The 57,671-nt window shown below is 34.7% G+C and carries 46 protein-coding genes and 1 tRNA gene (1 of these 47 only partly in view); 31 read left to right on the top strand and 16 right to left on the bottom strand.

Annotated elements, in window-relative coordinates; genetic code table 11:
- From DLK05_RS10095 to DLK05_RS10105, 3 genes are all read left to right on the top strand, one after another.
- Window positions 1-1,388, top strand: the 3' portion of a protein-coding gene (locus tag DLK05_RS10095) for a hypothetical protein (RefSeq protein WP_127343886.1). Its footprint begins 7 nt before the window's first position; only the last 1,388 of its 1,395 coding nucleotides appear in the window; its start codon lies beyond the left edge, outside the window; its stop codon occupies window positions 1,386-1,388.
- The gene (locus DLK05_RS10100) at window positions 1,385-2,014 is read left to right on the top strand and encodes a recombinase family protein (RefSeq protein ID WP_127343887.1); all 630 of its coding nucleotides are present in this window, start codon (window positions 1,385-1,387) and stop codon (window positions 2,012-2,014) included. Before DLK05_RS10095 ends, DLK05_RS10100 begins: the two co-directional genes overlap by 4 nt.
- A gap of 150 nt (window positions 2,015-2,164) precedes the next feature.
- On the top strand, window positions 2,165-2,839 hold the full coding sequence (locus tag DLK05_RS10105; RefSeq protein ID WP_127343888.1) for a hypothetical protein: 675 nt from the start codon (window positions 2,165-2,167) through the stop codon (window positions 2,837-2,839).
- Between the two features lie 402 nt (window positions 2,840-3,241).
- Here DLK05_RS10105 and DLK05_RS10110 read toward each other — a convergent pair whose 3' ends face one another.
- The gene (locus DLK05_RS10110; RefSeq protein ID WP_127343889.1) at window positions 3,242-3,445 is read right to left on the bottom strand and encodes a hypothetical protein; all 204 of its coding nucleotides are present in this window, start codon (window positions 3,443-3,445) and stop codon (window positions 3,242-3,244) included.
- Window positions 3,446-3,708: 263 nt separating this feature from the next.
- Here DLK05_RS10110 and DLK05_RS10115 point away from each other — a divergent pair, with 263 nt between their 5' ends.
- The 3 genes from DLK05_RS10115 to DLK05_RS10130 all read left to right on the top strand — a co-directional run bounded on the left by DLK05_RS10115 (window position 3,709) and on the right by DLK05_RS10130 (window position 9,719).
- Complete coding sequence (locus DLK05_RS10115; protein WP_127343890.1) at window positions 3,709-5,871, top strand: DNA-directed RNA polymerase subunit alpha C-terminal domain-containing protein; 2,163 nt, start codon at window positions 3,709-3,711, stop codon at window positions 5,869-5,871.
- 187 nt (window positions 5,872-6,058) lie between these two features.
- Complete coding sequence (gene dndD / locus DLK05_RS10125; protein WP_127343892.1) at window positions 6,059-8,137, top strand: DNA sulfur modification protein DndD; 2,079 nt, start codon at window positions 6,059-6,061, stop codon at window positions 8,135-8,137.
- On the top strand, window positions 8,070-9,719 hold the full coding sequence (locus DLK05_RS10130) for a DndE family protein (RefSeq protein ID WP_209319825.1): 1,650 nt from the start codon (window positions 8,070-8,072) through the stop codon (window positions 9,717-9,719). Before dndD ends, DLK05_RS10130 begins: the two co-directional genes overlap by 68 nt.
- A gap of 178 nt (window positions 9,720-9,897) precedes the next feature.
- On the opposite strand, the gene DLK05_RS10135 is transcribed toward DLK05_RS10130, so the two are convergent.
- Window positions 9,898-9,968, bottom strand: a tRNA-Cys gene (locus tag DLK05_RS10135).
- 116 nt (window positions 9,969-10,084) lie between these two features.
- Entirely contained in the window at window positions 10,085-10,435 is a 351-nt protein-coding gene (folB, locus tag DLK05_RS10140) for a dihydroneopterin aldolase (RefSeq protein ID WP_127343894.1), read from the bottom strand.
- A 239-nt stretch (window positions 10,436-10,674) separates the two neighbouring features.
- Here folB and DLK05_RS10145 point away from each other — a divergent pair, with 239 nt between their 5' ends.
- Window positions 10,675-12,390 carry a glutamine--tRNA ligase/YqeY domain fusion protein gene (locus DLK05_RS10145; protein ID WP_127343895.1) on the top strand — a complete coding sequence of 572 codons (1,716 nt, stop codon included), beginning with the start codon at window positions 10,675-10,677 and terminating at the stop codon, window positions 12,388-12,390.
- 206 nt (window positions 12,391-12,596) lie between these two features.
- Here DLK05_RS10145 and gltX read toward each other — a convergent pair whose 3' ends face one another.
- The 3 genes from gltX to metG form a co-directional block, all read right to left on the bottom strand.
- A complete protein-coding gene (gene gltX, locus DLK05_RS10150) occupies window positions 12,597-14,129 on the bottom strand; it encodes a glutamate--tRNA ligase (protein WP_127343896.1) in 1,533 nt (510 codons plus the stop codon).
- Between the two features lie 75 nt (window positions 14,130-14,204).
- Entirely contained in the window at window positions 14,205-14,594 is a 390-nt protein-coding gene (locus DLK05_RS10155; protein ID WP_127343897.1) for a response regulator, read from the bottom strand.
- 182 nt (window positions 14,595-14,776) lie between these two features.
- Window positions 14,777-16,807, bottom strand: a complete 2,031-nt coding sequence (gene metG / locus DLK05_RS10160) for a methionine--tRNA ligase (RefSeq protein ID WP_127343898.1) — start codon at window positions 16,805-16,807, stop codon at window positions 14,777-14,779.
- A 198-nt stretch (window positions 16,808-17,005) separates the two neighbouring features.
- Here metG and DLK05_RS10165 point away from each other — a divergent pair, with 198 nt between their 5' ends.
- Together DLK05_RS10165 and DLK05_RS10170 are read left to right on the top strand one after the other, a co-directional pair.
- Window positions 17,006-17,911 (top strand): S66 peptidase family protein, encoded by a 906-nt coding sequence (locus DLK05_RS10165; RefSeq protein WP_127343899.1) that lies wholly within the window; start codon window positions 17,006-17,008, stop codon window positions 17,909-17,911.
- A gap of 4 nt (window positions 17,912-17,915) precedes the next feature.
- Window positions 17,916-18,281 (top strand): YraN family protein, encoded by a 366-nt coding sequence (locus DLK05_RS10170; RefSeq protein ID WP_127343900.1) that lies wholly within the window; start codon window positions 17,916-17,918, stop codon window positions 18,279-18,281.
- Here the strand turns inward: DLK05_RS10170 and DLK05_RS10175 are convergent.
- Window positions 18,278-18,679 (bottom strand): response regulator, encoded by a 402-nt coding sequence (locus DLK05_RS10175; protein ID WP_127343932.1) that lies wholly within the window; start codon window positions 18,677-18,679, stop codon window positions 18,278-18,280. The two genes, DLK05_RS10170 and DLK05_RS10175, sit on opposite strands and share 4 nt — an antisense overlap.
- A gap of 440 nt (window positions 18,680-19,119) precedes the next feature.
- Here DLK05_RS10175 and DLK05_RS10180 point away from each other — a divergent pair, with 440 nt between their 5' ends.
- From DLK05_RS10180 to galE, 13 genes are all read left to right on the top strand, one after another.
- Window positions 19,120-19,497, top strand: a complete 378-nt coding sequence (locus DLK05_RS10180; protein ID WP_235831985.1) for an MmcQ/YjbR family DNA-binding protein — start codon at window positions 19,120-19,122, stop codon at window positions 19,495-19,497.
- A gap of 47 nt (window positions 19,498-19,544) precedes the next feature.
- Window positions 19,545-20,726 carry a C1 family peptidase gene (locus DLK05_RS10185; protein ID WP_127343901.1) on the top strand — a complete coding sequence of 394 codons (1,182 nt, stop codon included), beginning with the start codon at window positions 19,545-19,547 and terminating at the stop codon, window positions 20,724-20,726.
- A 182-nt stretch (window positions 20,727-20,908) separates the two neighbouring features.
- On the top strand, window positions 20,909-21,463 hold the full coding sequence (locus DLK05_RS10190; protein ID WP_127343902.1) for an RNA polymerase sigma-70 factor: 555 nt from the start codon (window positions 20,909-20,911) through the stop codon (window positions 21,461-21,463).
- Between the two features lie 106 nt (window positions 21,464-21,569).
- Window positions 21,570-22,748 (top strand): FecR family protein, encoded by a 1,179-nt coding sequence (locus DLK05_RS10195; protein ID WP_127343903.1) that lies wholly within the window; start codon window positions 21,570-21,572, stop codon window positions 22,746-22,748.
- 98 nt (window positions 22,749-22,846) lie between these two features.
- Entirely contained in the window at window positions 22,847-26,521 is a 3,675-nt protein-coding gene (locus tag DLK05_RS10200; RefSeq protein WP_127343904.1) for a SusC/RagA family TonB-linked outer membrane protein, read from the top strand.
- Between the two features lie 199 nt (window positions 26,522-26,720).
- Complete coding sequence (locus tag DLK05_RS10205; protein ID WP_127343905.1) at window positions 26,721-28,202, top strand: RagB/SusD family nutrient uptake outer membrane protein; 1,482 nt, start codon at window positions 26,721-26,723, stop codon at window positions 28,200-28,202.
- A gap of 10 nt (window positions 28,203-28,212) precedes the next feature.
- Window positions 28,213-29,199, top strand: a complete 987-nt coding sequence (locus tag DLK05_RS10210; RefSeq protein ID WP_127343906.1) for a substrate import-associated zinc metallohydrolase lipoprotein — start codon at window positions 28,213-28,215, stop codon at window positions 29,197-29,199.
- 2 nt (window positions 29,200-29,201) lie between these two features.
- Complete coding sequence (locus DLK05_RS10215) at window positions 29,202-30,410, top strand: DUF4302 domain-containing protein (RefSeq protein WP_127343907.1); 1,209 nt, start codon at window positions 29,202-29,204, stop codon at window positions 30,408-30,410.
- Window positions 30,411-30,590: 180 nt separating this feature from the next.
- Window positions 30,591-31,604, top strand: coding sequence for a GntR family transcriptional regulator (locus DLK05_RS10220; protein WP_127343908.1), 1,014 nt, complete (start codon window positions 30,591-30,593; stop codon window positions 31,602-31,604).
- 103 nt (window positions 31,605-31,707) lie between these two features.
- Complete coding sequence (locus DLK05_RS10225) at window positions 31,708-32,871, top strand: galactokinase (RefSeq protein ID WP_127343909.1); 1,164 nt, start codon at window positions 31,708-31,710, stop codon at window positions 32,869-32,871.
- A gap of 15 nt (window positions 32,872-32,886) precedes the next feature.
- Entirely contained in the window at window positions 32,887-33,939 is a 1,053-nt protein-coding gene (locus DLK05_RS10230; RefSeq protein ID WP_127343910.1) for a UDP-glucose--hexose-1-phosphate uridylyltransferase, read from the top strand.
- A gap of 11 nt (window positions 33,940-33,950) precedes the next feature.
- Window positions 33,951-35,612, top strand: a complete 1,662-nt coding sequence (locus DLK05_RS10235) for a sodium/sugar symporter (RefSeq protein WP_127343911.1) — start codon at window positions 33,951-33,953, stop codon at window positions 35,610-35,612.
- Window positions 35,613-35,640: 28 nt separating this feature from the next.
- The gene (gene galE / locus DLK05_RS10240; protein WP_235831986.1) at window positions 35,641-36,681 is read left to right on the top strand and encodes a UDP-glucose 4-epimerase GalE; all 1,041 of its coding nucleotides are present in this window, start codon (window positions 35,641-35,643) and stop codon (window positions 36,679-36,681) included.
- Between the two features lie 214 nt (window positions 36,682-36,895).
- Here the strand turns inward: galE and DLK05_RS10245 are convergent, their stop codons facing one another.
- The 7 genes from DLK05_RS10245 to DLK05_RS10280 form a co-directional block, all read right to left on the bottom strand.
- On the bottom strand, window positions 36,896-37,354 hold the full coding sequence (locus DLK05_RS10245) for a type II toxin-antitoxin system death-on-curing family toxin (RefSeq protein WP_127343912.1): 459 nt from the start codon (window positions 37,352-37,354) through the stop codon (window positions 36,896-36,898).
- On the bottom strand, window positions 37,351-38,355 hold the full coding sequence (locus DLK05_RS10250) for a DNA-binding protein (protein ID WP_127343913.1): 1,005 nt from the start codon (window positions 38,353-38,355) through the stop codon (window positions 37,351-37,353). Before DLK05_RS10250 ends, DLK05_RS10245 begins: the two co-directional genes overlap by 4 nt.
- Before the next feature lie 1,418 nt (window positions 38,356-39,773).
- Entirely contained in the window at window positions 39,774-40,061 is a 288-nt protein-coding gene (locus DLK05_RS10255; RefSeq protein ID WP_127343914.1) for a hypothetical protein, read from the bottom strand.
- Between the two features lie 257 nt (window positions 40,062-40,318).
- The gene (locus DLK05_RS10260) at window positions 40,319-41,233 is read right to left on the bottom strand and encodes a DUF4238 domain-containing protein (protein ID WP_127343915.1); all 915 of its coding nucleotides are present in this window, start codon (window positions 41,231-41,233) and stop codon (window positions 40,319-40,321) included.
- 849 nt (window positions 41,234-42,082) lie between these two features.
- Complete coding sequence (locus DLK05_RS10270) at window positions 42,083-43,066, bottom strand: long-chain-fatty-acid--protein ligase (RefSeq protein ID WP_127343916.1); 984 nt, start codon at window positions 43,064-43,066, stop codon at window positions 42,083-42,085.
- A gap of 421 nt (window positions 43,067-43,487) precedes the next feature.
- Window positions 43,488-45,413, bottom strand: a complete 1,926-nt coding sequence (locus DLK05_RS10275) for a tetratricopeptide repeat-containing sensor histidine kinase (protein ID WP_127343917.1) — start codon at window positions 45,411-45,413, stop codon at window positions 43,488-43,490.
- Window positions 45,414-45,654: 241 nt separating this feature from the next.
- The gene (locus tag DLK05_RS10280; RefSeq protein WP_209319826.1) at window positions 45,655-46,896 is read right to left on the bottom strand and encodes an OmpP1/FadL family transporter; all 1,242 of its coding nucleotides are present in this window, start codon (window positions 46,894-46,896) and stop codon (window positions 45,655-45,657) included.
- 218 nt (window positions 46,897-47,114) lie between these two features.
- Here DLK05_RS10280 and DLK05_RS10285 point away from each other — a divergent pair, with 218 nt between their 5' ends.
- Entirely contained in the window at window positions 47,115-48,275 is a 1,161-nt protein-coding gene (locus DLK05_RS10285; RefSeq protein WP_127343919.1) for a Fic family protein, read from the top strand.
- 109 nt (window positions 48,276-48,384) lie between these two features.
- On the opposite strand, the gene sucD is transcribed toward DLK05_RS10285, so the two are convergent.
- Window positions 48,385-49,260, bottom strand: a complete 876-nt coding sequence (gene sucD, locus DLK05_RS10290) for a succinate--CoA ligase subunit alpha (protein ID WP_127343920.1) — start codon at window positions 49,258-49,260, stop codon at window positions 48,385-48,387.
- Window positions 49,260-50,429: an ADP-forming succinate--CoA ligase subunit beta gene (sucC, locus tag DLK05_RS10295; RefSeq protein WP_127343921.1), complete on the bottom strand. Its 1,170-nt coding sequence runs from the start codon at window positions 50,427-50,429 to the stop codon at window positions 49,260-49,262. Before sucC ends, sucD begins: the two co-directional genes overlap by 1 nt.
- A 584-nt stretch (window positions 50,430-51,013) precedes the next feature.
- Here sucC and DLK05_RS10300 point away from each other — a divergent pair.
- The 8 genes from DLK05_RS10300 (at window position 51,014) to DLK05_RS10335 (ending at window position 57,652) form a co-directional block, all read left to right on the top strand.
- Window positions 51,014-51,409 (top strand): YbjN domain-containing protein, encoded by a 396-nt coding sequence (locus DLK05_RS10300; RefSeq protein ID WP_127343922.1) that lies wholly within the window; start codon window positions 51,014-51,016, stop codon window positions 51,407-51,409.
- 21 nt (window positions 51,410-51,430) lie between these two features.
- Entirely contained in the window at window positions 51,431-52,135 is a 705-nt protein-coding gene (locus DLK05_RS10305) for a PspA/IM30 family protein (RefSeq protein WP_127343923.1), read from the top strand.
- Window positions 52,136-52,259: 124 nt separating this feature from the next.
- The gene (locus DLK05_RS10310) at window positions 52,260-52,796 is read left to right on the top strand and encodes a DUF4178 domain-containing protein (RefSeq protein WP_127343924.1); all 537 of its coding nucleotides are present in this window, start codon (window positions 52,260-52,262) and stop codon (window positions 52,794-52,796) included.
- A 33-nt stretch (window positions 52,797-52,829) separates the two neighbouring features.
- Window positions 52,830-53,633, top strand: a complete 804-nt coding sequence (locus tag DLK05_RS10315; RefSeq protein ID WP_127343925.1) for a hypothetical protein — start codon at window positions 52,830-52,832, stop codon at window positions 53,631-53,633.
- Window positions 53,634-53,688: 55 nt separating this feature from the next.
- Complete coding sequence (locus DLK05_RS10320) at window positions 53,689-54,561, top strand: DUF350 domain-containing protein (protein WP_127343926.1); 873 nt, start codon at window positions 53,689-53,691, stop codon at window positions 54,559-54,561.
- A gap of 83 nt (window positions 54,562-54,644) precedes the next feature.
- Window positions 54,645-56,186, top strand: coding sequence for a polyamine aminopropyltransferase (locus DLK05_RS10325; RefSeq protein ID WP_127343927.1), 1,542 nt, complete (start codon window positions 54,645-54,647; stop codon window positions 56,184-56,186).
- Between the two features lie 22 nt (window positions 56,187-56,208).
- A complete protein-coding gene (locus DLK05_RS10330) occupies window positions 56,209-56,565 on the top strand; it encodes an S-adenosylmethionine decarboxylase (protein WP_127343928.1) in 357 nt (118 codons plus the stop codon).
- 34 nt (window positions 56,566-56,599) lie between these two features.
- Window positions 56,600-57,652 carry a potassium channel family protein gene (locus DLK05_RS10335; RefSeq protein WP_498366003.1) on the top strand — a complete coding sequence of 351 codons (1,053 nt, stop codon included), beginning with the start codon at window positions 56,600-56,602 and terminating at the stop codon, window positions 57,650-57,652.
- The last annotated feature ends 19 nt before the right edge of the window (window positions 57,653-57,671 follow it).

Raw genomic sequence — 57,671 nt, forward strand, 5'->3', positions numbered from 1 at the left:
ACGGAATCACCTTAGAACCTACAAACTTTGATATCAGCCTTTGGATAAATCATCCAAAGCTGAAATTCAATGTTCTTACTTCTGTTGAAACTGGTGAGTTAATAGGGAGTCAAAAGGCGTATTATAATGGCTTGGAATTCACCATAGAACCAAAAGGAAAAGTCAAAATAAAAGGTTCCATTCACAAGTACTACAATAATGGTTTACACAATGGTGATCGCTTCACCTTTGATAATTTTATAAATGCGGTTAGCCAATTGTCGGAGTTTGGAGTCGTTCCTGAACAAACAATCTTAAGAGGTTTCGAAATCGGCTTAAACCTAGACACTTCCAAATCAAAGATAGACACCAAAACATTTCTAGATAGTATTTTATACTGTAGAGGTGTAAAGCATTCCGATATGGAAATCAGCGGAAAAGCGGGCTACGGTTACCGATTTAAAACTACAAATACTACCTACAAGTTCTACGATAAGATGGAACAAGCTTGTTTACAATCTGAAATGCTTCGAATTGAAACCAAGTTTACCAAAATGAGAGCGGTTGAAAACTACGGTATCTTAACACTCTCTGACCTTCTGAACAAAGAAAAGCTATCCAGATTAATCAAAGACAAGTATTTGAAATTCATTGACGAAACCATCTTCTTTGAGTGGGATCAAATCAAAACACCCCGTAAACTTCCAGCCAAATACAAAAGCATATTTAAAGACTTAAGAAACCCCGATTGGTGGATTAAGGATGATCGTTGCAGAAAAGAGCGAAACAAAAACAAAAAGCTACTAGAAACGCTCATAAACAAGTATGCTAAACGTAATATCAAAACCATCCTAAAAGACCTTATTTTATTAGAACTTCAAGCTTTTTCACGCACAAAAAAAGGGGACAGATACACCGAATTTGAAAACCTTCAGTCTTGGGATGAATCCAATAGCAAAAACGCAACAAAAAAGAAGACAGATACACCATGTATTGTATGGTGCGATTCGACCGACCAAAGGGAGGTAAAAAAAGAGAAAAGATATTGCGAGGTGTGTGGAAAGGAAATCACAGAACAAAGAATAGGTTCAAAATATTGTTCCAATAACAGAAAATGCAGAGATAAGGCTTACAACCTTAAAGTTTCAGAAAAAAGAAAGTCTAAAAGATTAAATCAGGAAAAGGAAATTATAAAAATCATCAAGGAAGTAGGTAATGAGTTAAAGCTTATAAGAACTACCAACCCCAAAAGAAAGGTCAACAAAGAAAAAGCCCAGAGAAAAACCTCAATCATTGTTTCGATTAATGGAAGAAGAAAATACTTCCACGGTTTAGCTGCACGGTTTTTCATACAGGAATTTGAAAAGAAAACCATTATCAACAACACAGACAAAAAGGTAAGTGCATGAATTCAGAAAAGAAAGTATACAAATATGCCAGAGTATCAACCGTAGGGCAGAATGAAGACAGACAGGTTGACGGACTAAAAGACATTAAAGGTGAATTAGTCATTGATAAATATTCAGGAATGATGCCATTTGCTGAAAGACCCAGTGGAAAGCTCATTATTGAGGCCGTTCGAAAAGATAAAATATCCGAATTAGTTGTTTATGATTTTGACCGATTAGGTAGAAGCGTTCCCGATGTATTGAACACCTTAGAATTGATGAAAGAAAATCAGGTAACAGTTTCAATCTACAAAATTGGAATGAAAAGCTATATCGATGGCCATTACAACCAAATGTTTGATTTCATGTCTGCTCTTATGGTTTTGGCTGCTAAAATGGAATATGACCGAATCAAAGACAGACAGTCGGAAGGTATTGCCATAGCCAAGGCAAAAGGAGTTTATAAGCTTCATGCAGGAAAAGGGAAAATGACCAAAGAGCAATACGAAAAACAACATGCTGATATTATCGAACTCTTAGGCGATGGAAAATCAATTCGGAATATTGCCAAGCTGGTAAAAAAATCCACGACCACTGTTCAACGAGTAAAAAAGCATATCGATACACAAAAAGCGTGTTCATTTTAGCAACACCCAAATGAATACACAAAACAGGGCTGTTTGCACCCTATTTGATAAGTATTCCTGTACAACCCAAAGGGTATACGCTAAAAAGATTACAAACAGAGAAAAAACAGAAATTTTAATATAAACCAATAACTAAAACAGAATTAAAAAATGGAATGTGAAATTTGTGGAAAACCAATTGAGAACAAGAGACCCGATAGTAAATATTGTTCTACATCTTGCATCAACAAAGCAAAACGAATAAGGGCAAAAGAAAGAGAATTAAACGAACTGGATAATTCTTATTCTGACACTGAAATTGACTCTTACGAACATCAGCAAATAAATCAAAATCTTTCCAATGAATTACGAAACGTAGAAAGAGAACACTTCGATTATATTACTAACCTAAAAGGAGAATATGAGAATAAAATCAGAATTTTAGAAGAGAAAAATCTAAAACAGGAATTCACTATAGAAAAACTGAAGGATGAAATTAGCAAGCTAAACGAGAAATACGCTAAGGAGATTACTAAGGCCAGAACTAACGCAACAAAAGAAACCGTTACGGCAATAACAAAGATGCCTGCTATTCAATCAATCTTAGGTGCTTTTACAAATACTCTAATTCCTAAACCTACAAATGGCCTTGGCGAATTAGCAGATCAATACAGTATTCAGGAAAAACAAATTATTAGTGCAATTAGAAAAATGAAACCCGATGAACAAAGTAATTTAATACAAATGCTCTACGTTTTTTTTGCAAAACCACACGAAGAGCAAATAGAAATATTTAGCACCTTACAAACCTACATGCTGCAATCCGAGGAAAACGAAGATGTGTAATTGCCAGGCAATTTTTATTTACAATTGAGCCAACTGATATTTTAAACTTCGGGAAATTAAGACCTGAATCACTAAAATATTAATTGGCTTTTTTTATTCCCTCCTAAACGGATAAGCGATCTAGATAAAATCGGGGTAAAAACTAGTTAAGATCTAGGTAAACACCCCTTAAATCCCCTTTATAATGGTTCTATTTGTAGGTTCTACTCTCTGTAAGTGCTTATTTTCCTAGAAAAATATTAATTTCCATTAAATTGATTTGTTTTACTATCAAAAGATCATTTAAGTAGGATAAACGAGCGGGATAGAAGCTAGATAAGTGATCGAGATAGAAACTAGATAAGATCGGATAAATACCCATTTAGAAAAACCCGACTTACAAAGGTCGGGTTTATTTTTACTTTACTTCTTAGTGTAATATTCACATTCTGCTTTAAACACCCCATTATTTTCAGAAATCTTGAACTGAATACCTTCAATAACTTCTCCCCGCGGATATTTCCCTAATTCCAAATTCAAAGCTAAAACAGCCTCCTCAACAGTAGACTTTCCAAAATTCTGACCATCTGAACTTACGACATGTTTCTTTAATTCTTCTATACTCATAATTATGGTTTTGGTTTTCCTTAAAATTAATCACTATAAATCAAACTACATTAAAAATGCATTTTTAAATCAATTTCCCCTTTATTTTCTTGCAGTACATAACTTGACTTACTCTAATATTTTAAGAAAAAATCTATTTAGAATGTTTATTGATAATTGCGTCTTAAAAATTACTAATTTAATCTACACTTTAAAAGGATTAATGTTTCATACATAATGATGCTAATTTTATTCCAAATTGGTATCTGACAAAGCAGTAATTAATGACAATTGATGAAATTTATAATAAGGGTGACATTACGATAAGAGCATATAATTCCTGCAAAAGTGCTGGAATTGAATTTGTCTCTGATCTAGTCCAATACTTTCAACAAAATGGTAGTTTTAAGAAATTTAGAAATTGTGGAAATAAAACAAATTCCGAGTTAATACATTTATGCCAAAAATACCAAAGTGTTGACTTAACTGATAAAAGCACCAGTCTTGAATATAAGATTAAAAATTTAAGTAAAATACAAAGACAAATCGTCAATAGTTATGTGAAATTTAACACCGAAAACTTAAGCGTAAGAAGTAAAAATGCCATTATTGGTATGATCGGAGAACCTCTTAGAATTAAAGATTTTTCTCAAATTATATTTGAGGATAAAAATTTTAAAATACAGCATATTCGCAATATAGGTAAAAACTCTATTCCAGAACTTGAAGCTTATTTAATAAAGATAAAAGATTTCACCCTCAAAGTATCAAATAATAAAAATGAAGATGAACTAATCATACTAAAAAACAAACATCTTATCCAAAACACTTTTTCAATAGAAACTATTCCTATCCCAATTCTTCAAAGTAAATCAATTATTATAATCTGCAATTTTCTAATTAATCAGAGGGTGTTTTTTAAAGAGAAACACAATTTAATTTTCCAAGAAACAATTAATGTTTTCATTAGAGATAAAGATCAATCTCTAGATGCTATTGCTAATAAGTTTTATTACACAAGAGAAAGAGTTAGACAAATTAGAGAGAAGTGCTATGATGAGCTATTCGAAAGGCTTTCCTTTCTTAAACACATTGAAGATGATTTTAACCGAAATTACCAGATTGACATTAATCGTGATTATTTAATAATTTCTAATGAAAGAGCTAATAATATTAATAGCAGGTATGGCACACACTTCACTAAAAACTTTTTAACGTACTTATTCTCTGTCTACTTGTCAGATAGTTATAACATTATAGGAAATATTAAAGATACACTTATTAATAAACAATTCTTATCAAGGAATAGACATAATTGGAAAAACATTTACCTTGTAAAAAAAGAATTTGATCAATTAATTGATCTCGAAAGCTTAATTGAAGATATAAGTTTTAGAACTCAAGAAAAAATAGAAGAAACCTATAGTTTTAATTTCAAAAGTTATTTATCAAGATTCTTAAAAACAAATAACTTAATAATAAGTGATATAATAGTAACTTTCTGCGAAAAACTATTAATCGAAGAACTAGATATATATCTAGACTTAGACGATAACATTATTTTTAATAGAACTACTATAAAGGGGCTACCAGAATATATAATTGAAGTACTTGATGAACTAGGTAAACCAACTACTATCGAGCATATATATTCAATACTAGATCAAGCATATCCTGGGTTAACGAAAAGTAGTGAGGCTTTAAGAGGTAGCTGCCAAAGGACTACAGAGCTTATTTATTTTGGACGAAGTAGTACATATGGACTGAGAAAATGGGAGAAAGAAAATACCAATATTAAAGGTGGTACCATCAGGAGTATTGTGAAAGACTACCTAGACACTGCAGATACACCAAAACACTCTTCACTAATAGTAGAATATGTATTACAATACAGGCCAAAATCAAATGAATATAGTATAATACAAAATCTAAAACTAGACGAATCAGGCACTTTCAAATTTTTCAAAAAATCTTATATTGGTTTATCATACAAAAGATATGATTCATCATATTCAGTTGCAAACAAGTGCGAAATACCTGAGAGAAAGACTTGGGAAGAAAGCTTTAAATTACTAACTGAATTTGTCAGTCAACATTCAAGACTACCCTATTCAAGTGGTTGCCCAAAAAGTGAAGAAGTTTTATATCGATGGTACCATATTCAAATACGTAATAATAATAACGGTAAATTAGAAATTGAGAAAAGTAATAAAATTCAAGCAATTAACAACCAATTCTCAAAATCAAAAAGGAAGAGTAATTCAAAAGAAAAATATAGTGAATTAAATACCTTCATAAAGACTAATAAACGACTGCCTAGTGCAAACAAACAAGGAGAAGAGAATCTTTATCAATTTTTCTACAAGCAAAGGAAACTCTTTAACAACAACACTATAAATATTGAAGATGAAAAAAGGTTTATCGAAATAGCTAAAGAACTCCAATAAAATCAAATATGAAGATATCCGAAATTAAAACTGTCCAGAATCTGAAGCTCAAAGAAATGTGTTCAGAAAAAAAAATAGATTATAACTCTATGCTCTCTTTGCTAGATTCGGTAAAAACTAAAAAACTCTTGAAGAGAAATAATTACCATCAACAAAAATTAAATGATGAAATTGAAAAAGCTCTAAAATGAAATTTACAGGAATTAAAATAAATAATTTCAGACAATATTATGGCAATAATGATATTGACCTAAGTACTGATTCAAACAAAAACATCATTTTAATTGGTGGTAAAAATGGGTATGGAAAAACTAACTTGTTATTATCAATTGTTTGGTGTCTATATGGAGAAAAGATTTCATTAGTCGATGAAAATTTCAAGAAAGAGATACAAAAGGAAAAGAACTATTCTCTTTTTATGAAACAGTCTATAAATTGGACTGCAATAAAAGAAAACAAAAATACTTTCTCTATTGAAATCAAGATTTCTGATATCAAGTTACCAGAAATTAAAAACATAGATAATAGTAATAGTATTATAATCAGGAGAGATTTCAATGTTTCTTCTATGGAAGAGAATATATCAATTAAAAACTCATCATCTTCCAAGGAATTATTTGAAGATGATATTGATAAAATCAACTTCATTAATGATTATGTTATTCCTCTAGACGCAGCAAAATTTGTATTTTTTGATGCTGAAAAAATCTCTGAGATTGCAAATTTATCTATAAAAGAAGAAGGTAGTTTTATAAATGATGCTTTAGGTAAAATACTAGGGCTTGATATTTATGAGACTTTAATAGATGATTTAGAAATTTTTAATAACAACTTAAAAAAAGAAGGAGCAACAAGAAATTTACAAGATCAGATAATAGATACAGAAAAAGCTATTGAAATATCTAAAAATCAAATAGAACAATTAGATGAAGATAGTGCTGAAACACAAAAGAGAATAGATGATTGTAAAAAAGAAATTCGAAACTTTAATAATCTTATTTCTCAACATAGTAAAAAAGGTAAATCTGAATTTGATAGAGAAAGTATTATTCTGCAAATCGAAAAATTAAAGGAGGAAGAGTCCCGTTTAGAAGAACGATTTAATGAACTAAGTGAAATAATTCCCCTCGCGATTTTAACTGGTAAACTAGAAGAAGTAAGCGATCATATCGAAATCCAAGAAAAAAATGAGATCTTTCAGAGTTCTGCAAAAGAAAACTCAATAATAGTAGAAAATTTCATTGAACAACTGTTCAATAAACCACCTGAACCAAATAATTCCTCTATGTCATTAAAGGACAAAATGTTCTACTATAGTAAAGCTCAAGATTTGAGCGCTGAATTATTTAAACAGAATGGAGGATACAAAGAATTAGATTTCGAACACGATCTTAATAATTCAGAGAAAAATCTCATAAACGATACGATTAATCTAGTAAATGTACAATCAAAAGATCTATTTGAAACAACAATTGAAACCTTTAATTCCGTTAAAAACCAAATATTTGAATCAAATAAAACATTAAGCAAAGTTGATGCCGATTTAGAAGATGAATTGATTCTTGAATATTCTTCAAAAAAGGAATCTACAGAAAGACAAGTTTCAGAATTTCACCAGAACATAGGTATTAATAAAGGTAAAGCTGAAAAACTCCGTAAAGATATTTTTCGATTAAATCAACAATACCAGAAATTACTCAAAAGAGTCGAAATCAATCAGCAAAACAAATTAAAAATTAATAAGAGTACTGAATATTTAAGCGTACTTAAAGATTTTGTATATGAACAAAAAGAATTAAAAAAGGACAGTTTAGCTAAAAACATCTTATCAGAAATGCAAAAATTGATGCATAAGCTAAATACCAGTGCAACACAGTTTGTGACAGATGTCAAAGTTACTATTTTAGCTGAAGGTAATGGTATGAAAATTTCTCTTTATAATGCTGATGATGAAGAAATAAAGAAAGAAATTTTATCTCAAGGTGAAAAACAACTTTATATTTCAAGTTTAATAAAAGCAATACTAAAAGAGTCCGTTCAAAAACTCCCGATTTTTATAGATACTCCTTTAGGTAGACTTGACGACGAACACATAAAAAACATCCTATTATACTATTATCCAGATCTATCTGAACAAGTAGTGATTTTATCTACAAATAATGAAATCACCCCAAAAAGATATAAAGACATTTCATCAAATGTCTCAAAATCTTACTTACTGGTTAATGATGGTACGGATACAATTTTTAAAAACGGATATTTCTAAAGATATGAGAATAAGAACAAGTAAAGAAAATGATGATCTTTTATACAAAATTAAGACTTTGTATAACTTCAAAAATGATGGAATTGTTCCTCGTATCGCTTATGTATATAGCCTCATGTCAGGAAAGTTATTTAAACTAGAAGATGAGATTAATCCTGATTCTGGTGGAAAAGAATTTCGAGATGCTAAATCTTTATTTGGTACAATCGTTAATGGTGTTCCGAACACAATCATTTATAAGGTTTCTCTAGACCAACACTATGGTAGAAACACTTTTGATGATGAATTCTCGAAACTGTTCAAATTACACTTAAACCATGGTTTACATCTATGGAATAAGGAAATCGAAGAATCTAACATCTCAAATGGTGGGCACATTGACATAATATTAAAAGCTGTAAAAAAAGGTCTTCTATTGCGTAAAAATATTACAAAAGTAGGTGTTGCCCCAAAAAGAAAAGATACCAAAGAATTTAAAAAGCCATTGTCATTCTCTCTTGGCAATACTGAAGATGGTTCAAATGTTGTTATAAAAATTAATGATTTAAGAGAATTTGATAATAGGAATATAGCTATTGCTGGGATGGCAGGCTCAGGAAAAACTCAGTTAATAAAAGATATTCTATACCAAATTTCAAGAAACTCTAATCATGAATTAAAGTTTGTATTTTTTGATTACAAAGGAGAAGGAAACCCAGAGCAATTAAAACCTTTCCTAAATGCAACTAAATGTGATTTTGTAGATATTGTTAATGATAGTGGTATCAAGTTTAATCCTTTTCTATCTATTAATCTAGACGAAAAACAAAGACCATTTAGTATTAAAGCATTTGTTGATACTATCGCTACATTCGTACCTAGTGTTGGAGTAGCTCAAAAAAATATTTTGACAAATATAATTACGGATCTATTTGATGAAAAAAATGGAACGTATCCAACTATTAATGAGCTTTTTAAAAAATTTGAAGAATATTACGAAGAAAACAATAAAAAACCTGACACATTATATGCTGGAATTCAAGATCTAACAATAAATATTTTTGATTGTAATCCTAACAATATTGACATTTTAGAAAATAGCTTATATATAAATCTACCACCAGCTCTTTCAGATACTCTAAGACAATTAGTAGTATTTTTATTATTAAGATATTTTAATACATTTTTCAGTTCAACTAATGACTGCGAACCCAAAGAGCATATTTTCCCTCTTCGGTATGTTATTGTAATTGATGAAGTGCATATCTATCTCAAAAATAAAAATGCTAGAAAAGCATTAGAAGAACTTTTGAGATTACTTAGGTCCAAAGGAGTAGTAATTGTATTATTGTCCCAAGGAGTTGAAGACTATAAAACAAAAGACTTTGATTTCGCTTCTCAGGTAAAACTACCAATATGTCTTAATGTACAAAACAAAGATTATAAGTCAATTAGCTCTTTCGTGGGAACTCCGAGCAGTAAGTATAAGCTTGAAACCGAAATTAAAAAACTAGATTCGGGAAAAGGCCTTATTAATTTAAGCGAACCTAAAATGATTAAATTAAGACAATTCTGGAAAACTGTAAAACAAGAAAATTTATAAAAATGTGCTAACAAAGTGTCATATATTAATAAATCCTCAATACTATCACTTTGGGGATTTTTTATTTTATATCTAAACCATTATGACTTAAAAAAACAAAGCGGCAACAAAAGCGGCAACACATAAAAACAATAAAGCCCCAACTCGTTAAGAATTGGGGCTTTATAAATTTACTTAGAGGTCTCTGGCGGATTCGAACCGCCGTGGATGGTTTTGCAGACCACTGCCTAGCCACTCGGCCAAGAGACCCTTTTTCCTGTAAGGCGTTGCAAAGATATAAATTTCTATTTTACCTGAACAAACTTTTTTTAGCTTTTGTAATAAAAAATTAAAGCATTGTCTGCAATGCCAGACTAATCAGACTTTTATCGGCTTAAACTCAAGCTAACTTTTTCGATTTGTCCGCCCATTGGAGGATTCATTTTTGATAGTTTTACTGTTGCGTGCTTTAATTCCGGGAAATTAGCATACAAGGTGTCCAAAATTCTTTCGCATACATGTTCCAGTAAATGAGATTTAATTTGCAGCTGTTCCTTGATCATCTCGTAAGCACGTTGATAGTTTAGAGCATCTCCAATCGTATCGCTTTTAGCTGCTTGTTGGGCGTCATACTCCATCCGAACATATACTGTGAATTTATTGCCGACAATTTGTTCTTCCTTAAAGCATCCATGATAGGCATAAAATTCCATGCCCTCCAATTCAATTATTCCCATTTTTTTAGATCTCCTATTATTTGGCGAAAATAAGGGTTTAATTTTCAATAGCAAAATTCTATTTTTTATCCCGATAAGGAGACCCAGCCGTTAAAAATTAAGGGAATTTCTATACTTTTGTTTTTTCGTTTTGTTTTGCAAGCAATAAAACAATTTATTGTGCGTAATTTGTTTCGAAAGGCAAGGCAGGATTCCATTCCGAATCCGGGTAAATCATGTATCATTTTAAATGAAGTAGTATGGATAACAAAACAGCAAAAGAAGAGAATGTTAATGAAAGCAAATCTCTTAATTTTATCCAGCAGATTATTGAAGAGGATCTGAAAAATAATGTGAATGATGGAAGAGTGCATACTCGGTTTCCTCCGGAGCCAAATGGGTATCTTCACATCGGACACGCTAAGTCGATATGCCTGAACTTTAGCCTTGCCCAGCAATATCAAGGAAAATGTAATTTACGATTTGATGATACGAATCCTGTAAAAGAGGACACAGAGTATGTTAACTCCATTATGGAGGATATAAAATGGCTAGGATTCCAGTGGGATGGCGAGCCTTTATACACTTCGAATTACTTTGATCAGCTTTATGAATGGGCGGTTAAATTGATTCAAGATGGAAAAGCTTATATCGATGATCAAACAGCAGAGCAAATTTCTGAGCAAAAAAAATCACCAAGTGAAGCTGGAATTGAAAGCCCTTATCGTAGCCGAAGTGTAGCGGAAAATTTGGATTTGTTCGAGAGAATGAAGAATGGCGAGTTTAAGGATGGAGAAAAAGTTTTGCGAGCCAAGATTGATATGGCTTCTCCAAATATGCATATGCGTGACCCAATCATGTATCGTATTATGCATGCAACACATCACCGAACTGGGGATAAATGGTGTATCTATCCGATGTATGACTATGCTCATGGGGAGTCGGATTATATTGAAGGGATCACGCATTCCATTTGTACTTTGGAATTTGAGGTTCATCGTCCATTATACGAATGGTTTGTTAAAAACCTTACAAATACTGATTATAGACCAAAACAGCGTGAATTTGCTCGTTTAAATTTGAGCTACACGGTAATGAGTAAGCGTAAATTGCTTGAGTTGGTTACGGATCATCATGTAAATGGTTGGGACGATCCACGGATGCCTACCGTTTCCGGATTACGCCGAAGAGGATTCACACCTGCTTCCATTCGTAATTTTGCTGATATTATTGGTGTTGCCAAGCGTAACAATGTTATCGATGTCTCGCTTTTGGAACATTGTGTTCGGGAAGATTTGAATAAAACAGCTCCTCGTGTGATGGGGGTTTTAAATCCAGTAAAACTGATTATCGTTAATTATCCTGAGGATAAAGAAGAGTTTTTGAATATTGAAAACAATCCGGAAGATCTGGAAAGTGGAAGTCGTGAAATTCCTTTTTCTCGTGAATTATTTATTGAACGAGAGGATTTTATGGAGGATGCTCCAAGAAAATTCTTCAGAATGACTCCTGGACGTGAGGTTCGTTTAAAAGCGGGTTATATTGTGATGTGCGAGAAAGCGGTAAAAGATGCTGATGGCACCATCACCGAAATTCATTGTACCTATGATCCTAAATCGAAGAGTGGTAGTGGAACGGAGGAGTGCAAACGGAAGGTGAAAGGTACGCTTCATTGGGTATCTGCAAAGCACGCTTTAAAAGCAGAGGTGAGATTGTATGATCGTCTTTTTAATGATGAGGCGCCGGATGGTCATAAGGAAACGGATTTTAAAGAATTTATTAATCTGGATTCCTTAAGTATTTTGGATACTTGTTATGTAGAACCGAGCTTGCAAACTGCAAAGCCGGAAGATCATTTTCAATTTCAACGTATAGGATATTTCTCTTTGGATAAAGATTCTTCTGCGGAGAAATTAATTTTTAACCGAACAGTTTCATTGAAAGATTCCTGGGCAAAAACACAGAAGAAAAAGTAATCTTTCGATTAGATATATTTAAACCTGGCAGATATAGAAATCTGTCAGGTTTTTTTGTACCAACAAAAGTAGCATGTCCACTTTCCTAAAATAACTTGACAGATTGTTAGATTATAAATTAGGAGTTAATTCAATTTCTCCTAATCCATTTTGTAAAAAAACCACTCCCGAAATGGAAGTGGCTGTTCAAGAAGATTTGATCTCCTTTATTTTTTGATGTTTTCGATAGCGTAATTCAGACGGGAGATGGTTTCATTCTTTCCAAGAATTTCGATAATATCAAACATATGAGGACCTTTTCCTGCACCAACCATAGCCAATCGGAATGGATTCATCACTTTTCCAAAACCAATTTCTTTGGAAGTAATCCATTCTTTAATAATTGCTTCTGAATTTTCTGAGGTGAATTCTTCGATACCTTCCAATATCGAAGCCAATTCACTCATTAAATCCGGCGTATCTTCTTTCCAACCTTTTTTCAGAGATTTTGCATCGTATTCTTCTGGTGCTTCAAAAAAGAAATTCACCTGATCCCATAATTCTGATATAAAATCTACACGGTCTTTTACCATTCCGCAAACACGATTCACGATTTCTGGATTCGCAGTAATGTCTTTCTCCTTTAAAATCTGTTCGGCGAATAATGTTCCAATTTCATCATCTGATTTTTTCATCAAATATTGACGGTTGTACCATTTTGTTTTTTCAGGATCGAATTTAGAACCCGATTTTCCAACTCGTTCCAGACTGAAGACCTGTGCTAATTCCTCCATAGAGAATATTTCCTGCTCAGTTCCAGGATTCCAGCCTAGGAATGCAAGCATGTTGATAAATGCTTCCGGGAAATAACCTTCTTCACGGTATCCTGATGATATTTCCTGCGATTTTGGATCAGTCCATTTCAAAGGAAATACAGGAAATCCTAATTTATCACCATCCCGTTTGCTTAATTTCCCCTTTCCTACAGGTTTTAAAATTAATGGAAGATGTGCGAATTTTGGCATATCAGCTTCCCATCCAAGTTTTTTATATAACAAAACATGCAATGGCATAGAGGGTAACCACTCTTCACCACGAATTACATGAGAAATCTTCATGAGATAATCATCAACCACATTTGCTAGATGATAGGTAGGCATCCCATCCGATTTAAATAGAACTTTGTCATCTAGAGTTGAGGTATTGAAAACTACGTGACCTCGAATTTCATCATTAAGATGAAGCTCTTCTCCAATAGGCATTTTAAATCGAATTACATAAGCTACACCGGCATCAATTTTACCTTGGACTTCTTCATGTGATAAGGATAGGGAGTTATTTAAATTATCACGGGTTTGGTGATTGTAAGTAAAAGTTTTTTTCTCCTCTTCATATTTTTTACGAATACTATCTAGCTCTTCAGGCGTATCGAATGCATAGTAAGCATCTTTTGAAGCGATTAACTTATCAGCATATTCACGATACATTGGTTTGCGCTCCGACTGACGATAAGGTCCATATTCTCCACCAATTGTGGCACCTTCATCAATTTTAATTCCGCACCATTTTAGAGCCTCAACAATATAATCTTCGGCACCAAGAACGTAACGGGTTTGATCGGTATCTTCAATTCTTAGCAAAAAGTCGCCATTGTGTTTTTTTGCAAATAAATAGTTGAAAAGGGCTGTTCTAACACCTCCCATATGAAGTGGTCCAGTTGGACTTGGGGCAAATCGTACTCTTACTTTCTTATCGTTCATTGTAATATCCGTTAATTTGGCAACAAAGATAAGAAATATGGATTAGGATTGGAGAAGAGAAAAAGCAAAAATATATTATTGTAAAAATCTGGCAATAATGCTTTTTAAAGCACCAATATCGATAGGTTTGGTAACAAAATCATCGCATCCGGCAGCCATAATTTCCTCATATGCTTCCCCGTAATGGTAAGCCGTTTGAGCAATAACGGGAATATTTCTTTTCAATTTCTTGATGCTTCGTGTCGCTTCATAGCCATTTATTATTGGCATTTGCATATCCATTAGCACTAAATCGATTTGTGGATTGGATTCAAATAAATGAATTGCCTCTTGTCCATCATGGGCACGAATCAAATGAACCTTTGTATCGATAAGTATTTCTTCTAAAAAAATATAGTTGAAATCTTCATCTTCGGCTATTAGCAATACTTTGCCTTCCCAATTATATTTAGAAGAAAAATTCATGTAGCAGTAGGTCTTTTAATAATTTTTTGCGATGACTTTATCAAAGTTAAATTAATAAGTCATAACATAAAAATAGTTTTAGTGTTTTTTTCTTTTTATTTAAATTATGGCGAGTTAATTAAGCGCAAAAAAACAGGGAGAATTTCAATCGAAATTCCCCCTTTTATAATATTTAGTGCTATCTATCTTATTTCAGAACCAGGCTTAATAGTTTGGTCTGGAGAAACAAAGGAAAGTTTACCATCTGCATTTTCAGCCATAAGAATCATTCCCTGAGACTCAATTCCTTTTAGCATTTTTGGTTCAAGATTTACTAATACGCTAACCTGCTTACCTATAATATCTTCAGGTTTATAATATTCTGCAATTCCTGATACAATTGTTCTTTGATCAATTCCTGTATCAACCAACAATTTTAATAACTTCTTTGTTTTGGCAACTTTTTCGGCTTCTAAAATTGTTCCAACCCGTATATCAAGTTTCATGAAATCATCAAAATTGATATTCTCCTTAGCTGGCACTACCACCTTATTGGCAGCTTGATTGGCAACTTTTGTTGCTAATAATTTATCAATCTGAGTTTGTATGGTACTATCTTCTATTTTATCGAATAGTAAGGCAGCTTTATTAATTTGATGACCATCAGCAAGTACATTACTTCCAATATTTTCCCAATCAAGTTTTTCCATATTCAGAAAATCCCGAAGTTTTTGTGCTGTGAAGGGAAGAAATGGTTCTATCAGGGTTGAAAGATTAGCTGAAATCTGAAGACAAACATTCATGATGGTTTTTACACGGGCTTCATCGGTTTTTATCATTTTCCAGGGTTCCGTATCAGCAAGATATTTGTTTCCTAAACGAGCTAAATTCATAGCATCTTTTAAAGCTTCCCGAAAATGATAATTTTCTATATTCTTTTCAACCTGTTTCTTGATTTGGGCAATTTCAGCAAGTGTCTCTGTATCGAAATTTGTTAGTTCCCCTGCAGCAGGGATTATACCATCAAAATATTTATGAGTAAGTACTAAAGCACGATTCACAAAATTTCCTAATATAGCTACCAATTCGTTATTGTTACGTGCCTGAAAATCTTTCCATGTAAAATCGTTATCTTTTGTCTCAGGAGCATTTGCGGTTAATACATATCGTAAAACATCCTGTTTTTCAGGAAATTCCTCTAAATATTCATGTAACCATACAGCCCAGTTTCTGCTGGTTGAAATTTTATCTCCTTCCAAGTTTAAAAATTCGTTGGCAGGCACATTTTCTGGTAAAATATAAGAACCTTCTGCTTGTAGCATGGCAGGGAAAATAATGCAATGGAATACAATATTATCTTTTCCGATAAAATGAACCATTTTTGAATCTTCTGCTTTCCAGTATTTTTCCCAATCCGGAGTAAGTTCTTTCGTTGCAGAAATGTATCCGATGGGAGCATCGAACCAAACGTAAAGTACTTTTCCTTCGCCACCTTCAGCAGGAACAGGTACACCCCAATTTAGATCCCGTGTTACTGCACGTGGATGCAATCCGTTATCCAACCAAGACTTACATTGTCCGTAAACATTAGCTTTCCATTCTTTGTGATCCTCAAGTATCCACTTTTTAAGTTGATTTTCATATTTATCTAAAGGCAAATACCAATGTTTAGTTTCTTTTAATTCTGGTTTATTGCCTGTGATAGATGAGGTTGGGTTAATTAAATCCGTAGCATTTAGCGAAGTTCCGCAACTCTCGCATTGATCACCATAGGCTCCATCACTATTACAATGTGGACAGGTTCCTGTAATATATCGATCGGCTAAAAATTGATTTGCATTCACATCATAAAATTGTTCGCTGGTTTTTTCTATAAATACACCTTTGTTGTAAAGTGTTTTAAAGAATTCTGAAGCAGTTTCATGGTGTATTTTTGAACTGGTTCTGGAATATATATCAAACGAAATTCCAAATTTTTCAAATGAATCTTTAATTATATTGTGATATTTATCAACTACATCTTGAGGGGTTATTCCTTCTTTCTGAGCTTTGATGGTAATCGGTACACCATGTTCATCCGAACCACCAATCAATAGTACATCTTCGCCTTTCATTCTTAAATATCTGGTATATATGTCCGCTGGAACATACACGCCAGCTAAATGCCCTATGTGAACAGGTCCATTTGCATATGGTAATGCAGTGGTTACAAGAGTTCTGTTAAATTTTTTCATTTGAAATAATTATTTTCGAAAGGAAAAGTCATCGATGTTTTGATTTCAAGATTCCTCTGTTAATTTTGTTTACTTACTTGATTAATAATGATGATTGTATCAAATTGTTGGCAAAGATAAGATAGAATTGGCAATAAAGTTATTACCCATTTGTATTTTATTCTTAATTTGATCTTTCTATGATAAAACTAAATTGATATGTATCAACCTGCTGCCTTAAAAAAAGGAGATAAAATTGGAATTATTTCACCTGCCGGAAGAATTGACCCGGATCAAGTTGGTGTTGCGGTAAAAAGATTGGAAGATATTGGGTTAAAAGTAGTTTTAGGAAAGCATGTATTTGATGTCGATAATCAGTTTGCAGGAAAGGATATTAATCGATTGCGTGATTTGCAGATGATGTTAGATGATTCTGAAATTAAGGCAATACTATGTTCCCGAGGTGGTTATGGTAGTGTGAGAATCTTAGAACATATCAATTTTGATTGGTTTATTCGCAAGCCGAAATGGATTGTTGGTTATAGCGATATTACTGTTTTTCACACCTATTTAAATAATATTCTGGATGTGGAAAGTTTGCATGCTTGTATGCCAATTAATTTTTCGGTGAAAGAGGATGATAAAGCATTTATTAGTATGGTGGAATCACTTTATGGAAGATTTGAGAATTATGTGATCGAAAGTCACCCTCTAAATCGTAAAGGAAATGCTGAGGGGGAATTAATTGGTGGTAATTTATCTATACTATACAGTTTGAGAGGTACTTTTTTGGATTTTGAACCTCAAGGAAGAATACTTTTTATTGAGGATGTTGGCGAGAATTTATACCATTTAGATCGTATGATGCAGAATCTGAAAATTGGAGGTAAATTATCAGAATTACAAGCTCTGATTGTTGGGGGAATGAGTGATATGAAAACCGGAGATCCTAAATTTGGAAAAACGGCCTACGAAATAATTTATGAAGCTGTTAAGTTTTACGATTATCCAGTGGTCTTCAATTTTCCAGCAGGACATATTCGTGAAAATTGGTCCTTACCTTTAGGTAAATATCTTGAATTGCAGGTTGATAATGAAAAGGTGAAATTTAACTGGATTAAATAGACAAATGGCAGAACACAACGACTTAGGTAGATTAGGAGAAGATTTAGCCGAAAAATATCTCCTCAATAAAGGCTATCAGATTTTAGACAGGAATTGGATTTGGCAGAAAAAGGAATTGGATATTGTCACAATTAAGGATGATATATTGGTGGTTGTAGAAGTGAAATCTAGATCTACAGCATATTTTGAACACCCAGCTGATGCGATTACTCTATCTAAAATTAAATTTTTGGTGAGAGCAACTCAGGCTTATGTAGATTTAAAAGAAATTAAACAAGAAGTAAGGTTTGATGTAATATCTGTTCTAAAAAATGGGAATACTTATGACATAGAACATATTGAAGATGCTTTTATTGCACCAGTAGACTAGTCTGCTAAATATTTATCAATAGTTTCTAAAAGTTCTTCAAAGCGTATTGGTTTTGCTAAATAATCGTCGCAGCCTGCATCCAGAATACGCTCTCGATCACCTTCTAAAGCATAGGCAGTTTGAGCGATAATTGGAATTTGTTTGTGGTTCTTCTTAATTCTTCTGGTAGCCTCACATCCATCCATAATTGGCAATCTAATATCCATTAGAATTACATCAATATCATCGGTGAATTCAATTATATCGACAGCTTCTTTTCCGTTTTTTGCCCAAAGTAATTCCGATTCTGTCCTGCTAAGTGCAGCATCAAAAAACATGTTGTTGATTTCTTCATCTTCAACAATCAAGATTCTTTTATCTTTCCAATTATATTTTTGGATATAGCTTACCTGCTTCATAAGTTTCATAATATATTTAACACATATTCTGTGGATTAAAGATACAAAATTGCCACTAGTAAAAAAAAATAGTTTTTCACATTGATTAGATGAACATCTTCTTTTGTAGTAACCATAGGATGGTTTCCTCTTGTGTCTAAATTGGTTTCGAATAATTGCGGAATATACATAAATCTTTGCTTGCTTCTCGGAGAATAGGTTGATCTATTTAAATTAATATTGATTACTACCACTGAAATTATTGATCAAAAAATACTAGTTGTTGCCAATTGGATAGTATCTATTTGGAATGAATCAGGTTTAGATTTACAGAAGAATTCATTAATATTGAAAGGTTTAAAGAAAGACGGATTTTTAAGTTTTTATTTAAGGAGTATAAATACTCTAATTAACTTGGTTGAGAGTTCAGCTTGTGTGAAGACAGAGTGAAAACTGTTATAATGGATTTGAAAGATGAATATTTTATGAATATAGAAGATTTACGACTTTATTGTTTGGGTAAGAAAGGGGTTACCGAAGGTTTTCCCTTCGATGAAGAAACATTGGTTTTTAAAGTATTGGATAAAATGTTCTTGCTCACTAATATTAATGGTGATTTGAGAATGAATGTAAAATGCGATCCTGAAAAAGCTATTGATCTAAGAGAAAAATATCCGACGGTATTGCCTGGTTATCATATGAATAAAAGGTTGTGGAATACCATAGTTTTGAATGGGGAAATTTCGGATAATCTAATCAAGCAATGGATTGACGATTCCTATAATTTAATTGTTGCGAATCTTCCAAGAAGAAAACAGGCAGAATTAAAAAATGATTAATAAATAATTTCAATTATACTGACAACAAACTCAATTTCTAAAAAAAAATGAAAAAATTAATTTTAGCATTAATTGTATTGGCTTTTGCTAGTCAAGATATCTTGATTGCGCAAGAGAAAAAGATTGATAACAAAGAATTTACAACAGTGGTTGAGGTGAAGACTACTCCCGTAAAAGATCAACAAAGTACTGGTACGTGTTGGTGTTTTGCAACCACTTCTTTTATTGAGACAGAACTGCTACGTTTGGGAGCACCGGAATTAGATCTGTCAGAAATGTATACGGTACGATTGGCATATACACAAAAAGCCGAAAGGTATTTTAGACTTCATGGTATGGGAAACTATAGTGAAGGTGGCCAGGCTCACGATGTGATTAATGTTGTTAAAAAATACGGTTTTGTTCCACAAAATGTATATGCTGGGAATCAATATGGTAGTAAATATCATATTCATCAAGAAATGGTCAAGTCAACAAAAGCCATGTTAGATGAGATTGTAAAGAATCCAAATAAAAAGATTACTCCTGTTTGGTTGCCGTCCTTGAATGGTGTTCTGGATACTTATTTGGGTAAAGTACCAACTAAATTTGAATATGATGGGAAAGAGTATACTCCTCAGAATTTCGTTGAAGAAATGGGATTTAATACAAATGATTACGTTGAATTGACTTCTTATAGTCATCATCCATTTTACCAGTTGGTAGATCTTGAAATACCAGATAATTGGTCGAATGATATGTATTATAATTTGCCTATTGACGAATTGATGGATGTAATGAATTACGCTTTAAATAATGGTTATTCCGTATGCTGGGATGGTGACGTTAGCGAAAAAGGATTTTCACATCGTAAAGGATATGCCATCCTGCCTGCTCAAGTGGAAAAAGATATGTCCAACTCAGAAATTGCTAAATGGGAAGATGATGTCAAAAATAAATCTGATAAAGATACAGAATCCCTAAAGGAACCTAAAGTCACTCAACAAATGAGACAAGCAACTTTTAATGACTACGAAACTACGGATGATCATTTGATGCATTTAACTGGTATTGTAAAAGATCAGAATGGAACATTGTATTATAAAACAAAAAATTCATGGGCTGCTGATAGCAATAAGTTTGGTGGATATTTAAATATGAGCGAAGCATATGTTCGATTAAAAACAATTGCAATCATGGTGCATAAAGATGCAATCCCTCAAGATTTAAGAAAGAAATTAGGACTATAATTTTTGAAAAATCTTAAAGGAGGGCACCATAGCGGTGCTCTTTTTTAATTTAGAGACAGTTCGTGTTACATCATAGGGTTAAGATTAGTTTTTCTATTGTTTAATCAAAATAGTTTTGAAATATTATCTCTTTTTTTTGAAAATATTTTATAATATTGTCTGACCATTAACTATTTAACCTTATGACAGCCCATTATTCTATCCCCATAAATAAGCTAAGAGCCGGTAGTGAGAGGACTTTCAAGGAGCTCTACAACAAATATTACGATGCATTATTTCTCTTTGGACAAAAATATATTCCTAATCAAAATGCTGTGGAAGATATAATTCAAGAGAGTTTTTTAAAAGTTTGGGAGAAAAAAACTTCGTTTTTTCATGAAGCAGCCTTACGTGCATTTTTGTACAAAACGGTTCGCAATTCTTGTTTGAATTTAATAGAACATGAGAAGGTTTGTCGAAACTATCAGGAAGAGTTCGCTAAAGATTTAAGCAGTAATGATTTCTTTTTAAACAATGTGATCGAAGAAGAAGTTAATAGAATAATTACTGATACAATTCAAAAATTGCCAGAATCCGCACGACTGATTTACCTTTTAAGTTTAAAGGGATTGAAAAATGTGGAAATAGCAGAGGATTTAGATATTTCAATTAACACGGTTAAAACACAAAAGCAAAGAGCTAATAAGTTTTTAAGAGAAAATCTGAAAAATTTATTTACACTATTATGCTTTCTATGAGGAAATTGAAGATTTTTTTTAAAAAAAAGGGTGCTGAAAAAATATTTTTTGTCACCCTTTTTTAAGTTTTGCCTGTTATAGTACATGTAAATTGCACCAAAAGTATATGAAAGAGGATTGGTATTTAGGTTTTAATATCGCTGATTTAATAGTAAAGCGGCTAGAGGGGAAGCTTTCGAAGGAGGAAGAGCAGACTTTAGAAGATTGGAAATATGCGAAGGAAGAAAACTTGGTTTTATTTCATCGACTTTCCCAAAACCCGGAGAAGCAGTTTTTTAATCGGGAAAACAAACTTGAAGATTCTCACAAGGAACAAGTGTGGGAAAAAATCCGATTAAGTGTTAAACGCCAAAAACGTACGCGAATTCTTAATTCATTTATGAAAATTGCTGCAGTTTTTGTTATTGTGTTGGGGAGTGTGTTTTTCTTTTCCAATTTAAAAAAATCAGTGAAGGATGATTCCGAAACAATAATTACACCTGGTAAAAACCTTGCCTTATTAGTAATGGGTGATGGGGAGAAGTATGAGTTAGATAAAGAGGTGCAACTACAAGAAAGTGGAGTTAAAATTACGAATGATTCCGATGAATTGGTTTATCAGAAGGCGGAAGTAAATAATAAGGCGAAGAAGCAATTAACCTATAATACAATTATTATTCCTAAAGGGGGGGAATATAAATTGACCTTAATGGATGGAACTAAAATTTGGCTGAATTCAAATTCTAAACTTAGGTATCCTTCAGTGTTCGGGAGTGATGTGCGAAAAGTGCAGTTAGAGGGAGAGGCTTATTTTCAAGTGGCTAAAGATTCGCTCCATCCATTTATTGTTGATGTGAATAATGTTCAGGTTAAAGTGTTAGGGACATCTTTTAATGTGAACGCCTACGGGGATGATGATGAAATTGTGACCACGCTTCTAGAAGGAAAAGTGGAGGTAAAAGATGAATTTTTTGGGAATATGGCAAAATTGTTGCCTAATGAGCAATTTCGATTTAATAAACTAAATGGGAAATGTGCAAAGAATAAAGTGGACGCTAAAATTTATGCGGCATGGACAAATGGTCGGTTTGTTTTCGAAAACGAAAGTCTGCAAGAAATAATGAATAGGCTTTCGAGATGGTATGACGTGGAAGTTTTCTTTCTTAATAATGATGCTAAAAATCTTAAATTTTCAGGCGATGTGGCTCGCTATGAGAATATTAATCAAATATTAGAGATGATTGAAGTTACTCAAAAAGTGAAATTTACGATTAAGGATAGAAGTTTAATGGTGGAAAAAATATAAAAAAAATCCGGGATCTGCAGCCACAAACCCCGGACAAAGCCAATAAACATTTCTATCTGTGATAGAAATATAGTACTAACCAAATCACATTCAAAACTATGAAAAAAAATCGAAAAAAGTCTTTTTTACAGCAAAGAAAATTGTTTTTTGCAAAAAGACTTCTATTCTTACTTCTTGCAATCAATGTTGTGCATTTTCATGCATTGGCAATACCGCAGGGAGAAATCCTTGAACTTAAGATAGATAGTGGTTCTTTAACGGATGTTTTTAATCAGATTAAAGAAAAAACCAATTACACTTTTTTGTATAATGTTGACGATATTAAGCAAATTAAAAAAGATGTAAATTTAAATGGTTCTGCTCGGAGTGTAAAATCTATCTTAAATGATTGTCTGGAAGGTTCTGGTTTGACCTATGAGCTAAAAGATCAGGTAATTATAATTAAACCGGCTCCAAAAACTAATACAAAAGATGAGTCTACTTCTATTCAAACAAAGAAAGAGGAGAAGAAAATTTCGGGTATCGTTACAGATACAGATGGTGTTGGGCTTCCGGGAGTATCAGTTTTTATAAAAGATTCCAGTATTGGAACTACAACAAATATCGATGGATATTACCAGATTGAAATTCCGAACCAAAAGGGAGTTATTTTAGTTTTTTCGTTTATTGGTATGGATAAGCAGGAAGTAGCAATAAGCAATCAGTCAGAATTGAACATTGTACTTTCTACATCATCGGAACAAATAGACGAGGTTGTAGTTACAGGTTATCAGGTTATTGACCGCCGACTTTTTACAGGTTCAGCTGCTAAAATAAAAACAGAAGAAATTAAATTGGATGCTACTCCAGATGTATCAAGATTCTTACAGGGTCAAGTGGCTGGTGTTTCTGTTGATAATGTATCTGGTACTTTTGGTGCTGCTCCGGTTGTTCGAATTCGTGGTAATGCATCCTTAAATGGAAATAATAAACCACTGTGGGTGGTTGATGGTGTTGTTCTGGAAGATTTAATCGAAGTTACTGCGGACGATTTAACTTCCGGTAACTTGTCTACTGTTTTAAGCTCCGGTGTAGCTGGCTTAAATCCTGATGATATTGAAGATATTCAGGTTTTAAAAGATGCATCCGCAACGGCGCTGTATGGTGCACAAGCTATGAATGGTGTTATTGTAATTAATACAAAAAAGGGAAAAGCGGGAAAGCTGAAAGTGAATTATACAGGTAGTATTGCTGTAAAGGAACGTCCTAATTATTCTCAGTTTGATATCGCGAATTCTGCCTCGGAAATTACTTTTTACAAGGAACTTGTTCGTAAAGGATGGATTGATTTGGCATCTTCGGTAAAAGCCAGAGACTATGGTGTTATGGGGAAAATGTTCAATCAAATTGATGAGGGAACAATTAACTGGGGACCTGATGGAGGTTTGAACGAAGACTTTCTATCCAAATATGGTAATGCCAATACGGATTGGTTTGATGTACTGTTTAAAAATTCGATTACCCAGCAGCACTCCTTTAGTTTTTCCGGAGGTTCAGATAATGCTGTTTATTATGCATCTTTGAGCTTATATAACGATAACGGAAGAACAATTGCGGATAATGTAACCAAATACACCGCTACCATGAAAGGTGATTTTAAATTATCAGATAATTTTAAGGTAGGTCTAAAACTATCAATAAATCACAGAGATCAAAAATTACCAGGATCGAAAGATCGCGATTTTAATGCTGTAGAAGGAGTTTATCAACGTGATTTTGATATTAATCCATTTAGTTATGCTTTAAATACTAGTAGAAGTATGAGAGCATATGATGACAATGGTGATCTTGAATTTTTCAGAAGAGAGTACAACGATTTTAATATCATTCATGAGCTAAATAATAATTCGGTTGATCTTACTGCAACAGATGTGGTAGCTCAAGTGAATTTAGACTATAGTTTAAGCAAAACTTTAAGGTTAAGTACTATAGCTCAGGTTCGAAGAAATGCTGCATTACGTGAGCACAAAATTCATGAGAATTCAAATCAGGCAAATGCTTATCGGGCTGAGAGCACGCAATTTATTCGGGATGCAAACCAATTATTATTCAGCGATCCTGACGAACCAAACTCAAATCCATATTCCATATTACCTGTTGGTGGATTTTATAACACCATCAACAATAGTTTAGATTTTTTCTCTGTCCGTAATTCCATTTCCTGGAATCCAACGATTAAGGATATACATATTATGAGTTTTTTGGTTGGACAGGAAATAAAATATACTGATCGTAAAGAAATTGGAAGTGATGGCTGGGGGATTCAATACGATAGAGGTGGATTGTACAGTGAACATCCTTATCTCTCCAAGTACCTTAGTTTAAACAATCAGGTGCGGGAAAGATATGATGAGCAGAGAGATAGGTATATTGGTTACTTCTTGAATGCAGCTTATTCTTATTTGGGAAAATATACCTTTAATGGTACTATTCGTCGTGATGGATCGAATCAATTGGGAAGAACCAAAACTGCTCGCCATATGATTTCATGGAATGTGAGTGGCAAATGGAATATCACAGAAGAAGATTTTATGGAAGCCTCAGAGTGGGTGGATCTGCTTAGTTTAAAAGCTACCTATGGTTTGACTGGTGTAATGGGACCGTCGGCAAGTGCAATTCAAAAAATGATTGCTTATCAAACTTGGCGTCCTTACGATAAGGAAACAGGAATTCAGATTGAGGATCTTACCAACGAGGATCTATCCTGGGAGAAGATGTACGAGTTTAGTGTGGGTGCGGAAGCGGCATTCTTTAATAATCGTATTTATACCGATTTGGCTTACTACAAAAGAAATTCATTCGACTTGATTGGAGCAGTGCGAACTTCAGGTATTGGTGGTGAAGGTATCAAGTACGGTAACTTTGCTGATATGGAAACAGAGGGTTTTGAGATCGCTTTGAACACCGTTAATATCAAATCTAAAAATTTCAAGTGGACTTCCAGTATCAATCTAGACTATAATAAGAGCAAGATTACCAAACTGGATAATTATAATAGAATTGGTGATTATGTGGGAAATACCGGAGGAAACTTTCTGGGAAGACCACGTAGAGGATTGTATTCTATTCGCTTTAATGGATTAACCAATCAAGGATTGCCTACATTTTTAGATAGCGAAGGAAATGCAATCGAAGAAAATATGAATTTTCAAGCTCGCGAAGATGTTATGGATTATCTCAAATATGAAGGTGTACTTGATGCTCCTTATTCCGGTGGTATGACTAATACGTTCACGTATAAAAATTTCTCACTTGGCGTAGGACTTGTCTTTAGAGCAGGTAACAAAATTCGTTTAGATGATTTGTTTAAAACAGGAACAACAGGATTAAGACAATACGGATATTCTTCCATTTCCAAAGATTTGGAAGACCGATGGGTTGCTCCCGGAGACGAAAACTTCACCAATGTGCCAGCAATTGTGGATAGAAGATTTGAGGATGATTTGAATACCCGAAATCTTAACTTATACGAAATGTATAATAAAAGTGATGTGCGGGTTGCCGATGGTAGTTTTGTGAGATTAAAGACGGTTAGTTTTAGCTATACTGTTCCTAAAGATTTTATCAATAATTTGGGAATTGAGAGTGCTCGATTGTCTATTCAAGCACAAAATCTGGCTCTACTTTATTCAGATAAAAAGCTAAATGGTCTGGATCCTGAGTTTTACCGATCAGGTGGTGTTGCATTGCCTGTGCCAAGAACTTATACTTTCTCTCTTAATATTGGATTTTAATATCAAATTGGTTGATGTTTATTCTTATTTAACAACATCATCCTATGAATATATAAACTGAAATTCTTAGGGATAAATTGATCAAGAAGATTTAAAGCACATGAGAATAGCCTGGATTTTAATTAGTAATACTATTTGATAGGATCACTTAATAATTCTGCGGCCTCTATGTGGCAATTTAAAGACAAATTATAGACACATGAAAAAAATATATATAATACAATTGATTACTCTTTTGTTTTTATCCGGATGTACCGATTATCTGGATGAAACACCAGACAATAGAATTGAGATAAATTCACTCGAAAAGGCTTCTGAATTATTGGTGGCTGCCTATCCAAGAGCTGATTATTTTTTTACTGATTGGATGACTGATAATGTGGAGTTTATTGTGACCAATAAACAAATTGCACGAATGACGGATACTTATTTGTGGAAAGATTTGGATGAGTACGACGATTATAATACACCTTCGAATTATTGGAATGAAGCTTACACGGCAATAGCTCAGGCAAATACGGCTTTAGAATCACTGGCTAAAATTAACGATGATAATACTGATCTTAAGAATTCGATAAAAGGGGAGGCACTACTTTGCCGGGCTTATGCACATTTGATGTTGGTGAATTTATTTGGTAATAATTATAATGAATCTACTTCATCAACCGACTTGGGTGTTCCGTATGTAACAGAAACAGAGAAAGTTTTGTTGAAGGATTATAAAAGAAATACCGTAAAGGAAGTTTATGATATGGTGGAGAAAGATTTGACTGATGGAATGGCTCTTCTTTCGGATGATTATTATTCCGGCAGTAAAAAATATCATTTTACAAAAAATGCAGCCAATACTTTTGCCTGTAGATTTTATATGTATAAAGGAGATTATACCGAAAGTATAAGATATGCCAATCTAGTATTAGGTGATAATACGGTAAATACTGCCTTTATTAAGGATATGAATGAGTATGGTAATCAGTCTGGATCAGTAGCAAAAAGAAATTTTTTTGTGAGTAATACTGACCCTAGTAATATATTAATTGTTGAGAAACAGGTTGGTATTGGATTACGACACTCATATGGATATCGTATGGGAGTAAAGCAATGGAATAATTTGTTTGATACTAAAATTTGGAGCGGTAATGATTTAAGAGGCGATTACATGGGGTATTATGGCGATGGCGATAGAAATGTAATTCGTGCTCCAAAAATGAAGGAAGAATTTTATAAAGAGAGTTTGACTGCAACAACAGGATATCCATTTTGTGTACAACCAGTTTTTAGAGGAATAGAACTTCTTTTTAACAGGGTAGAATCTAATATCGAACTAGGAAACTTTGCTGCTGCATTAAGCGATTTAAATACCATAGGTCAATTGAGATACGATGGTGCAGGAGCATTAACTATTGCAGATATTCAGGCATATTTTGCTAGTCTCGATCCTGATGGAAATACTGTGACACCAGATGAAAAAGAAGCTTTAATGAGTTTACTTTTGGATGAAAAAAGGAAAGAATACTTGCAGGAAGGTATGCGATGGTTCGATATTAAAAGACATGATATCGAAATAACCCACATCACCTACGATGGTAAAGAAGTTGTTCTTGCTAAGAATGACAAAAGAAAAGTACTTCAAATTCCATTAAGTGCAAGTTCTAGAGGAATCATTAAAAATCCACGTTAAACCTACGGAAATGAAAAATATAATAGTAATATTTTGTTTACTTGTTGCAGGGCTTTTCTATTCCTGTGATGAAGGAAATAAAGCAGTATATGAGCCAGATAGCATTGTAGAATCTACAGATCCTATTAGTGTTTATTTTAGAGAAAACTTTCTAAAACCTTACGGAACAGCAGTGCGTTGGCAATGGGTGGACAGATATGTTGATGATTCAAAAAGAGTTACTCCTCCTTTCAGGGATGTTTGTGTTCCAATGGGGGAATTTTTGAAGCAATTCTGGTTAGAGCCTTTCATGATTACTGAATCAGGCACAAAATTTATGAAAGATCATTTTCCACCGGAAATAGTTTTTGTTGGATCCAAAATGTATAATAGTGATGGAGAGTCAATTACTTTAGGATATGCCGATGCTGGTGTGCGAATCACTTTTACTCAGGTAAATGAATACGATTTGACCAATAAGGAATGGCTTTTATTACAATTGCGAACAGCCGACCATGAATATGGACATATTATTCATCAACGTCATAATTTACCTAATGGCTTTAAGGAAGTAAGTCCTAAGAATTATAAATCGAATAATTGGTTAAATCTTGCCGGTGATGTACAAGCATCTGGTCCAAGAATTTCAAGGGAAGCTATCTCTCTTGGGATGGTATCTAACTACGGAACTTCTAACGAGAATGAGGACTTTTGTGAAATTTTATCTATTTATCTTACTTCAGACAAAGCAGAATTTGAGCAAAGATATTTGACTCATGAACCAGAATCGGCTTATCAGAAAATCGACGCTGATGGTAATCCGGTGGTTGACGCTGATGGTAATCCTGTAATGCTAGATCCTGCTGATGATGCAGTAAAAATGAACGAAGGTCGCGATTTGATTTCCATTAAATTGAATATGATTAAGAAATACTATATGGATAATTTTAATGTAGATCTTGATCAGGTTCGCGATGAGATAATGAAAAGAATTGATGAAGTTTTAAATCCAGCATAATCATGAAAAATATATTATATGTATTTGTGGCATTAATCACATTGTTTTCATCATGTGATAAAAATACCGATCCGGTGTTTGATAAAAGCCCCGAACAAAGATTAAGTTCTGTATTATCAGAATATAAAGCAAAATTGACACAAGGCGATGGTTATTGGATTGCATATTATTCGGGTAGTGCTATCCTGATGAAGTTTAATGAAGATAATACCGTTGAATTCAAATCTACATACGATGGTGGTAAAGAAGATAAAACAGTAACCTACAGAGTTGGGGCTTCACAAGTACCTGAATTGGTTTTTGAAAATTATACTGTATTTCAAGCACTTTATGAGGCTAATCGAAGTACCGGAGAATATGAATTCTTGTTCGATCATATTTCTGACGACAGAATCGACTTTATTAGTAAAACGGACTTAGGAGATATTAAGACCAAGCTTACTTTTTTTAAAGGAACACCAGAGGACATTGATAAGGTGAAAGCGATGATCGCTAAATTTGCGAAAATGTCTTTTTTTAAGAAGGTATTAGTAGCAGGAACCAGTTACGAGGCTATGTTGATCACTATTCCTGGCGAGGCTACCTTGCAGGTAGTTGATGAGGATGGAAGTATTTCTTCTAAAAAATATGATTTTGAAGTCACAAAAGATGGTCTTTTGTTTTCTCCTGAAATCACAATTGATGGCATTGATGTAGCTTCTTTTATTTACGATGAAGGAAAAGGACAATTTATTGCAAATGCTGGTGGTAAAAATATTTCGATAGAAGTGGGAGCTAAGCCAACGGCACCGCAAAAAGGAATTTACAGCGACTTTATGAAGACTAATTTTAAAGTCATTGAAAATTATTCTTATGCATTGGATTCTGTTCAGCCATTATTGAAACAGGATATTCCTTTATTAAGTGCATTTCAAATTTATGTACAGTGGGGATATGTACTTGCTTATGCACCTAAACATGTTGATGGTAAGTGGGCTGGTTTTTCTGCCTTTACTTTTGCAGAGAATCCCGATGCTGCGGATGAGTTGTTGGTGGCTTGGGATAGTCGTATATATGGCCAATGGTGGAAAGATATTTATTATAATGATGGAGGTCAAAAGTTACTTGGTTTTATCTTAGATCCTAATGGGTTATACATTATGAAAGCAGGACTTGATTCGTATTACTTGATAAGTAATTCAGACCCTTCTCAATATGTTTTGGTTGAATAATTAGGTTGATTATTAATAGAAGTATGTAGTAAAGAGGCAGCCAATCGGTTGCCTCTTTTGTTATGTGATGTTTTAATATAATTGTATAGCAATTTGTTGTCCAACCCTACCAGTACATATCAGTTAGAAATTTATTACCTTTGAATCCAGAAAATAATATTCCATAAAATATATAGACCTATGCCATCAAGTATCTTTCAGGTTTCGAATGAATCAGGAGTGCCAAAATATAAGCAACTAATCAATAGCTTATATCACACTATTGAACAGAACCAACTAAAGATAGGAGATCGCTTGCCATCTATTAATGCGATTTGTAAGGAATTCGGACTATCTCGAGATACTGTTTTGGTTGCTTTTAATGAGTTGAAAAACAGAGGAGTCATATCTTCTGTTCCAGGAAAAGGATATTATGTAGAAAGTACATCAACTCAGTTTAAGCAGAAGATATTTGTATTGTTCGAGGAATTTAATGCCTTTAAAGAGATATTATATAATTCTTTCAGGGAACATCTCAAAGGACAGGCAATAGTAGATATATATTTCCACCACTTTAATCGAAATGTGTTTAAGGAATTAATTGAAAATAACAATGGGAAATATACTTCATACGTTATTATGCCGGCAAAATTTAACGATGCCTATACGATTTTAAAGCAATTGCCTTCCGACAAAGTCTATATTCTGGATCAAACTAATACCACCTTAAAAAAATATTATCCTGCCGTTTATCAAAACTTTGAAAAAGATGTTTTCGAAGCGCTTTCTTCAGGAATCGAATTGCTTAAAAAGTATAAAAAGTTGTATTTGGTTTTTCCAGGAGGTAAGGAACCTATTGGGCAAATGAAAGGTTTTCAGAAGTTTGCAAAAACATTTTCAAATCAATGGGAATTCGAAATCATTGCCACCCTGGAAAATCATGATATAAAAAAATCAGAAGTTTATATTGTTCCCAATGATTTGGATTTAGTAACTCTGGTGAAAGAGGCAAAACGAAAATCTTTTCAGATAGGTGAAGATTTAGGTATTATATCTTATAATGATACTCCTTTAAAAGAAGTGGTTGCGGATGGAATTACTACAATAAGTACCGATTTTAGGGAAATGGGACGCATCCTGGCTGAGATGATTTTAAATGCCCAAAAAATTCATCAGGAAAATAATTGTCTGCTGATTCAGCGAAACTCTTTGTAGATCTTTTTGGTAAAGAATAAAGTGTACTCATCTTTTTCAAATTTTGAGAATAGGAAATAAACGCATATATTTGCCAACCAGTACCAACCAGTAAGATGATAGTATGAATCTTGATAAATTAAAACATGAATTTAGAAATAGCTATGGAGATGGAGTATGCAGCGTATATTTTTCTCCTGGACGAGTTAATTTAATTGGAGAACATACCGATTATAACGGGGGTTTTGTTTTTCCATGTGCATTGTCATTCGGAACTTATTTTCTGATAAGAAGAACCAAGGAAGGTTTTTTTAGATTTCGGTCGTTGAATCAAATGCAGGATGAAAAAGTGAACTTGAATCAATTAACAAGTCCGCTTAACCGGGGGAATTGGGTTAATTATCCTTTGGGTGTAATTGCTCAATTTGTGAAAAATGGATGTCATTTTGAAACAGGTGCGGATATTTTAATTGCCGGAAATGTTCCCAATGGTGCTGGTTTATCTTCTTCCGCTTCTCTTGAACTAGCAACCGGTGTAGCTATAAACGATTCCTATGGTTTTGGTAAAGATCAACTCACATTAGTGAAATATGGGCAAAAATCGGAACACGAATTTGCTGGTGTACTTTGTGGAATCATGGATCAATTTGCTTCAGGAATGGGGAAAAAAGATCATGCTATTTATTTGAATTGCGATACGCTCGAATATGAACTTGTCCCGGTTAAGTTGAAAGGTGTAAAAATCGTAATTGGCAATACGAATAGTCCGCATAGTTTAGATTCTGGAAAATATAACCAGCGAGTTGCTGAATGTAAGGCTGCTGTTGATGCAATTTCCCCCTTTAAAAAAATTACAAAACTTGGTGATTTAAGCCTGACTGAGTTCAACTCTTTATCCGATAAAATAAAAGATGTTACGGTGTTACGCAGAGCTCGTCATGTGATAAGTGAAATTGAAAGAACTAATCAGGCAGTAAAAGCATTGAAAGATGGTGATATAATGGCTTTTGGTTTACTAATGAATGCATCTCATAATTCTCTGCGGGATGATTACGAGGTTACCGGTTTTGAATTGGACAGTATGGTAGATGCCGCCAGGAAGGTAAAGGGTGTTATTGGGTCGCGTATGACTGGCGGTGGCTTTGGTGGATCTACTGTTAGCTTGGTTCAGGAAGAATCAGTAGATGAATTCATCGAGAAGGTTGGAGCAGAATATACCTTGAAAACAGGTTTAGTTGGTGAATTTTATATTGCTGAAATTGGCGATGGCGGCAAACGAATTGAATAGACAAGTTACAGACAGATGGAACAATTTGATTATATAGAAAATCCACATCGTAGATATAACCCGCTTACCGGCGAATGGGTTTTGGTTTCGCCACATCGGTCGAAACGACCATGGCAGGGACAAGTAGAAAAAGTGGTGGAAGAAAGCCGGCCATCTCACGATCCCAAATGTTATTTGTGCCCGGGAAATGAGCGGATTGGTGGAGAAGTAAATCCCAATTATAAGGATGTGTATGCTTTCCAAAATGATTTTAGTGCTTTATTGCAGCAAACACCTAAAGGAGTGTTTTCAGACGGGGAGCTGTTTCGTGCCGAAAGTGAATCCGGAATTTGTAAGGTGATTTGTTTTAGTCCCAATCATAGTCTTACCATTCCCGAAATGAAGGTTGAGAATATCCGTAAAGTAGTAGATCTATGGGCTAAGGAATATGAGGAACTGGGACAAAAAAAAAATATAAATTACGTGCAGATTTTCGAAAATAAAGGTGCAATCATGGGATGTTCGAATCCTCACCCACATGGACAAATTTGGGCATCTTCATCAATTCCTTTAGAACCTTCGAAGGAGGCACTCACGCAAAAAGCGTATTATGAAAAACATGGACGTAGCATGTTATCGGATTATCTGCAAAGCGAATTGGAAAAAGAAGAACGTATTTTAGCGGAGAATGATGCTTTTGTTGCTTTAATCCCTTTTTGGGCGGTTTGGCCTTTCGAAAGTATGATTATCAGTAAAAGAACTGTTCCCGATTTACTTCATTTATCAGATAAGGAAAAAACAGAATTAGCAGATATTTATAAAAAACTTACAATAATGTACGATAACCTATTCGAGGTTTCTTTTGCCTATTCGGCTGGATTACATCAGGCTCCAACCGATGGTCAGGAACATCCCGAATGGCATTTGCACATGCATTTCTATCCTCCATTATTACGCTCGGCTAATGTTAAAAAATTTATGGTTGGATATGAAATGCTGGCTACACCACAGCGTGATATTACGGCAGAAGGGGCAGCTAGTCGGTTAAAAAACTTATCGCCAATTCATTACAAACAAAGGACTAAATAATTTATAAGGATATGAGTAATACATTTTCATTTCTCGATTACGCAATATTCATTGCATATGCGTTGGTAATTGTTGGAGTAGGTTTATGGGTGTCGCGCGATAAGGCAGGACATCAAAAGAATGCCGATGATTATTTTTTGGCTAGTAAATCATTGCCATGGTGGGCTATTGGAGCTTCCCTGATTGCTGCAAATATATCGGCAGAACAGTTTATCGGCATGTCGGGTTCTGGTTTTGCCATTGGTTTGGCAATAGCATCCTACGAATGGATGGCCGCATTAACTTTAATTATTGTAGGAAAGTTTTTTCTGCCAATATTTATCGAAAAAGGATTGTATACTATTCCTGAGTTTGTGGAGAAAAGATTTTCTACCAATCTTAAAACAATTTTAGCCATTTTCTGGATCTCGCTTTATGTATTGGTGAATCTAACTTCAGTATTGTATTTGGGAGCTTTGGCGATGGAAACAATCATGGGAATTCCTATGATATATGGTATTATTGGTTTGGCTCTTTTTGCTGCCAGTTATTCTTTATATGGTGGTTTATCTGCGGTAGCATGGACCGATGTAATTCAGGTAGTATTTCTGGTGATAGGTGGGTTGGTTACAAGTTATTTGGCACTTGATACCGTTTCTGGTGGGGAAGGTGTTATTGCAGGATTTAAGCATATTTACGAAGCTGCACCCGATAGTTTCCATATGATATTGGATAAAACGCATAGTCAGTATATGAACCTTCCAGGTATTGGTGTGCTGGTAGGTGGTTTATGGGTAGCTAATTTATATTACTGGGGCTTCAATCAATATATCATTCAGCGAACACTGGCTGCTAAATCTCTTGCTGAATCGCAACGGGGGATTGTATTTGCTGGTTTTCTAAAACTAATTATTCCTTTGATAGTTGTAATTCCTGGTATCGCTGCCTATGTAATGGTTAATGATCCAAGCATCATGGCTGGTTTGGGTGATGCGGCACGATTAAATGTGCCTACGATTGATGCTGCAGATAAAGCCTATCCCTGGTTATTACAATTTTTGCCAACAGGTTTAAAAGGAATTGCATTTGCTGCACTGGCTGCTGCTATTGTTTCTTCTCTGGCATCTATGCTTAATTCTACTTCTACCATATTTACCATGGATATTTACAAGCCTTATTTTAATCCGAAAGCATCGGATAAGGAAACAGTTAATGTAGGTAGAATCTCTGCTGCTGCAGCTTTGCTTATTGCCGGTATTATTGCTCCGCTGTTAGGTGGCTTAGATCAGGCTTTTCAGTTTATACAGGAATATACAGGAGTAGTGAGTCCGGGTATTCTGGCTGTTTTCTTGCTAGGGTTGTTTTGGAAAAAGACAACTAATAAAGGTGCAATTGTGGGGGTATTGGCTTCCATACCAATTGCAATGTTCTTTAAAATTGGCACGAAAACATGGTTTGATGGTAGCGGATTTGAAAATTTATTTCCAAGTTTTCCATTCCTGGATCAAATGGGATATACCTGTCTTTTGTCGGCAGCTATCATCATGTTGGTGAGTTATTTGCAAAATAAAGGAGCCGATGATGAAAAAGGAATCGAAATCAGTAGAAAAACATTTGCTACGGGTAAAATATTTAATCTGGTTTCCTATGTAATCTGTATTCTTATTGCAGTTTTGTACGCCTTGTTTTGGTAAATGAGATTGGAAATTATTACGGGGTAATATGATGAGGAAAAAAGTATTGGTTACCGGAGGAACCGGATATATTGGTTCGCATACTGTGGTTGAACTTCAAAAAAATGGTTTTGAAGTGCTAATCGCAGATAATCTGTCGAACTCTAAAATGGAAGTTTTGGATGGGATAGAAGCCATTAGCGGAATTCGTCCTCAGTTTCAGAAAGTGGATTTGAGTTGCAGTAAAGCTTGCGCTGATTTTTTTGATAAACAGGATGAAGTACATGCAATTATCCATTTTGCAGCCTCTAAAGCAGTTGGCGAATCGGTGGTAAAACCATTGTTGTATTATCGAAATAACCTTAATTCTTTGATCAATATCATGCAAGCCATGAAGGATAATGAGATTTCTAATCTGGTTTTCTCTTCCTCTTGCACGGTTTACGGACAGCCCGATCAGCTTCCCGTTACCGAATCAACACCAAGAAAAGAGGCCGAATCTCCTTACGGCAATACAAAATCGATTTGTGAGGATATTATTCGGGATACAATTAGTGCCCATCACGATTTGAATGGAATAGCATTGCGTTATTTCAATCCGATAGGCGCACATCCCACGGCAAAAATAGGAGAACTGCCCATGGGAGTTCCCAATAATCTGATACCCTTTTTAACGCAAAGCGTAGTGAAAATAAGACCTCAATTAAATGTTTTTGGAAATGATTACAACACGCCGGACGGATCATGCATTCGGGATTATATCAATGTGGTGGATCTTGCCAAAGCTCATGTAGTGGCTATTCAAAGATTATTGGAGAATAAACAAAAAAACAGATACGAGTATTTTAATGTGGGAACCGGACAGGGAGTTTCCGTTTTAGAGATTATCGATTCTTTCGAGCGTGCTACCGGAGAGAAAGTTCCTTTCGAAATTGTAGAACGCAGAGAAGGCGATATTGAACAGATTTATGCGGATACTACCTTTGCTAATAAGGAGCTTGGTTGGAAATCTGAAGCCAGTTTGGAGGAAACGCTGCTTTCTGCCTGGAAGTGGCAGCTTAGCTTAGCTGAAAATTGGAAAATCGTATAGTTAGTTTTTATAGTTAGGGGTGCAAAACATCAAACGGAGTTGGTTTACATTCAATGCTCTGTTTGGTGTTTTTTTTTGAAAGCAGCTCGGCACAGACAGCATTTTAGCTAATATTTTTTCTAAATAATTCTGCTTGGTTTATCCTTAATTTTCCGAAATATCTGGTGGTGTGAGAGGTGTATCCCGACTATTTTAGTCGGGATCATCTACTCGATTACCATTCGTTGTTTTCTCCGGGCGAAATACAATCAAGTAATTTTAATTTAATTTCTTCTGAATAATCATCTTCGTATACTAAGGATTCAATTATGTCTTGGAGAAATTCCTTTTCAATTCTACCTGCAGCAAGATGATAACTAATTGTCTCCATTTTATACAAAAATCGGTGGGCTGCTTCCAAATATCCATTCTTCAATAGAAATATACTACCCAAAGAAATTGCAATTCGTTTGTTTCCATCTTGAAAGCAATGGCTTTTATTTGCAGCAAAAAACAAATGGGTAAGTTTCTCTATAAAAGTTGGATAATACAAATCATTTTGGATGTGTTCAATTGTAGATTCCAACAATCCGATATCAATTATCCCATCTGTTCCTCCGCCACTTATTTCAATAGTTTTTTTGTGGATGTCAATTACTTCCTGAATGTTGGTAATGTAGATAATCTCACTCATTCTGCATCTTTTAAACGTTTAAAAACATCCTTTGCTTCTTCAAGCTGTTGCTCAAAGTCAACACTTTGTTCTCCAAGAAAACGCTCAAAATCTGCAGGAGAAATTGACTGTATATATTGCTCTAGTTTTTTATGGAAAGCATCTCTAAAATGTAAATCTCTTGATGCCATTTTTGTTCTAGCATCTTCAATATGTGGTCTTTGTAATGGATGCTCCGAAAAATACTTGAAAATATCATCAACTTCTTTTTGATGTAATTTTCTTCCTTTTTGTTTGGAGTGCTTTTCTAGTTCAAAAGCAATTCCAGTCTCAAATGACGCAATAAGATTTAATATTTCGGCATACATTGTATCTCGTGCATTATCCTTTGTCTCAAGCTTTAATATTTGTTTATATTCTTTTGCATTTTCTTTAAATATGCAATGATATATTCTATCTGTAAAAAGAGAATACTTATAATTTCCCATATCTACATATCTGTTTAATGCTGAAGTAAACTCTTTTCTATACTTACTTTCTCGAATTGCAGTAGGTAAATAATCAGAATCTTTTCTATTAATGTATTTGGTTCCACCACCTGTTTTCTCATTAATGGTTTCAATTACAATATCAAGCATTTTTGACCTAAGGAGCTTTGCATTATCACTTTCAGCAAGCAACATTCCTAGATTTAGGAATGCCCTAAAATTAAACAATCCTAATTGAGTTGTTTTGCTCGGGACATTGATGACATGACCAAACTGTAACTTCAACTCTTTTAGTCGTTTACCCCTACTTAAAATATACCCATTATGTTTTAACTCTTGGTCATATTTCTCCAAATATCTCTTAACAGTCCTTTCGTCAATATCATAAAAATCAGCGACCATTTGAATGGTAAACTTATATTCTCCTTCAAATAGCATCCCTGGTAACCCAATGTATTCTTGGATTTTTTCAATTGCAAAACGGTTATTTAGTATATTTTGTCTGGCAATATTTGAATTTGTTAAATCTCTCATACTAAATCTTTTTACTAAGATACATTTTTCCTACAATGCTCTTTTTCAATGTATGGTAACGTTAAACTGTAAGAATCCGTCAATGGTTATGATTTTTACAGCGTGTTTATTAAAATATCAATAGGGTTTTTAAACTTACGAAAATTCTGTTTTGGATACATGAGTGTAAATTTCAGTTGTTTTCGAACTTCCCTTTCCCAAACCTTCCTGTATAAATCTCAAACCCATTCCTTACTCCCGCTAAGTTGTTAATCTGTACGAAATCGCCTAGCCTAATCTCCCCTTTCACATTTAGTATGTTTTCTAAATGCCCTCTAAAATTAAATATATTATTTAATATTTAGCAGGGATTTCATAGGTTATGATCATAGAATCATTTTAAATAAGATTTATACCAACAGTATTTGAGGAGGCGTCCTGCCGAGGTTTAGGTAATCCTGCTGCAAAAAATACCGTCCTGCCGGTAATTTACGCGTCCTGCTACTAAATAACCTGTCCTGCCGATAATTTGGTCGTCCTGCTAAGAAATAAGTCGTCCTGCCGGGCAGGGCGATAAATGATATAGCAGGGCGGGTAAACATGCAGCAGGGTAACTAATAATACAGCAGGGTAATACAAAACACAGCAGGACGTGTAAATAGCTGGCAGGAGAACACAAAAGGCGGCAGGAAATAAGGAAATACTAGCAGGATGAGAAAAAAGGCAGCAGGAAACATCAAAATGTTGGCAGGATTGCCTTTAATAGTGGAAGGGCGACAAAAAAGACAGCAGGATAAGAAATATTTCGGCAGGGAATCAGGAATACCCCTCCGCTGCCGCACGAATCCTTTCGTATAGTTCTTTTATAGAAAACGGAACGCGAGTAAATCGCACACCAGCAGGGGGAATAACTTCGTTTCAAATCTTCATTCCTATGAAGACTGGATTTGTACGCCCTAATCTCTCGGTTTTCATCGCTTTACAAACGGTACAGCCTGTTGAAAATCCATAAATTAGGAAGATTAATGCACCAGATTCACGTAAGCTCCTCCTCTGAAGACTTCAGAATACAAGAAAAATCGTCGGTAAAAGCATAGAAAATCCAAAGCAACACGGGATGTAGTTCAACATGTACTCATCGCTGGGTCTTGCAGACCGCTCATAGTTCTATTTATTGTGTGGCGTACTTTTTATTTCCTTCTTAAACTCATCCCTTAATAAATCAACAATTTTCTTGTCTGCAATAAAGTGAAATGGCGATTTTAAGTCATGTAATCCAAAAGTTGTTGAATTGATATAAATCCACTCATTTTCAAAAAGAATATAAAGTTGTCCGCCCGAACTAAATGTAGATGGTATTATTGCTTTTATAAATTTTTTGTTGTCATTCTGAATTCCCCAATTTTTGTCAGCAATTAGTCCTCTAACAATTTCTCTATTTATATCCCTTCCATTTTATAGAGTCTGTTAATATTAATAAAAGACCGAATTATAAAATATCCAAATAACTGAAATATCAAAAATAAAAATATTTCAAAAATAGTCTGTTCCACTGAAGGGTTATTCCCAAATCCATTAATTGCGTCATAAAATAGAAAAAATCCAATGACAGGAAACCATAAAGAAATTAAAACATTACCAATAAATCCTGAGACCAAATCAATCCATGTGGTTTTATATGTCATTCGTTTAAAATGTAAAGATTTATTTACGTCAATGTCAATCATTTGCAGTGATTTTGTAAGCCACACAACGGTCTTGCTAAGTTTCGTGGGCGATTTCAAAGAGTAAACTTATCAATGCGCCAAATAAGCAAGCCGAGTAAATTTGTTTATATTTTGAACAAACTAATTTTAATTGGCTTGCTGGTGTTTCTTAATTGCACTAAACTTTCGAACTGCTTATCAGCGCCCATGAAATTTAGCTTTTGTTAGCGTTTCGTACTTACACATAATTAAATGTAGACTTATAAAAAGTAATTCTCTCACTTAATTATATTCTCCAACAGTTTAATTAATTCAAAATTATTTGTTTTAGAAAACACCTGTCTGTGAGCATGTAGATATTGATACATATTATATTCTCTTTTTTTCCGCATAGAAATTTCAGAGATAAACTTATCTGAATGTGTTAACTTATCCTTATGATGTTCAGAATCCCATATAGTTAATAAAACGGAAGGACTTATAGGTAGAATAATCTCCACACCTGACATACCAAACCCTTCATTAAATCTGCGTTGATTTTGGAGGTGAGGTTTTAATAACACAGGATTATCTGATGTTATAAAATCATTGTCTGATGACACGTAATAAACCCAGTGTTTTTTCAACAAATCAGACGCACAATTTTTCAAAAATTCAGGATCAGCATAAATATCCGAATGCAAAACAGGCTCAAACTCTTTATCCAAACTTGCTTTTACCTTTAGATTACTATCAATAGTTGATGCTATTATATCAGCTGATTGTTGAGCTAGATTTTCAAACATTGTAGAAAAATTGTTTCTAACTTTTATATTTCTTAAATATTGAATAACTATTAAATAAGCAAACGTGCTTTTTTCGTCACCATCTAATATCGTAGTATCTAAATTGCTAATTTTCCAATTAGTTGCTTTGGTTATAATTTTTGAAAGTAGACTACTGAATGCTACTTCAACGTTTTTTGAGAAAAATTCCTTTTCAAAATACTTCTCTGCGAATGGCAACTGCTCTATATTTCGAATATATTTCTTTGGCAGATCATAAAAGAAATCTTCATAAGCAACTTTTCCTGTGGAACTGCAAAATGATTTTTTTATAATCTTATCGTAGGTATAAAGATTTTTTCCATTCTCAGAAAAATTCCTCAAGTAACATTGTGGCACATAATGCTGCCTTTCATTCTTTTGTCTCATCTCAAAACATATTACGATTATTGAATTTATCTTTCCTGTATGAACGCTAACGAATAGCTGTAAGAATCCGTCACCTGTTATGATTTTTACAGCGTGTTGATTAAATCATCAATAGGATTTTTAAACTTACAGAAATCTGTTTTGGATACATGAGTGTAAATTTCAGTCGTTTTTGAACTTCCCTTCCCCAAACCTTCCTGTATAAATCTCAAACCCATTCCTTACTCGCGCTAAGTTGTTAGTCTGTTCGGAATCGCCTAGCCTAATCTCCCCTTTCGCATTTAGTATGTTTTCTAAACGCCCCTTAAAATTAAATATATTATTTAATATTTAGTAGGGATTTCATAGGTTATGATCATAGAATCATTTTAAATAAGATTTATACCAATAATATTTGAGGAGTAGTCCTGCCGGGGTTTAGGTAATCCTGTTACGAAAATAGTCGCCCTGTTAGATCCAAAGTGATCCTGTTAAGGAAATAGTCGCCCTGTTAGTGTTTTGCTCGTCCTGTTAAGAAAATAGCTATCCTGTTGAACAGGGCGAGTTCGAATGTAACAGGGCTAGGTAAATAGCAACAGGATTGGTAATATATCAACAGGGTCATTAGAAATATAACAGGACGCTCTGAAAATCAACAGGGATAATAGCAAGACTAACAGGACAAGTTAAAAAGCAACAGGAAATATGGAAATGCTAACAGGGCAGCTATAAACCCAACAGGGTTTGTTGCCAAAGTAACAGGGCATGAAAAATTCTAACAGGAGTATGACCCTTCCTAAAATAGTTGGTCAGATTATTACTGAATTTTGGGAAAGCGTAGACGTTTTATTTCCCAAAGCTTAAAAAGATTTACTCGTTCACCAGCAGGTTGCAACCCCGAATATCCGAATGATCGAAACGACCGAGAATTTCGAAACTGCCATCGGTATGGATTTTCCCCAGATCTTTTGTTTCTATAAAGGAACAGGAATTAATATTTGCCAGATCAATTACATTCACACCTCCGGTGCGGCCGGTTTTTTCGTAACTAAAAGGATCGTAAGTATCGCGAATCATGATTTTCATCCATGCCGGAGTGCGAAACAAACTATTGCCTTTCGAGTAGGCTTGCGATAACAGTTCTGTCATGCCGTATTCCGAATGAATGTGATTTACACCAAATTGTTTGCACAAAAAGGCGTGTAACTCCTCGCGGGTAATTTCTTTACGGCGACCTTTCATACCTCCGGTCTCCATTACAATTATATCCTCCAAGTTTAGTTGGTGATTTTCGGCTAAATCGAGCAGGGCAAAGCTAACGCCCAAAAGCAGTATCTTCTGCTTGTTTTTTTGTAGTTCGCTGATGGTGGCAAGCAGTTCTTTGTGGTTATGAAGATAAAAACCACTTTGCGGATGTTTGCTGTCCCGAATTAGATGCTCCATCATATAAATAAGGGAGGATCCTTCTCTTTCGAGATAAGAGGGAAGTAAGGCCAACACACAATAGTCTTCTATCGATCCGTAAAATTGTTGGAATCCCAGTTTAAAACTGGCTTCGTAAATACTTAAATCGGGAACAAAATGCCGACTGGTTAAATTGCCTGTGGTGCCGCTACTGGTAAATATGGCTTGTGCTTCGGCATCGGTAGAAACAATTTTGTGCGATTTAAAAAATTCAATTGGCAAAAAGGGAATCGATTCCAGGCTTGTGATTGCAGATACCTTACAGTCCAGATGATTCAGGTATTGCTGATACAGCTTATTATTCTTTGCTTGAAACCTGAATATTTTTAATGCCAGCGCTTTAAATTCGTTTTCGTTGCCTACGCTAAATATTTCCTTTGCCTCTATCATTTCTATTACATTATTTGTGCACAGTGCTACCAATAGGTGATGTCCTGCTTTTCTGCTGCAAATTTAATCGAAATTACCGAAGTAGGAATATGTGCTATTGCGAGAGGTATAGATTTGTTTTCTCAGATTAGAATTAAAGTGTCAATATTGTCCTAACTTGATTGGCACTTCGCCCAAAGCCGATTTCATTTTTTGGCTCTTAAGAAACACTTTTTGAATGAAGCTGCTGAATCCCAGTGTTTATTTGGTTCATAGCTTTAATTCATTAATGTAATTACTTGATCCCAGAAACGGAAGTAAAAAGATCAAGGTTGCTGAGAAATAAACCCTTTACAGTGTTATTAGCCATAAACATATGGTTTCGAAATAAAAGATATAAATAAACAGAAACGTTTAGGACGATATTGTTTTTGGATATGTTTTAATTCTGATGTATCGTAACAGGAATACTATAAGTAACCTGAGTGCCATGCGTACTAGCATCTATATTTTTTAAATCAACAATCTCGAAATTCATTTTCTTCGACGATTTAAAATTGTAAATCTTCACCCGATCTAAAGCAATGGAGGTAGCCAATGATTTGTGGCCTTTTTTCACTTCATTCTTTTTGGCTTCCTCAATCCCTATTCCATTATCTCTGATCTGAAATTGAAGCAATTTCTGATTATCTGTAAGAAAAATATTGACTTGAATTTCGGCGTTGGGATTGTTTCGAAGTTGTCCATGTATCAAAGCATTTTCAACAAATGGTTGAGCCAACATGGGAGGAACAAAAATGGCATCCGGGTCGATGTGTTCCTCCACATCAAAGTGATAGGCGATATCATTTTCGAAGCGTAATTTCTGTAAGCCGATATAATCTTCCAGAGTATTCAATTCGGTTCGCAGGGAAACGAATTCCTGTCTTGAGTTTTCCAATATTCCTCGTACCAGACTTGCCAATCGCGATAAATAATTGTTGGCCTCGTCATTTCTGTCATCGAGAATAAAACTCTGAATGGCAGTTAGTGAATTGAATAGGAAATGAGGATTCATCTGAGTAAGCAATACCTTCTGGCGCAAATCCATTATCTTATGATCGGCTCGCAAACGGTTCATCCGCAAGGAAACCAATACGGCTACAATACCTAATATCAACACTACCAGTAAGGTTGTGATCCATGCATTTTTTTTATCCAGTTCTAAATTTTGAATCTGTGTACGCTGTTGTAAGAGTTCAAATTCTTTTGCTCTTTGTTCTGTTTCAAATTTTGCCAGTAGATTATTATACCGCTCTGTGGTTTCCTTATTTTCCAGTGAATCCTTTATCTGAATGAGTTCGGTTTGATAATGGAAGGCTTTTTTAAAATTGGTTTGTAATCTATAAACGTCAGTCAATGACTGAGATATTTCGGATATCCATTTGAAATTATTTGATTTTTGAGCCAGCTGATTTGCTTCCTGTAGATAGCTTTCGGCTTCTTTATATTTCTTTTGGTCTATTAAAATTTTGGCAATTTCTAACTTCGAGCTGATTACTCCATTCTGATCGCCTAATTGGATCCTTACTGCTTCAGTTTTTTTTACCTCATGAAAAGCAGAATCTAATTTCCCCTGAGCATGGTACAAAAATCCAATATTAAAAATAAGTTTCGATTCGAATAATTTATTACCAAGCTTTGCATTCTCTTCGAGTGATTGCTTATAGTAATTTAAACTAGCTTTAAATTCCTTTCTTTTTTCATTTACAGCTCCCAGGTTGCAGTAGGCATTAGCAATTTCTTTAGTATTCTTAAATTTTTTGAAGTTTATAAGGGCTAGTTGATAATATTTTTCTGCATTAGTTAAATCACCCGTTTCGTTGTAGAGATTCCCCAGATTATTGAGAACGCTACCCATGCCTCTTTGGTAATTGTATTTTTCATAAATCTTAAAATTTTTCAGATAGTATTCTAACGCTTTATCATATTGTCCTTTTTTTCTGTATAAAAGTCCAATATTCCCTAATACTTTACCGATATCAACCTGCGACTTTAATGCTTCAAACTGTGGGATTGCTTTATTGTAGTAGCTAAAGGAGGAATCAATGTTTCCTATAAAATAGTAGTTTATTCCTTGAGCTTTGTAGGCTTTTGCTGATAACTCCGGATTATTAAGCTCCTCCGCCATTTTAATTGCTTTCTGACAAATCTCAATACTTTGTTCAAGAGAAACATTTCGAAGAACCTTGGAAGAATCTAAGTATTCAGTAACTCTATCCGTCAATATTACGGTCTTTGAGTTATTTTTCTTCTGAAAAAATCCAATTGAATGTACCGAATTGGAAAACATACAAAGTAGTAATATGAATAGGGCTATTTGTTTCATGATTAGCGAGATTGGTTAAGTGGAGCTAAAATCTCTGCAAAATATCAATATTAAGTAAGTTCACCGAATTGTAGAGCTTTTTATTTGATATTTTGTGTAAAACATATAAGAGGTGCAATTAATTAACCTCGATGATCATGAAGGAGATTTAGTATGTCTCATCTCAAAATGTAAGGCAAAAAAAATGAGTCTAATCTGGATGGATTAGACTCATTTTTAAATGATGTTGTAGTAAAAGAAATTAGAAATTGTATGTAACACCTATTCCTGGAATCCAACCGGTATTTTTATATTCGCCGGAAAATCCAGTAGTAGAATCTGTAGCCTTTGTTTTTTCACCGTTAATGTAAAGAAGAGAAGCATCTAAACTTAACTTGTTGGTAAATTTGTATGAAAACCCAGTTGAAACTCCAATTTTATTTGCACCTGGAGTTTCCGGAGTATAAAAATCTTTCTGAGCTGGTGTTTCATCGTAATAGAAACCAGCTCTAAGATCTAATTTTGAGTTTGCAGAATATTGTGCACCAATTCTGTAAATCATTGTATTGTCCCAATTTCTTGGACTTTTAGAATCTAACATTCCGGTTGGATCATTTTCAAAATCGAAATCTAATGATTTATATTTATTCCATTGCACGAAGTTTACATCAGCCGAAACCAACCATTTATTATCAATTTGATAGGCAAGTCCAATATTGAAACTGGCTGGCATTGGAAGGGTTGCTGCAACTCCTCCATCGGGAAATACTGGTGCAAAAGCTGCTGGGATATTTGAAAATTTTGCATCTCCATCTGAATAATCCAGATCAATATCTACTTGTGAGCGATAAGAAAGGCCGATATTAAACTTTTCAGTAGGTTGAAGAAAAACGCCTAAGTTATAACCATATTTTATTTTGTTACCGCTTAATTCAACACCTCCATTTGTAATAAAAGAACCATCAGCAGGATTTCGGATTGGAAATTCTTTGTTTAGAGTAAATTCTCCGTATACAATATTTAATCCGGCACCTACACTAATCCAATCAGCCAATTGATAGGAAATTGTTGGTTGGATATAAATAGCTTTTAATTCGATATTCTGAATTAAATATTTTCCAGACCAGTCTTTACCCCAATCTACTTTATTTCCAAATGGAGTATAAACACCTAAACCAATCGCAAGTTTATTGCTTACTTTTACCGATCCATATAAATAGAATGGTGTTCCGGTTGGGTTATCTGTTTCTTCTTTACCTAAAGCTCCGGTGTATTCTGTTTTGATTAGAGTTGCAAATCCTCCAACCGAAAAACTGTATTTTTGATCTAGTGTAGCTAAAGCTCCGGGATTCCATTGCATACTACTGGCATCAAAGTTTAAGGCAGTTCCAACATGTCCCATACCTACTTGCTTGTTTCCTTGAAGATTTACTGCGAATCCTTCTGCTTTAACATTATAAGCCAACACAATAATGGCAATTGCTAAAAAAACTTTTTTTATCATAAGTTGATGTTTTAATTTTCGCTTGGAATATAAGTGAAATTTTAAAATTTCTATTTTCATTATACAAGAACAAGCAATTTGTTATTCGTAATAGGCAGAAAATCAAAAATATAGACATATCTGGATTCCTTGATGAAAGCTGATATCTAGCAGGTGTCTGAAGTTTTTATTAAATTATTTTTACTTTTGCCTTCAATAAGATCATTTTATTCAATGATATGAATGTTAATTTGAATAAGAAACCGAAAGGAGATTTCGGTTATCAAAGCTATAAGGTGGGTTATAGAAGTGTAACAGCTTCATTAATTAATCGTTCTTTTGAATGGAAAGACAAGCAGATCAATATATTATTGGAATCTGCTATGCTTGATTTGGGAGAATTGAATGCCTATTCAAAGTTCTATCCAAATTTAGAGCAGTATTTACCTTTGTTTGTTGCGCAGGAGGTAATTGCCTCGAATTTAATTGAAGGAAGTAAATGTAGCCTATCTCAGGTCTTTCTTCCTGACACTTCAAAGAGTTTTAAACGGATATATGAACAGAAGGAAATCACCAATCATATAAATGCAATAAACTGGGGAGTAGAGGAATTAAAAAAGTTTCCACTTTCGGTTCGCTTAATCAAAGAATCTCATAAAATACTATGCAAGGACTTACCTCAGAAGGAGGATTTTGCAGGTAAATTTCGTCCCTATTTTCAGGCTAGTGATAGTAAATTTGATCAGAATTCAGAATATGTACCTCCGAATAAACACGAATTAAAAATATTAATTAACGATGGTAAAAAATTCTGGAGAAATGATGATTTGGAATTGCCTCAGTTAATAAAAATGGCCATCTCCCTTTTTCAATTTGAGAATATAATGCCATTTCTGGATGGTAACGGACGAACTGCCCGAACCTTAATACTGTTTGAAATTTTAAGTCTGTATTTCGTATCCAGGCCTATTTTTTGTTTATCCGTGTTTTTTGAAAAGAACAGATTGGAATATTATCATCGCTTGAATCTGGTACGCACGAAAAATGATATTGAACAATGGATTAAGTTCTTTTTGACAGGTATCAAAGAATCAGCAATTCACAGCAAGGATATCTTAAGCAATATTGAAAAATTAAATGAGAAGTATCTTTCTTTGATTGATCGGGATATGGGTAAGAAAAGACAAGCGAGTGCCAAACAATTGCTTCAGGTTTTTTATCGTAACCCCTATCTCTCCGTTAATGAAGTAAAAGAAAAACTCAATGTGAGTTTTCAGTCTGCGAATCAAATTGTTAAATGTTTTGAGGAAAGTGGATTGATTCGGGAACAAGCTGGTGCTCGTCGTAATCGAATTTTTTACTTATGGGAATATTTAGCTTTGTTTGACTTATTGCAGTAAAAGAATAGTTCACGTCCCGAAGAAATTCGGGATGCTTTTTTTTGATATTTATACCAAAAATAAAGACTGATTCCTTTTTGAAATCAGTCTTTATATCAGGCTCTTAGTATTATCCTAAAACCTCTTTTAATTTTTTACCAATGTCAGCTGGGGATTTCACAACATGAATTCCCGCAGCTTCCAAAGCTTTCATTTTTTCTTCAGCAGTACCTTTACCTCCTGCAATAATTGCACCTGCGTGTCCCATACGTTTTCCCGGAGGTGCTGTCTGTCCGGCAATAAAGGCAACAACAGGTTTATCAACGTTCTCTGCGATATAAGCTGCAGCAGTCTCTTCGTCTGATCCACCAATTTCACCAATCAAAACAATTGCTTCGGTTTTGGGATCTTCGTTTAGCAATTTTACGGCATCAATATGGCGAGTACCGATGATTGGATCTCCTCCAATACCAATTGCAGTAGACTGGCCAAAACCGGCTTCCACCAATTGGTGAACTGCTTCGTAGGTTAAAGTTCCCGAACGAGAAATAATTCCAATAGTTCCCGGTTTATGAATAAAGCCAGGCATAATACCAATTTTTGCTTCTCCAGGGGTTATTACTCCCGGACAATTTGGACCGATTAATCTGGTGTTCGGATATTTTTTCAAATATTCATGAACCTCCAACATATCCAGACTTGGAATTCCTTCAGTAATACAGATCACTAAAGCAACTCCGGCTTCAGCAGCTTCCATAATAGCGTCAGCGGCAAAAGCTGGCGGAACAAAAATTACCGAAGCATTTGCTCCTGTTTTCTCAACAGCACCTCGCATGGTATTGTAAATTGGAATTTTATCCATAAACAATTGGCCACCTTTACCTGGCGTAACACCTGCTACTACATTCGTTCCATATTCTAACATTTGTTGGGTATGGTAAGCCCCTTCAGAACCAGTGATTCCCTGAACCACCAGTTTTGTATTTTTATCAACTAGTACACTCATTATGCTTTGATGGTTTTAAGGGTGGAAACAACTTTCTCAGCAGCATCTCTTAGCTCTGTTGCTGCAATAATATTCATTCCTGATGCTTCCAGAAGTTTTTTGCCTTCTTCAGCATTGGTACCTTGCAGGCGTACCACAATCGGCACCTGAGTATCGATATTCTTAATTGCTTCAATTACTCCTTTAGCAACCCGATCGCAACGTACGATTCCACCAAAAATATTAATCAATACGGCCTTCACATTTTTATCGGAGAGAATTATTCTAAATCCTTTCTCTACAGTTTCTGCGGATGCAGCACCACCAACATCTAAAAAGTTCGCTGGTTCTCCTCCGGTAAGTTTAATGATATCCATGGTTCCCATTGCTAAACCAGCTCCGTTTACCATACAACCAATATTACCATCCAATTTGATGTAATTCAAACCAGATCTGCCAGCTTCAATTTCCATTGGTTCCTCTTCATCCAAATCACGCAAGGCCATAATGTCTTTGTGGCGATATAATGCATTGTCATCGAAGTTTGCTTTTGCATCTAAGGCAATTACATCGCCTTCTTTGGTTACGACTAATGGATTGATCTCGAAGAGAGAAGCATCAGTTCCCATGTATGCTTTATATAAGGCTAGAAAAAATTTCACGCCATTTTTTAAGGCATCACCAGTCAGGTTTAATGCAAAAGCCATTTGTCTGGCCTGAAATGCTTGTAATCCTACAGCGGGATCAACGGCAACTTTTACAATTTTCTCTGGTGTTTCTTCTGCAACTTTTTCGATTTCCATACCTCCTTCGGTAGAAACCATAAAAGTAACCTTTGAACTTGCACGGTCGAAAACAATACCTGCATACAATTCCCGATCGATATTTGAAGCAGCCTCAATAAGCACCTTCTTTACCAATTTTCCTTCTGGACCTGTTTGATGAGTAACCAGAGTCATACCCAATATATCATTGGCATATTGTGTGACATCTTGTGCAGTAGGAGCGAATTTAACTCCTCCTCCTTTTCCTCTACCTCCGGCATGAATTTGGGCTTTCACTACCACCGGCAGACCAATTTCGGTTGCAGCCTCTTCAGCTTCCTTAACAGAGAAGGCAATTTTGCTCTCTGGAACAGGAACACCAAAAGCGCGTAAAATTTCTTTTGCTTGATATTCGTGAATCTTCATTCTTAATAATTTTTTAGGCTTGGATATGACCTGCGTAAGCTCTGCTTGTGTTGTTTTTGTTGATTTTGAACAGGTTCAGGCAAGTCGGTTAATAATATATTTAATGCGTTGTTTTTTGATGAACCTAAATATATAAATATCTGCATGAAATTAAAAGGATGCTCCATGTAATTTTAAAGAGTTTTGGGTCTTTATTTACAAAATAAAAAGGATGTGATTAAGATTGTAGTAAAAAGGATCTGGTTATCAGGGATTGTAGTCTTGATATTTTATTGATGGCAAACTTAATTGGTTTCAGAATTGGTATTCTTTTCCAGGATTAGAAGTAATTTCAGTTAGAATATTTAGAATTTCTATTTAATCTCTTTTAGAAATCATGTAAAAACTCCTCTTTATCGAATAAAATAAAGATTCTCCTTAGTTTGTTTGGACACAATACATCCTATTTTGTAATTTCAAACTCAAACAAAAATTTATATGGAGAGGAGTGGTATTTATTCGTTTTGGCCAATCAGGATAAATATTTCCCGATACAGATAAATTGTTCTACATTTAATTGATTCAAATTAAAAAAAACAGAAAAAATGAGCACTAATTTTAATAAGGTGAAGGATTACCTTTTGAACTTGGAATATAATATTATTCAGGAAGATAAAGCGGAAGAATTGTTTGTTGTGGAAAACCCGGATGGTGGCATTACAAACCTGATTGTAGATTGTGAAGATCCAATAGTAATCATCGAAGGATTACTTTTCGAATTAAAGGAGGAGAATACGGATATTTACAAGTCGTTATTGATGAAAAACAGAGAAATTATTCATGGAGCTTTTGCTTTGGATGAAAACGGAAAAAAAGTTCTCTTTCGCGACACCCTTCAATTAGAGACTCTGGATCAAAATGAACTGGAAGCCTCCCTTAATTCGCTGGAGATGCTTTTGAGTGAATATTCCGAAGAGATAATTTCATTTTCGAAACTGTAATTTAAAATAGGATAAAAAGATATGGGAATTTTTAGCAGATTATTCAGCGTGGGCAAAGCAGAAGCTCATGCAGCTATAGATAAATTAGAAGATCCGATTAAGATGACCGAGCAAGGAATTCGGGACTTGAAGAAGGATTTAGATAAGAGTTTGCAAGCTTTGGCGGAAGTGAAAGCAATGGCTATTCGTAGTAAACGGGAGTTGAACGAACAAAAAGCCATGGCTAAGAATTACGAGCAAAAAGCCATGCTTTTGTTGCAAAAAGCAGAAAAAGGAGAGTTGGAAATGGCGGAAGCAGAACGTTTGGCTACTGAAGCTTTAAGTAGAAAAGAACAGTCCTCCGAAAGTGTTGCAAGAGCACAGGAGGAAGTAACGAAATTTGACACCAACATTAGTCAGTTAGATGCTAACGTGAAGAAATTGAAGTCTACGATTACTCGTTACGAGAATGAATTGAGGACTTTAAAAGCCAGAGCCCGCGTTAGTCAGGCAACACAAAAAATTAACAAGCAGCTGTCTGGGATTGATAGTTCTGGCACCGTTTCGATGTTGGAAAAAATGAAAGATAAAGTGGCCCAACAGGAAGCAATGGCCGAGGCTTATGGCGAAATATCCGTTGAAAACAGAAGTCTGGACGATGAGATTGATGCAACGCTAAGTGATACCAATGTGAAAGCAACAAATGCCTTGGAGGAACTAAAAGCAAAAATGAAAAATAAGCAATAGCTGTTTTTATAAATTGAAACGAAATGCCAATTTGAATCATCATTAATTCGTTTTAATGATGATTCAATACATGCTAAGTTTCTGATTGTGGTTTCAAGTGTAATTATTAATACATCAAATAAAAATGGGATTAGCCGATTTTTTTAAGCGAAAACAGCCCAAATATGATAGCACCAATATCCGGGTAACCGACCTGGATGTTGGTTTTGTTTTTGAATACGATCTGGAAACCTGGGAAGTGCAAGCAGCCTACGAATATGATTGGGGAGATAATTACTTCACGAGTGAATTCAAGATAAATAATGGATCTAAAACGCTTTTTCTTTCGGTGGAAGAGGATGATGAAATTATTTTGTCTCTATCCGAAAAGATTAAAGTACGAGCTTTGGGTGATGATGTTGTGGAGAAATTAATGAAAGTTCAAAAGCCACCGACTACTATTCTTTTCAAGGATAAAAAGTATTTGCTGGAGAAAGAAGCCCCGGGATATTTTAATGATGGAGAGCGAGGTGATAATTGGGTGGAATTTATTTCCTGGGATTTTGAGGAGGCTTCCGGCGATAACATCCTCTGTATTGAACAATGGGACGAGAAAGAATTTGAAGCCTCTGCCGGTAAAATCATCAAGGAATTTGAAATCTCTAATATTCTGCCAAAATAATATAGCTTTGAACCCTTTAAACAAATTCAATTTATGGATAATACAGTCACAAAAATAATCATCGGTGTTATTGTGGTGTTCTTTATTGCAAAAACTTGTGGTCGCAATAGAAACACATCTTCATCCGTTGCCGAAACCTGGCAAAAATCTCCTGTAGATCAGCTGATCAAAGATTTAAATAAGGAAGCTAACTTTTCTATTGTATTATTTGATATGGATGCAGATGAGGGTAGTATTTCCTCTGATAATTATCGGCACCAATATCAGATAATCATTGAGCGACCAGATACCGTTCTGGAACAAAAAACAGGTTGGAAAAATGTAAGCGAAGCTTTCTTCTCCCAAAATATCAATAATATGGGGATGGAAATTGTTTCGAAAAAAGACGGTGTGATCACCAAACAAGCAGTTCCTGCTGGTTACAATCACTATGTTGGAAATGAAAAATATGGACGATGGGAAAATCGTGGCGGCTCCTCATTCTGGGCTTTCTATGGGCAATATGCCTTCATGTCTTCCATGTTTAATATGATGTCCTACCGTCGTTCCTATTGGAATGATTATCGCACTGGAGGATATTACGGAAGTTCCCGTGGATACTACGGTCCAAGAGGTTCAAGTCCTGTCTTTGGCACCAAATCTTATACGGGTACAAGTGCTGGTCGTAGCAGCAAATGGGGAAATAAAACCTCTACTTTCAAAAATAAGGTGAGAAGCAGGGTCAGCAGGTCATCTTCCAGCTACAACCGTAAAAGAACATCTACCAGAACTACGCGAAGTTCTTCCAGATACAGAAGAAGCTCAACACGTTCGAGAAGTGGTGGATTTGGAAAATAAATTTCCTGAAAAAATTATTGGTTAAGTACATTTTATAAATCTTAGATTATTAATTATGACTTCATTATCAGAATTCTCCTATTTTGTTTATGATGCTGTGGTTTATCTCATGGTAGCATTTGTCATTTTCCTTATTGGTAAGTTTGTTTATCAGCTGCTTCATCCTTCGTTTAAGGTACGGGATGAGTTGGTGAAAAAGGATAATTTTGCCTTTGCCTTGTCTCACGTAGGATATTATGTCGGTTTACTTTTAGCCATTGGAAGTGCTATTGTTGGACCATCAAACGGTTTGGTAACCGATGTAGTTGATATAGCTGTTTATGGCGTTTTAGCCATCGTACTTTTGAATTGCTCTATCTTTTTATCCGACCTTTTAATGCTTCGGAATTTTTCTATCCGTAAAGAAATTATCGAAGATCAAAATGCCGGAACCGGTGTGGTGGAAGGAGCCGTTTCTGTAGCTTCGGGTCTTATTATTTTTGGAGCCGTTTCCGGAGAAAGCGGAGGATTGCTTTTTGGTATCCTAACCGCTGTGGTGTTTTGGGCATTTGGTCAGTTGGCACTCATTATAACCACTCGTTTTTACAATTGGATTACTCCCTACAATATACACGAGCATATCGAAAAAGATAATGTTGCCGTTGGAATAGGATTTGCCGGTGCTGTTATTGCAATTGGTAATTTAATTCGATTTGGGTTAACCGGTGATTTTCAAGGCTGGCTTCCATCTTTCACCGAAACTAGTTTTGAGTTGCTTGTGGGATTAATTTTGTTGCCTGTGATGCGATTGGTAACCGATAAAATTTTGTTGCCGGGTGAAAAATTGACCGATGAAATCATCAACCAGGAGAAACCGAACATTGGTGCTGCATTGATTGAAGCATTTGCTTACATCGGCGGTTCGGTATTAATTACCTGGTGTTTGTAGATATATTGTTCCAATTATCATGATAATTGTAGTTCTCTGGGTTGGACTTTGTTCCTTCTTGATAGTAAAACGTGTAGAAAAGAATGTTTAAAAATCGATCAACATTATTAAAAGCAGCAATTTTTGCCACCGGATTTTCGGGGGTAGTGGCTGAATATATATTATCCACTTTAGCACAGTATTTTTTAGGTAATTCTGTTTTTCAGTGGGTGATGATTATCTCCCTCATGTTATTTTCCATGGGCCTGGGAAGCCGATTGAGTAAAGGCTTTGAACTTAATTTGCTAAAAAGGTTTTTGCTAACGGAATTTGCCTTGTCGGTACTGGTTTCTTTTGCTCCTTTATTAGTTTATACTGCCTCGGCATACACGCAGGCTATTGGTGTGTTGATTTACGCTTTAGCTATTTTAATCGGTTTATTGATAGGAATGGAGATTCCTCTGGTGATCAGGATTAATGATGATTACGAGAACTTGCGTTTTAATATCTCCAATATTTTAGAGAATGATTATTACGGCAGTTTGTTGGGCGGAATATTTTTTGCCTTTTTAGGATTACCTGTTTTAGGTCTGATCTATACTCCCTTTGTTCTGGGTTTTGTCAATTTTTCGGTGTCCATAGTGGTGCTTTTCTTTTTGTGGAATCTGCTTAAAGTTGGAGAGAGAAAGATGCTGGCCGTTCTGGGTGCTTTTATTCTAGTATTGCTAAGCTTAGGAGTTTTTGTTACCGATCCGATTATTCGATACGGAGAGCAGCAAAAATATTCCGATAAGGTAATATATGCCGAGCAAACCCAATATCAGCGAATTGTAATTACCCAATGGAAAAAGGATTATTGGTTGTATTTGAATGGTAACGAGCAGCTTTGTACCAGGGATGAACTCATGTACCACGAGCCATTGATTCATCCGGCAATGACTTTACATCCAAATCCGGTGAACGTACTGGTTTTGGGAGGTGGTGATGGATGTGCTGTTCGCGAGATCTTGAAATATCCTAAGGTAAAAACCATTACGCTGGTGGATTTAGATCCTGCAATGACCAAACTGGCTCAAACAAATCCCATACTTACCAACTTGAATCAGCATTCATTTAGTAATCCTAAAGTCAACATTATTAATGAGGATGGATACAAATTTGTACAGGATAATGAAGATTATTACGATGTAATTATTGTGGATCTTCCCGATCCGAGAACCGTGGAATTGGGACGCTTGTATTCTCATGAATTTTATAAGACTTGCTATCATCATCTTCGTCCGCATGGTATTATCGTTACTCAGGCAGGAAGTCCGTATTTCGCTACACAGGCTTTCACTTGTATTTTAAATACCATGAAGAGTGCCGGTTTTGAAACTATTCCCATGCACAATCAGGTAATTACGCTTGGCGAATGGGGTTGGTGTTTGGGAGTGAAGCAAAGTCCATATCCTGATTTAAAAAAGAAATTGCAAAGTCTGCATTTTAAGGTTCCTACCCGATGGATCAACCACGAAGCAATGAGTTTGATTACCTCTTTTGGAAAAGAATTTTATCCGTGGGAAAAAGATACGGTATATGTCAACCGAATTCATAATCCGGTACTCTACAAGTATTATTTAAAAGGAAACTGGGATTTATATTGATAGCATTCAAAATTAGCAAGCAATGACAATATTAAAATCAAAAATATTAGACGCAAAGATTCACAATCTTCGTTTTTGGATTTCGGAATTCAATCCGGAGGTATTAGAATCGATGTTTCAAAATTTTCTGGAGGAAGCTGATTTTGTGATCCTGAATTTCTCGGATTATCATTTTCCCGTTCAGGGATATACCGCTTTTTGGCTGTTGGCAGAATCCCACCTGGCAATTCATACTTTTCCTGGCAAAGGCTGTTCGTATATCGAATTGAGTAGTTGTAATCAGGCAAAATCAGAATGTTTTCATAAATTAGTAAAGCAAAGTAAATTACAGGTAGATTGGAATAAGGCTGCCATGGAGATTAGTTTACCTGAGGATTAATTCCGTAAGCAGAAGGAGGCTTTTCGTTTTTGCAATTTGTCGCTATTACAATACAATTTATATGAAGAAAAAGCTGATTTTTTTTATTGCCGCACTGCTTTATGTTTCTGCAATTCTTAGCATTCAATGGTTCGAGAGTCAATCTGCCAATGGGAATATAAAATCGGTTGGGGATGCTTTTTGGTATGCCATTGTAACGCTTACAACGGTGGGATATGGCGATTTCTATCCGGTTACTATTCCGGGGAAAATTATTGGCTTGCTTGTGATTATTGGAAGTTTGGGTTTGCTGGGATTTATTATTGGCGAAGTAACAGTTAGATTTAATCGGTATATGGAAAAGAAAAAAAATGGTTTCTGGGGAACTGATTTCGAAAATCATTACATCATTATAGGCTGGAATGAGTTCGGAAAAAAGGTGGCGAATCAAATTATTTTAGCCGATCAAAAGGTTGCTTTTGTAACCAATTCGAAAGCAGATCTGGAATTGATTGACGACTTGTATACTTCTAAGGAGACTTTCTGCTTGTTTGCCGATTACTCGAATATGGAGGCTTATGCAAAAGTGAATATCGCACAATCGAAAAGGGTATTTGTTAATTTTAAGGAGGATTCGGAAACATTGGTTTTTGTGATTAATCTGAAAAAACAATATCCTACGGCAAATGTTGTGGTTACCTGTTCGAATCCAAGTTTAAAGGAGACATTCATAAATGCAGGTATCGATCATGTGATCGCCAAAAACGAAGTTGCCTCAAAATTAGTAGCTTCCTATTTGTTCGAGCCGCACGTGGCGGCTTATACCGAAGATTTAATTGCCACCAGTGTTGCCGATGAGGATTCGGATATTCAGCAGTTTTTAATTAAGGAGGACTGCGAATTTGCCGATTACGAGTATTTGGATGCTTTTATGAAGCTGAAAAAAGATTTTAATGCCATTCTCATTGGCTTGGTTCAGGATGGTAAAGTGCTGAAGAATCCGGATAAAAAAATTACCATACAGTCTGGTGATTATCTGATTTTAATCACCGGCGGACAAAGCAGGAAAATTCTGGAGAATTTTTTTGGTGTCCATCAAGGGGAGTGATTCCACTGTGGTGAATTCT

The organism is Ancylomarina longa, assembly GCF_003996985.1.
GTDB lineage: Bacteria > Bacteroidota > Bacteroidia > Bacteroidales > Marinifilaceae > Ancylomarina_A > Ancylomarina_A longa.

Bases quoted from the DNA above. Each gene is read 5' to 3' on its own strand.
- dndD (WP_127343892.1), top strand. From the start codon at position 6,059: ATGAAATTTACAGGAATTAAAATAAATAATTTCAGACAATATTATGGC.
- DLK05_RS10145 (WP_127343895.1), top strand. From the start codon at position 10,675: ATGGATAACAAAACAGCAAAAGAAGAGAATGTTAATGAAAGCAAATCT.
- DLK05_RS10210 (WP_127343906.1), top strand. From the start codon at position 28,213: ATGAAAAATATAATAGTAATATTTTGTTTACTTGTTGCAGGGCTTTTC.
- folB (WP_127343894.1), bottom strand. From the start codon at position 10,435: ATGGGAATAATTGAATTGGAGGGCATGGAATTTTATGCCTATCATGGA.
- DLK05_RS10285 (WP_127343919.1), top strand. From the start codon at position 47,115: ATGAATGTTAATTTGAATAAGAAACCGAAAGGAGATTTCGGTTATCAA.
- DLK05_RS10155 (WP_127343897.1), bottom strand. From the start codon at position 14,594: ATGAATTTTTCTTCTAAATATAATTGGGAAGGCAAAGTATTGCTAATA.
- DLK05_RS10230 (WP_127343910.1), top strand. From the start codon at position 32,887: ATGGAACAATTTGATTATATAGAAAATCCACATCGTAGATATAACCCG.
- DLK05_RS10275 (WP_127343917.1), bottom strand. From the start codon at position 45,413: ATGAAACAAATAGCCCTATTCATATTACTACTTTGTATGTTTTCCAAT.
- DLK05_RS10130 (WP_209319825.1), top strand. From the start codon at position 8,070: ATGTCTCAAAATCTTACTTACTGGTTAATGATGGTACGGATACAATTT.
- DLK05_RS10200 (WP_127343904.1), top strand. From the start codon at position 22,847: ATGAAAAAAAATCGAAAAAAGTCTTTTTTACAGCAAAGAAAATTGTTT.
- DLK05_RS10100 (WP_127343887.1), top strand. From the start codon at position 1,385: ATGAATTCAGAAAAGAAAGTATACAAATATGCCAGAGTATCAACCGTA.
- DLK05_RS10205 (WP_127343905.1), top strand. From the start codon at position 26,721: ATGAAAAAAATATATATAATACAATTGATTACTCTTTTGTTTTTATCC.
- DLK05_RS10220 (WP_127343908.1), top strand. From the start codon at position 30,591: ATGCCATCAAGTATCTTTCAGGTTTCGAATGAATCAGGAGTGCCAAAA.
- DLK05_RS10175 (WP_127343932.1), bottom strand. From the start codon at position 18,679: ATGAAGCAGGTAAGCTATATCCAAAAATATAATTGGAAAGATAAAAGA.
- metG (WP_127343898.1), bottom strand. From the start codon at position 16,807: ATGAAAAAATTTAACAGAACTCTTGTAACCACTGCATTACCATATGCA.
- DLK05_RS10310 (WP_127343924.1), top strand. From the start codon at position 52,260: ATGGGATTAGCCGATTTTTTTAAGCGAAAACAGCCCAAATATGATAGC.
- DLK05_RS10320 (WP_127343926.1), top strand. From the start codon at position 53,689: ATGACTTCATTATCAGAATTCTCCTATTTTGTTTATGATGCTGTGGTT.
- DLK05_RS10280 (WP_209319826.1), bottom strand. From the start codon at position 46,896: ATGATAAAAAAAGTTTTTTTAGCAATTGCCATTATTGTGTTGGCTTAT.
- DLK05_RS10170 (WP_127343900.1), top strand. From the start codon at position 17,916: ATGGCAGAACACAACGACTTAGGTAGATTAGGAGAAGATTTAGCCGAA.
- DLK05_RS10190 (WP_127343902.1), top strand. From the start codon at position 20,909: ATGACAGCCCATTATTCTATCCCCATAAATAAGCTAAGAGCCGGTAGT.
- DLK05_RS10195 (WP_127343903.1), top strand. From the start codon at position 21,570: ATGAAAGAGGATTGGTATTTAGGTTTTAATATCGCTGATTTAATAGTA.
- DLK05_RS10300 (WP_127343922.1), top strand. From the start codon at position 51,014: ATGAGCACTAATTTTAATAAGGTGAAGGATTACCTTTTGAACTTGGAA.
- DLK05_RS10250 (WP_127343913.1), bottom strand. From the start codon at position 38,355: ATGAGAGATTTAACAAATTCAAATATTGCCAGACAAAATATACTAAAT.
- DLK05_RS10330 (WP_127343928.1), top strand. From the start codon at position 56,209: ATGACAATATTAAAATCAAAAATATTAGACGCAAAGATTCACAATCTT.
- DLK05_RS10185 (WP_127343901.1), top strand. From the start codon at position 19,545: ATGAAAAAATTAATTTTAGCATTAATTGTATTGGCTTTTGCTAGTCAA.
- sucD (WP_127343920.1), bottom strand. From the start codon at position 49,260: ATGAGTGTACTAGTTGATAAAAATACAAAACTGGTGGTTCAGGGAATC.
- gltX (WP_127343896.1), bottom strand. From the start codon at position 14,129: ATGAACGATAAGAAAGTAAGAGTACGATTTGCCCCAAGTCCAACTGGA.
- DLK05_RS10180 (WP_235831985.1), top strand. From the start codon at position 19,120: ATGGATTTGAAAGATGAATATTTTATGAATATAGAAGATTTACGACTT.
- sucC (WP_127343921.1), bottom strand. From the start codon at position 50,429: ATGAAGATTCACGAATATCAAGCAAAAGAAATTTTACGCGCTTTTGGT.
- DLK05_RS10325 (WP_127343927.1), top strand. From the start codon at position 54,645: ATGTTTAAAAATCGATCAACATTATTAAAAGCAGCAATTTTTGCCACC.
- DLK05_RS10305 (WP_127343923.1), top strand. From the start codon at position 51,431: ATGGGAATTTTTAGCAGATTATTCAGCGTGGGCAAAGCAGAAGCTCAT.
- DLK05_RS10235 (WP_127343911.1), top strand. From the start codon at position 33,951: ATGAGTAATACATTTTCATTTCTCGATTACGCAATATTCATTGCATAT.
- DLK05_RS10260 (WP_127343915.1), bottom strand. From the start codon at position 41,233: ATGAGACAAAAGAATGAAAGGCAGCATTATGTGCCACAATGTTACTTG.
- DLK05_RS10215 (WP_127343907.1), top strand. From the start codon at position 29,202: ATGAAAAATATATTATATGTATTTGTGGCATTAATCACATTGTTTTCA.
- DLK05_RS10245 (WP_127343912.1), bottom strand. From the start codon at position 37,354: ATGAGTGAGATTATCTACATTACCAACATTCAGGAAGTAATTGACATC.
- DLK05_RS10115 (WP_127343890.1), top strand. From the start codon at position 3,709: ATGACAATTGATGAAATTTATAATAAGGGTGACATTACGATAAGAGCA.
- DLK05_RS10255 (WP_127343914.1), bottom strand. From the start codon at position 40,061: ATGATTGACATTGACGTAAATAAATCTTTACATTTTAAACGAATGACA.
- DLK05_RS10315 (WP_127343925.1), top strand. From the start codon at position 52,830: ATGGATAATACAGTCACAAAAATAATCATCGGTGTTATTGTGGTGTTC.
- DLK05_RS10105 (WP_127343888.1), top strand. From the start codon at position 2,165: ATGGAATGTGAAATTTGTGGAAAACCAATTGAGAACAAGAGACCCGAT.
- DLK05_RS10165 (WP_127343899.1), top strand. From the start codon at position 17,006: ATGTATCAACCTGCTGCCTTAAAAAAAGGAGATAAAATTGGAATTATT.
- DLK05_RS10225 (WP_127343909.1), top strand. From the start codon at position 31,708: ATGAATCTTGATAAATTAAAACATGAATTTAGAAATAGCTATGGAGAT.
- DLK05_RS10110 (WP_127343889.1), bottom strand. From the start codon at position 3,445: ATGAGTATAGAAGAATTAAAGAAACATGTCGTAAGTTCAGATGGTCAG.
- DLK05_RS10270 (WP_127343916.1), bottom strand. From the start codon at position 43,066: ATGATAGAGGCAAAGGAAATATTTAGCGTAGGCAACGAAAACGAATTT.
- galE (WP_235831986.1), top strand. From the start codon at position 35,641: ATGATGAGGAAAAAAGTATTGGTTACCGGAGGAACCGGATATATTGGT.